At 53.3% G+C, this 57,671-nt stretch carries 53 protein-coding genes, 2 tRNA genes and 2 pseudogenes (2 of these 57 only partly in view); 33 read left to right on the top strand and 24 right to left on the bottom strand.

The features are described 5' to 3' along the window. From GYRE_RS17595 to GYRE_RS17610, 4 genes are all read left to right on the top strand, one after another. A protein-coding gene (locus GYRE_RS17595; RefSeq protein ID WP_038257014.1) for a hypothetical protein crosses the window boundary here: on the top strand, positions 1-953 show its 3' end. It extends 1,138 nt beyond the left edge of the window; 953 of the gene's 2,091 nt are visible here — the last part of the coding sequence; its start codon lies beyond the left edge, outside the window; its stop codon occupies positions 951-953. Then, positions 946-1,194 carry an acyl carrier protein gene (locus GYRE_RS17600; protein ID WP_006820269.1) on the top strand — a complete coding sequence of 83 codons (249 nt, stop codon included), beginning with the start codon at positions 946-948 and terminating at the stop codon, positions 1,192-1,194. Before GYRE_RS17595 ends, GYRE_RS17600 begins: the two co-directional genes overlap by 8 nt. 65 nt (positions 1,195-1,259) lie before the next feature. Beyond that, positions 1,260-2,144, top strand: coding sequence for a hypothetical protein (locus GYRE_RS17605; RefSeq protein WP_038257017.1), 885 nt, complete (start codon positions 1,260-1,262; stop codon positions 2,142-2,144). 79 nt (positions 2,145-2,223) lie between these two features. Continuing rightward, positions 2,224-2,724, top strand: a complete 501-nt coding sequence (locus GYRE_RS17610; RefSeq protein WP_146748718.1) for a LuxR C-terminal-related transcriptional regulator — start codon at positions 2,224-2,226, stop codon at positions 2,722-2,724. A 153-nt stretch (positions 2,725-2,877) separates the two neighbouring features. Here the strand turns inward: GYRE_RS17610 and GYRE_RS23280 are convergent, their stop codons facing one another. After that, a complete protein-coding gene (locus GYRE_RS23280; protein WP_051860989.1) occupies positions 2,878-3,756 on the bottom strand; it encodes a hypothetical protein in 879 nt (292 codons plus the stop codon). A 187-nt stretch (positions 3,757-3,943) separates the two neighbouring features. Between GYRE_RS23280 and GYRE_RS25335 the strand changes: the two are divergent. After that, a pseudogene (locus GYRE_RS25335) lies at positions 3,944-4,260 on the top strand (transposase); the annotation flags it as partial. A 202-nt stretch (positions 4,261-4,462) separates the two neighbouring features. Here GYRE_RS25335 and GYRE_RS25205 read toward each other — a convergent pair. The 3 genes and pseudogenes from GYRE_RS25205 to pth form a co-directional block, all read right to left on the bottom strand. Beyond that, positions 4,463-4,732 (bottom strand): annotated as a pseudogene (locus GYRE_RS25205) (Arm DNA-binding domain-containing protein); the annotation flags it as partial. Between the two features lie 37 nt (positions 4,733-4,769). Continuing rightward, a complete protein-coding gene (ychF, locus tag GYRE_RS17630; RefSeq protein ID WP_006820262.1) occupies positions 4,770-5,864 on the bottom strand; it encodes a redox-regulated ATPase YchF in 1,095 nt (364 codons plus the stop codon). 116 nt (positions 5,865-5,980) lie between these two features. Further along, positions 5,981-6,565: an aminoacyl-tRNA hydrolase gene (gene pth, locus GYRE_RS17635; RefSeq protein ID WP_006820261.1), complete on the bottom strand. Its 585-nt coding sequence runs from the start codon at positions 6,563-6,565 to the stop codon at positions 5,981-5,983. Between the two features lie 277 nt (positions 6,566-6,842). Here pth and ychH point away from each other — a divergent pair, with 277 nt between their 5' ends. Then, complete coding sequence (gene ychH / locus GYRE_RS17640; RefSeq protein WP_006820260.1) at positions 6,843-7,118, top strand: stress-induced protein YchH; 276 nt, start codon at positions 6,843-6,845, stop codon at positions 7,116-7,118. A gap of 35 nt (positions 7,119-7,153) precedes the next feature. On the opposite strand, the gene dauA is transcribed toward ychH, so the two are convergent. The 4 genes from dauA to lolB form a co-directional block, all read right to left on the bottom strand. After that, complete coding sequence (gene dauA, locus GYRE_RS17645) at positions 7,154-8,830, bottom strand: C4-dicarboxylic acid transporter DauA (protein ID WP_087943277.1); 1,677 nt, start codon at positions 8,828-8,830, stop codon at positions 7,154-7,156. A 138-nt stretch (positions 8,831-8,968) separates the two neighbouring features. Continuing rightward, positions 8,969-9,916, bottom strand: a complete 948-nt coding sequence (prs, locus tag GYRE_RS17650) for a ribose-phosphate diphosphokinase (protein ID WP_038257154.1) — start codon at positions 9,914-9,916, stop codon at positions 8,969-8,971. 127 nt (positions 9,917-10,043) lie between these two features. Then, positions 10,044-10,904: a 4-(cytidine 5'-diphospho)-2-C-methyl-D-erythritol kinase gene (gene ispE / locus GYRE_RS17655; protein WP_038257025.1), complete on the bottom strand. Its 861-nt coding sequence runs from the start codon at positions 10,902-10,904 to the stop codon at positions 10,044-10,046. Beyond that, positions 10,904-11,521 carry a lipoprotein insertase outer membrane protein LolB gene (gene lolB / locus GYRE_RS17660; RefSeq protein ID WP_006820256.1) on the bottom strand — a complete coding sequence of 206 codons (618 nt, stop codon included), beginning with the start codon at positions 11,519-11,521 and terminating at the stop codon, positions 10,904-10,906. The genes ispE and lolB overlap by 1 nt, the downstream gene beginning before the upstream one ends. A gap of 210 nt (positions 11,522-11,731) precedes the next feature. Between lolB and hemA the strand changes: the two genes are divergently transcribed. From hemA to kdsA, 6 genes are read left to right on the top strand one after another with little or no spacing between them, the layout of a single operon-like run. Further along, entirely contained in the window at positions 11,732-12,988 is a 1,257-nt protein-coding gene (hemA, locus tag GYRE_RS17665; protein WP_006820255.1) for a glutamyl-tRNA reductase, read from the top strand. Positions 12,989-13,027: 39 nt separating this feature from the next. Next, on the top strand, positions 13,028-14,110 hold the full coding sequence (prfA, locus tag GYRE_RS17670) for a peptide chain release factor 1 (protein ID WP_006820254.1): 1,083 nt from the start codon (positions 13,028-13,030) through the stop codon (positions 14,108-14,110). Continuing rightward, positions 14,110-14,940 carry a peptide chain release factor N(5)-glutamine methyltransferase gene (gene prmC, locus GYRE_RS17675; protein WP_038257028.1) on the top strand — a complete coding sequence of 277 codons (831 nt, stop codon included), beginning with the start codon at positions 14,110-14,112 and terminating at the stop codon, positions 14,938-14,940. Before prfA ends, prmC begins: the two co-directional genes overlap by 1 nt. Beyond that, a complete protein-coding gene (gene sirB2 / locus GYRE_RS17680; protein ID WP_006820252.1) occupies positions 14,937-15,329 on the top strand; it encodes an invasion regulator SirB2 in 393 nt (130 codons plus the stop codon). The genes prmC and sirB2 overlap by 4 nt, the downstream gene beginning before the upstream one ends. Positions 15,330-15,331: 2 nt before the next feature. Beyond that, a complete protein-coding gene (gene sirB1, locus GYRE_RS17685) occupies positions 15,332-16,141 on the top strand; it encodes an invasion regulator SirB1 (RefSeq protein ID WP_006820251.1) in 810 nt (269 codons plus the stop codon). A 19-nt stretch (positions 16,142-16,160) separates the two neighbouring features. After that, complete coding sequence (kdsA, locus tag GYRE_RS17690; RefSeq protein ID WP_006820250.1) at positions 16,161-17,015, top strand: 3-deoxy-8-phosphooctulonate synthase; 855 nt, start codon at positions 16,161-16,163, stop codon at positions 17,013-17,015. Positions 17,016-17,067: 52 nt separating this feature from the next. Here the strand turns inward: kdsA and chaA are convergent, their stop codons facing one another. Next, on the bottom strand, positions 17,068-18,168 hold the full coding sequence (chaA, locus tag GYRE_RS17695; protein WP_038257031.1) for a sodium-potassium/proton antiporter ChaA: 1,101 nt from the start codon (positions 18,166-18,168) through the stop codon (positions 17,068-17,070). A gap of 465 nt (positions 18,169-18,633) precedes the next feature. Between chaA and GYRE_RS17700 the strand changes: the two genes are divergently transcribed. Further along, positions 18,634-19,314 carry a gamma-glutamylcyclotransferase gene (locus GYRE_RS17700; protein WP_038257034.1) on the top strand — a complete coding sequence of 227 codons (681 nt, stop codon included), beginning with the start codon at positions 18,634-18,636 and terminating at the stop codon, positions 19,312-19,314. Between the two features lie 37 nt (positions 19,315-19,351). Here GYRE_RS17700 and GYRE_RS17705 read toward each other — a convergent pair whose 3' ends face one another. Further along, entirely contained in the window at positions 19,352-21,139 is a 1,788-nt protein-coding gene (locus GYRE_RS17705) for a methyl-accepting chemotaxis protein (protein WP_006820247.1), read from the bottom strand. Positions 21,140-21,270: 131 nt separating this feature from the next. Continuing rightward, positions 21,271-21,621, bottom strand: a complete 351-nt coding sequence (locus tag GYRE_RS17710; RefSeq protein ID WP_006820245.1) for a DsrE/DsrF/TusD sulfur relay family protein — start codon at positions 21,619-21,621, stop codon at positions 21,271-21,273. Positions 21,622-21,838: 217 nt separating this feature from the next. On the opposite strand from GYRE_RS17710, the gene GYRE_RS17715 reads away from it, so the two are divergent. Further along, complete coding sequence (locus GYRE_RS17715) at positions 21,839-23,251, top strand: YchO/YchP family invasin (RefSeq protein ID WP_038257037.1); 1,413 nt, start codon at positions 21,839-21,841, stop codon at positions 23,249-23,251. Here GYRE_RS17715 and narL read toward each other — a convergent pair whose 3' ends face one another. Together narL and narX are read right to left on the bottom strand one after the other, a co-directional pair. Further along, positions 23,252-23,902 carry a two-component system response regulator NarL gene (narL, locus tag GYRE_RS17720; protein ID WP_006820243.1) on the bottom strand — a complete coding sequence of 217 codons (651 nt, stop codon included), beginning with the start codon at positions 23,900-23,902 and terminating at the stop codon, positions 23,252-23,254. Continuing rightward, positions 23,865-25,691, bottom strand: a complete 1,827-nt coding sequence (narX, locus tag GYRE_RS17725; RefSeq protein ID WP_006820242.1) for a nitrate/nitrite two-component system sensor histidine kinase NarX — start codon at positions 25,689-25,691, stop codon at positions 23,865-23,867. Before narX ends, narL begins: the two co-directional genes overlap by 38 nt. A 309-nt stretch (positions 25,692-26,000) precedes the next feature. On the opposite strand from narX, the gene GYRE_RS17730 reads away from it, so the two are divergent. From GYRE_RS17730 to narI, 5 genes are all read left to right on the top strand, one after another. Beyond that, positions 26,001-27,392: a NarK family nitrate/nitrite MFS transporter gene (locus GYRE_RS17730; protein ID WP_006820241.1), complete on the top strand. Its 1,392-nt coding sequence runs from the start codon at positions 26,001-26,003 to the stop codon at positions 27,390-27,392. Between the two features lie 388 nt (positions 27,393-27,780). After that, a complete protein-coding gene (locus GYRE_RS17735) occupies positions 27,781-31,524 on the top strand; it encodes a nitrate reductase subunit alpha (RefSeq protein WP_038257041.1) in 3,744 nt (1,247 codons plus the stop codon). Next, positions 31,521-33,056 (top strand): nitrate reductase subunit beta, encoded by a 1,536-nt coding sequence (gene narH, locus GYRE_RS17740; RefSeq protein ID WP_006820239.1) that lies wholly within the window; start codon positions 31,521-31,523, stop codon positions 33,054-33,056. Before GYRE_RS17735 ends, narH begins: the two co-directional genes overlap by 4 nt. Then, entirely contained in the window at positions 33,053-33,763 is a 711-nt protein-coding gene (narJ, locus tag GYRE_RS17745) for a nitrate reductase molybdenum cofactor assembly chaperone (protein WP_006820238.1), read from the top strand. The genes narH and narJ overlap by 4 nt, the downstream gene beginning before the upstream one ends. Next, positions 33,763-34,440: a respiratory nitrate reductase subunit gamma gene (gene narI / locus GYRE_RS17750; RefSeq protein ID WP_006820237.1), complete on the top strand. Its 678-nt coding sequence runs from the start codon at positions 33,763-33,765 to the stop codon at positions 34,438-34,440. Before narJ ends, narI begins: the two co-directional genes overlap by 1 nt. 183 nt (positions 34,441-34,623) lie before the next feature. Here the strand turns inward: narI and GYRE_RS17755 are convergent. The 4 genes from GYRE_RS17755 to GYRE_RS17770 all read right to left on the bottom strand — a co-directional run bounded on the left by GYRE_RS17755 (position 34,624) and on the right by GYRE_RS17770 (position 36,343). Beyond that, positions 34,624-34,708, bottom strand: a tRNA-Tyr gene (locus tag GYRE_RS17755). A gap of 35 nt (positions 34,709-34,743) precedes the next feature. Then, positions 34,744-34,828 (bottom strand) — tRNA-Tyr (locus GYRE_RS17760). 162 nt (positions 34,829-34,990) lie between these two features. Next, positions 34,991-35,833, bottom strand: coding sequence for a formyltetrahydrofolate deformylase (purU, locus tag GYRE_RS17765; protein ID WP_006820235.1), 843 nt, complete (start codon positions 35,831-35,833; stop codon positions 34,991-34,993). Positions 35,834-35,887: 54 nt separating this feature from the next. Continuing rightward, positions 35,888-36,343 carry a YchJ family protein gene (locus tag GYRE_RS17770; RefSeq protein WP_038257044.1) on the bottom strand — a complete coding sequence of 152 codons (456 nt, stop codon included), beginning with the start codon at positions 36,341-36,343 and terminating at the stop codon, positions 35,888-35,890. Between the two features lie 113 nt (positions 36,344-36,456). Between GYRE_RS17770 and rssA the strand changes: the two genes are divergently transcribed. The 3 genes from rssA (at position 36,457) to galU (ending at position 39,558) form a co-directional block, all read left to right on the top strand. Then, positions 36,457-37,362, top strand: coding sequence for a patatin-like phospholipase RssA (rssA, locus tag GYRE_RS17775; RefSeq protein WP_006820233.1), 906 nt, complete (start codon positions 36,457-36,459; stop codon positions 37,360-37,362). A gap of 87 nt (positions 37,363-37,449) precedes the next feature. After that, positions 37,450-38,463: a two-component system response regulator RssB gene (gene rssB / locus GYRE_RS17780; protein ID WP_006820232.1), complete on the top strand. Its 1,014-nt coding sequence runs from the start codon at positions 37,450-37,452 to the stop codon at positions 38,461-38,463. 195 nt (positions 38,464-38,658) lie between these two features. Beyond that, entirely contained in the window at positions 38,659-39,558 is a 900-nt protein-coding gene (gene galU, locus GYRE_RS17785) for a UTP--glucose-1-phosphate uridylyltransferase GalU (RefSeq protein ID WP_038257047.1), read from the top strand. 124 nt (positions 39,559-39,682) lie between these two features. On the opposite strand, the gene hns is transcribed toward galU, so the two are convergent. Next, positions 39,683-40,096, bottom strand: coding sequence for a histone-like nucleoid-structuring protein H-NS (hns, locus tag GYRE_RS17790; protein WP_006820230.1), 414 nt, complete (start codon positions 40,094-40,096; stop codon positions 39,683-39,685). Positions 40,097-40,665: 569 nt separating this feature from the next. On the opposite strand from hns, the gene tdk reads away from it, so the two are divergent. Beyond that, complete coding sequence (gene tdk / locus GYRE_RS17795) at positions 40,666-41,295, top strand: thymidine kinase (RefSeq protein WP_006820228.1); 630 nt, start codon at positions 40,666-40,668, stop codon at positions 41,293-41,295. Positions 41,296-41,400: 105 nt separating this feature from the next. On the opposite strand, the gene adhE is transcribed toward tdk, so the two are convergent. Continuing rightward, complete coding sequence (adhE, locus tag GYRE_RS17800; RefSeq protein ID WP_006820227.1) at positions 41,401-44,082, bottom strand: bifunctional acetaldehyde-CoA/alcohol dehydrogenase; 2,682 nt, start codon at positions 44,080-44,082, stop codon at positions 41,401-41,403. 479 nt (positions 44,083-44,561) lie between these two features. On the opposite strand from adhE, the gene GYRE_RS17805 reads away from it, so the two are divergent. The 7 genes from GYRE_RS17805 to GYRE_RS17835 all read left to right on the top strand — a co-directional run bounded on the left by GYRE_RS17805 (position 44,562) and on the right by GYRE_RS17835 (position 52,442). Next, on the top strand, positions 44,562-45,209 hold the full coding sequence (locus tag GYRE_RS17805) for a YchE family NAAT transporter (protein ID WP_006820225.1): 648 nt from the start codon (positions 44,562-44,564) through the stop codon (positions 45,207-45,209). A gap of 770 nt (positions 45,210-45,979) precedes the next feature. Further along, entirely contained in the window at positions 45,980-47,611 is a 1,632-nt protein-coding gene (gene oppA, locus GYRE_RS17810; protein WP_038257050.1) for an oligopeptide ABC transporter substrate-binding protein OppA, read from the top strand. 87 nt (positions 47,612-47,698) lie between these two features. Further along, the gene (oppB, locus tag GYRE_RS17815) at positions 47,699-48,619 is read left to right on the top strand and encodes an oligopeptide ABC transporter permease OppB (RefSeq protein WP_038257054.1); all 921 of its coding nucleotides are present in this window, start codon (positions 47,699-47,701) and stop codon (positions 48,617-48,619) included. A 14-nt stretch (positions 48,620-48,633) separates the two neighbouring features. Next, positions 48,634-49,542, top strand: a complete 909-nt coding sequence (gene oppC, locus GYRE_RS17820) for an oligopeptide ABC transporter permease OppC (protein WP_006820221.1) — start codon at positions 48,634-48,636, stop codon at positions 49,540-49,542. 26 nt (positions 49,543-49,568) lie between these two features. Further along, complete coding sequence (gene oppD / locus GYRE_RS17825; protein ID WP_006820220.1) at positions 49,569-50,564, top strand: ABC transporter ATP-binding protein; 996 nt, start codon at positions 49,569-49,571, stop codon at positions 50,562-50,564. Next, on the top strand, positions 50,561-51,565 hold the full coding sequence (oppF, locus tag GYRE_RS17830) for a murein tripeptide/oligopeptide ABC transporter ATP binding protein OppF (protein ID WP_006820219.1): 1,005 nt from the start codon (positions 50,561-50,563) through the stop codon (positions 51,563-51,565). The genes oppD and oppF overlap by 4 nt, the downstream gene beginning before the upstream one ends. Positions 51,566-51,614: 49 nt before the next feature. Then, positions 51,615-52,442, top strand: a complete 828-nt coding sequence (locus GYRE_RS17835; protein WP_038257157.1) for an ion transporter — start codon at positions 51,615-51,617, stop codon at positions 52,440-52,442. Between the two features lie 35 nt (positions 52,443-52,477). On the opposite strand, the gene GYRE_RS17840 is transcribed toward GYRE_RS17835, so the two are convergent. Both GYRE_RS17840 and cls read right to left on the bottom strand, forming a co-directional pair. After that, positions 52,478-52,807, bottom strand: a complete 330-nt coding sequence (locus tag GYRE_RS17840; RefSeq protein ID WP_006820217.1) for an HI1450 family dsDNA-mimic protein — start codon at positions 52,805-52,807, stop codon at positions 52,478-52,480. Positions 52,808-52,842: 35 nt separating this feature from the next. Continuing rightward, positions 52,843-54,303 carry a cardiolipin synthase gene (gene cls / locus GYRE_RS17845; RefSeq protein WP_006820216.1) on the bottom strand — a complete coding sequence of 487 codons (1,461 nt, stop codon included), beginning with the start codon at positions 54,301-54,303 and terminating at the stop codon, positions 52,843-52,845. Between the two features lie 143 nt (positions 54,304-54,446). Here cls and GYRE_RS24600 point away from each other — a divergent pair, with 143 nt between their 5' ends. After that, on the top strand, positions 54,447-54,620 hold the full coding sequence (locus tag GYRE_RS24600) for a YciY family protein (protein ID WP_087943275.1): 174 nt from the start codon (positions 54,447-54,449) through the stop codon (positions 54,618-54,620). A 48-nt stretch (positions 54,621-54,668) separates the two neighbouring features. Here the strand turns inward: GYRE_RS24600 and GYRE_RS17850 are convergent, their stop codons facing one another. Next, positions 54,669-54,965 (bottom strand): YciI family protein, encoded by a 297-nt coding sequence (locus GYRE_RS17850; RefSeq protein ID WP_006820214.1) that lies wholly within the window; start codon positions 54,963-54,965, stop codon positions 54,669-54,671. Positions 54,966-55,076: 111 nt separating this feature from the next. Between GYRE_RS17850 and GYRE_RS17855 the strand changes: the two genes are divergently transcribed. Beyond that, complete coding sequence (locus tag GYRE_RS17855; RefSeq protein ID WP_006820213.1) at positions 55,077-55,472, top strand: hypothetical protein; 396 nt, start codon at positions 55,077-55,079, stop codon at positions 55,470-55,472. Between the two features lie 158 nt (positions 55,473-55,630). Continuing rightward, positions 55,631-56,353, top strand: coding sequence for a TonB system transport protein TonB (gene tonB, locus GYRE_RS17860; protein ID WP_038257160.1), 723 nt, complete (start codon positions 55,631-55,633; stop codon positions 56,351-56,353). A 30-nt stretch (positions 56,354-56,383) separates the two neighbouring features. Here the strand turns inward: tonB and GYRE_RS17865 are convergent, their stop codons facing one another. Next, positions 56,384-57,244, bottom strand: coding sequence for a fructosamine kinase family protein (locus GYRE_RS17865; protein WP_038257060.1), 861 nt, complete (start codon positions 57,242-57,244; stop codon positions 56,384-56,386). A gap of 253 nt (positions 57,245-57,497) precedes the next feature. After that, positions 57,498-57,671 carry the end of a 6-phosphofructokinase II gene (gene pfkB / locus GYRE_RS17870; protein ID WP_038257061.1) on the bottom strand. It continues 759 nt past the right edge of the window, so 174 of the gene's 933 nt are visible here — the last part of the coding sequence; the start codon falls outside the window, past its right edge — the gene reads right to left on this strand; the stop codon is at positions 57,498-57,500.

Raw genomic sequence — 57,671 nt, forward strand, 5'->3', positions numbered from 1 at the left:
AAACTGTTAACGATGCGAGCCTTGGCCCTGAGCCCAAAGTTCAGCAACAGTCAACCATTGTGGTTGAACAAAACAGGCTGAAGACGGCGGTCGACGGTGAGGCGTCCAAAAAGCAGGATGCGCATAATTTGGAAGCGGACAACATCGATAGCGTCGTACTGCGCGAGAAAAAGGAAACATCCGGCCGCACTTCTTTATCAAGCGGTGATTATATTTACACCACTTCACGCAACATCGATCCGCTGAATCGCAGATCTTCAACGCCGACGCATTTCATACCCCCTGGGGCAGAGACTCAACCTGAGCGGGCAAGCGGAAAAGTCGTGACGCTGGCGGATAAGTTTGAAGCTTTAAAGCAAAGGTCTCCTTCAGTCTTCGCTCACCTGGATAAAAATGGTGCCGTGGCTTCTGAAGGGAAAAAGGCAAAACCAACCGCGGAACATGATATTGAGAAGAGCTTACCGGATAGCCAGATAAGACCTGAACCTGAATTACCCCTAAATTCTCAGGTGCGAAATGATGCTTCGGCAGCGAACAGGGCGCCAGCAAGTATCAAAACCGCCAATCCAGGCATGGATTCAACGGATGGCGGAATGCCTCGCAAGGATGGTGAAGAGGTCAGCCGTAAATCTGCGTCTGATGGCTTTCAGCCAACGCGAATTAATGCTGCGGCCGTAAATATGCCAGGGAATAGGTCTGGCAACGACCATGTTTACACAACGGTACGCACTGTGAATTCATGGAACAGGGACCCGAAACCGGTGAGTTTCGTTCCTAAATCTGACTCAGTCGAACTGAACGCGGTGCTGTCGAGGTTAAAGCCACGAGATCAATCTAAATTTGATGCTCTGGAAAATAAGAGAATTGAGCAGGACAAAGAACCACTTCCTTTTCAGGAAAAGTTAGCTGAGTTCAGACGCCTACGCGAGCAATGGGATACTAACCATGAATGACTCAGTTATTGATGAAACGGTAGCTTCGCTGGTGGCTAACCTCATTTATCAGGTTAACGGCGTTCTACCAAGAAATATTAAACTGGAGGACAGTTTAATCACCGACCTGGCAATGGACTCCGTTGAACTTATAGACCTCCTTATGCGGCTCGAAGAGATAGGCGTAACGATACCGGAGTCAGATATCAGTAGCAGCCTGACCGTTGCGGATATTATCCAGCGCGTGCAGGAAAGTGCATAACGCAGTTCGTTCAATGTCGCCTGAACATGGGGAGGGCGACAGTTAATTAATAAGGAAACTATGTAATGATTACAATGCCGATTCCGCCTGCTGAACTGTACCAGGCGATGGCAAGCGCGAGCGCCAAAGCCGCCACGGCCGCAGGGAATGCCATGAATAGCGTCCAGCAGGGATTTCTTTCTTGCGTGACAAAAGTATACAACTCACTGGTGAGGATGAAAGACGCGGTCGTTGCAGGTTTCCATCGCCTTAGCGAGAGGATGAGTCCCTCGGCTGCTGAAGCTCCTGCGTCAACACCGCCTGTGTCAACGCTTAACCCTATTTCGGTAGCCGACACGAGGACATTCTGTCAGGAATTAATGCGCAAAATGGAAGCTGATCCTGGTTCTATAAATGGTATGTTTCGACAGAGTCCAGCGATCAAAATTAGCGAATTTAATCAACGTTTGACCGACCCGGTTGCATTTTTTGATGCGATCAAAAGTGATGAAATTAATAATGTTGAAGCAAGTTTCTTGATCAAGAAATGGATGGGGGAAACGCTGGCGGAAAATAAATTTTCCCCAGAAGAGCGCAGGGCACTGGTGGCCAATAAGGACAACAAAGCTGAAGTAAATAACATTTTGGGATGTAAATTTAATTCATCTGATGCTAACGGACGGGAGAATAAAGATAAATTTATTTCGCTACTTTCAGTCATGCGTACATATAAAGAAATATCTTTAGCAAACATCAATATGGAGAGCCGTCAACACGACCCTAGCGTTGTTGGGATTATGGGTATCGCACAAACATTTGATTTGGATTTAAATCTAATGCTTGCCACCACCCCAGCAGAGATAGCGATGCGTAATAAAGAAAAAGATGAGGCATTGACAGCATTTACGGCTCTGTTGGACCATTGTCCTCCGGGCGTGCCGCCGAAACCGGTCTTCATGCGCCCCAACTAACTCCCCGCTTTGTCGACATACACAAGGCCTGCTTAGCAGGCCTTTTAACAAACATTTCAGCTAGAGAACGGATGGTGTTGTGCAGATTTATTCCTGTGATAATTATTTTATTCTTGGTGTACGTTCATTAATCGAAACACTTAATATCAATGATGTCTCCGGGATGATAGTTTTTGATACGGGCAGCGAGTGCGTATATATTTTTCATGGTGATAAATTACGTCATGCAGATATTAATGATCCATTCAGTGCTCTGGTATGTTGTAGAGGTTCCTTGTTAGGCAAAAATGCTACTCTCAAAGCATATACTTGTCGCCTTCAAGCGAGTATTGAAAAGAACTTAGATGACGAGAGAATGGCCGTTTTGACCCGCAGAGAAGAGATGATAATTAAGGCATTATACAAAGTCTCTAACCGTAAGCGTCTTGCCAAGATGTTTAGCATCAGCGAAAAGACCGTTAGCGCGCATACAATAAGAGGGTTAAATAAGATAGGTGTGAAAAATACCAACACGCTGCACCGTATTCTTCAAGCCTGGCAGACTGTATTACCGGCTATTCTTCCTGACCCGCAATTGTAGAATTCGGCATATTTATAAAAAAATCCACGCCGGGCTTTAGGTTGCCCGGGCAAGAGAGCGTAAAGGTGAGCGGCCAAAGGTGCTGAATAAGGGTAAACAGGCGTTGGCCGTTCGGTTGTATGATGAAAACATGATGGTTTTCATATGAATAATTTAAAGGCCTGCTTTTGATAGTATTTTAACATTTATCTTTCTTGTAGGGCTATCTTTCCCAAGAATATCATCCAATTTTACAATGCATGAATGATACTCTTTCTTAATTTCATTTGGAATGTATCTGAATCCACCTTTAAGATAGTCGGAGATTATGTTTTTTTTCACTTCAGCATCAATGAATTCTAATGAATCACGCTTAAATACAAGTCCGAAATCTATGGGTTCCACGCTGCCTTCTGGAGTTTTCAAAAAGTTAGATGGTTTTGCATCACCCATAAAAAAACCATGTTTAAATAGATCGTTAACTCCTATTAGTGTGTCCTGGAAATTTGGGGTCTTGCCGTTGATGAATGGCATTTCAATACATTTTTCTACTATAGTGGCTGATTTTTTAGAACTCTGTATTTTTATATGATATTCGTTGCACATGTTTGCTTCATGAAAAATTTCATTTAGTGTTAAGTTTTTCGTTTTCTTTATAATAGATTCACCATCTTTATATACAGTTCCTCTTGATCCCTTACCCAATGCTTGTTTTCCCTCCTCAGGGTTGTAATTTGTTTTTAACAATTTTTCCGCATTAGCTTTCCACGAATGAATTCGAGAATTAATAAATGAATCATCTTTGGCAGGTTTAATTGTTTTTATTTCCTTGATTAGTTTTGAAATTTGTACATAATTCACATTAGTACTGCAAGGGATATCTCTGATTATAGAATCAGCCTCTCCATTTTTAAATTCATACTGAGTATTTGCTATACTCACTAATTTTTCCAGCGACTTACTAGATAGCGATGTATTGTTTATTTTTTTATTAATGGCACTTTGTAAATTGTCAGAGTGAATATTTATTTTTTCTTTAAAAATACTAATCATATTGAAATCACCTAATTATAGGTTTAGTGAATGGGAAGGATGTTAGCTTCCATCCATGATAATGTTTTTTTCGCAGATTTCTTTCAAAAAAGAGGAATATGAAGTGCGGGCACAGCTGTTATCCCAGTCACTACCTGATTTAAAAATGTACTTGCCGCGCATTTTCGTACAATTGGGCTTCAGGCCCTATTACAACCACCATACAAAGCGGTACCGGCAACAGACGATGACGCAGGAAGAGATGATTGGGCGATACATCGGCCATATCCAGGCGAAACATTTTAAGATAATGCGCTACTACGGATTTTGCCCAACTGTAAGCGCGCGAAACAGCTGCCGAGAGTGTATGAAGCCCTGCAGATGGAGGAGGCGCGGAAAAAAGCGGAGCAGCCGGACTTCACCGTGCTGATGAAGGAATTTTTGCGTACTGACCCGTACAAATACATTCTGTGTGGCAACCGACTGCGCTTCAGAAGTGCACGGGCAGGCAGACACGCTTCGGAGTGGGGGCGACACCGGAACCCCAGATTTTTCTGTTATCTTAGTCTCAGCCCGGCGACCAGCGCATCCAGATCAATAATCTCATTGCTGCTCTGGAAGGTATAATGTCCGTTCAGCAAAATGTGCTGCCAGGCTACCGGTGATATCTGGGCCAGAACCTCAATGCCTTTAGCATTGCTTTCCACAGCCAGTTGATCCAGCAATCACCATCTGCGACTTGCTCGCATTTCTCGCGGGCTTCGGCAAGTTTGACCTTCGCAAACATGCTGGATTTACCGTTGAGTTTAAATCGACAGCGGTAGGCTTTTTTACCATTTGGTTTCACTTCGAGGTAGAGACCGTTGAAATGATTGAGTCGATAGAGTTTTTCTTTCATGTACTCATTTTTGACTGCGTTGTTACGAGATGTGTTGAGACTCTGTGAAATGAAAAATCCACGCCATGGCGTGGATTTTATATTTATTGTGGCGCTCATGAGGTTAATTAAGACCTCATGAGACAACAAATTTTATTTAGACGTTGAACAGGAAGTTCATTACATCGCCATCTTTCACGATGTAGTCTTTACCTTCGGCACGCATTTTACCGGCTTCTTTAGCGCCTTGTTCACCTTTATAGGTGATGAAGTCGTCAAAGGCGATGGTCTGAGCACGGATAAAGCCTTTCTCGAAGTCGGTGTGGATTTTACCCGCGGCCTGTGGGGCAGTTGCGCCAACCGGGATGGTCCATGCGCGGACTTCTTTCACGCCAGCGGTGAAGTAGGTCTGCAGGTTCAGCAGCTCATAGCCTGCGCGGATCACGCGGTTCAGGCCCGGCTCTTCGAGGCCCAGTTCAGCCATAAACTCGTCACGGTCTTCGTCGTCGAGCTCGGCGATATCAGATTCAACCGCAGCACATACGGCCACCACGACAGAACCTTCGCCAGCGGCGATTTCACGCACTTTGTCGAGGTACGGGTTGTTCTCGAAGCCGTCTTCGTTGACGTTCGCGATGTACATGGTCGGCTTCAGCGTCAGGAAGCTCAGGTATTTAATAGCCGCTTTGTCTTCGTCGGTCAGGGTTTTCAGCGCACGCAGCATGCCTGCGTTTTCCAGCTGTGGCAGACATTTTTCCAACGCTTCCAGCTCGGCTTTCGCGTCTTTATCGCCGCCTTTGGCACGTTTCTGCACGCGATGGATCGCACGCTCACAGGTATCGAGGTCAGACAGCGCCAGCTCGGTGTTGATAACGTCGATATCGTCAGCCGGATCGACTTTGTTATTTACGTGGATGATGTTGTCGTTTTCGAAGCAGCGCACAACGTGGCCGATAGCTTCGGTCTCACGGATATTGGTCAGGAACTGGTTACCCAGGCCTTCACCTTTAGAAGCGCCTTTTACCAGGCCGGCGATATCCACGAACTCCATGGTGGTCGGCAGAATACGCTGCGGTTTGACGATTTCAGCCAGCTTGTCCAGACGCGGATCGGGCATCGGCACGACACCGGTGTTCGGCTCAATAGTACAGAACGGGAAGTTCGCCGCTTCAATACCCGCTTTTGTGAGCGCATTGAACAGGGTGGATTTGCCAACGTTAGGCAAACCGACGATACCGCATTTGAATCCCATGTTTAAATCACCTTAATCTTTTGGTAATCAACCTGTTATAGCAAACAGATTGCAGAAAATTGAATTACTTCGCCTATTATACACGGCAGCGGGGCAAATTGCCGCCCCCACGTGGTTTATTGCGCCTTAAAGGCGTGTAAGCGGTTGGTGGCTTTGGTGAGACCGTCCTTCAGCCAGACTTCAGTACAACGCGCCGCTTCGTCCACCGCCTCGTCAATCAGCTTCTGTTCAGAAACCGGTGGTTTGCCGAGCACAAAGCCAACAACTTTATTTTTATCGCCCGGGTGGCCGATTCCGATGCGTAAGCGATGAAAGTTCGGGTTATTGCCAAGCTTGCTAATGATGTCTTTCAGACCATTGTGGCCGCCATGGCCGCCGCCAAGTTTAAATTTTGCCACGCCCGGCGGCAGATCCAGTTCATCGTGAGCCACCAGAATTTCGTCCGGATTAATGCGGAAAAATGTAGCCATTGCCGCGACGGCTTTACCACTCAGGTTCATAAAGGTGGTAGGCACCAGCAAACGAACATCCTCACCGGCAAGGTTCACGCGTGAGGTGTAGCCAAAGAATTTCGCCTCTTCGCGAAGTGGGGCACGATGACGTTCTGCCAGTAAATCCACATACCAGGCGCCCGCGTTGTGGCGCGTAGCGGCATATTCGGCACCCGGGTTGGCGAGGCCGACAATCAGTTTAATCGTCACGTTTGTATTCCTGAATGGGTCGATATTCGGGGCGTAGTGTACTGTCTGCGAGGGCCGTTGACAAAGTTCTGGCAGCGTAGCGGTAGGACAGATGAATTATACCGATGCGTTACCATTAGAATTTCAAGTTGTTCAGCCACTTATTTGTAAAGTTTTGTTACTCATATGTTTGTAATTGTGATCACTCCCGCAGTCCCTTTTATTACCGTTGTCTATACTTTACACACAAGGAACAGGGATATTTTTCCCTTTCGACCCAAAGCTCCGGAGGTGACATATGAAACGCAAAAACGCTTCGTTACTCGGTAACGTGCTCATGGGTTTAGGATTAGTGGTCATGGTTGTTGGCGTCGGTTACTCAATTCTAAACCAATTGCCGCAGCTCGACCTGCCGCAGTTTTTCGCTCATGGAGCGGTACTCAGTATATTCATCGGCGCTATTCTTTGGCTCGCTGGCGCACGTGTCGGTGGCAAAGAGCGCGTAGCAGACCGTTACTGGTGGGTACGCCACTACGACAAGCGCTGCCGTCGTGACGAACACCATCACAGCTAACTGAATTGATAACGGCTCCCGAGGGAGCCGTTAGTTTATCTCAGGTCGGCCAGCGCGGCGTCGCGGTCAGGATAGAAACTGAGGCGTCCCGGAATAGGCTGAATACCGGCTCGCGCCATGGTGCGCAGAGGCTGGAACTCGAGGTTGGAGACGCGAAGCTCACAGCCTTCAGGCAGCTTGTTGACGAAGCGCTGGAAGGCATCAAGGCCACCGGCATCCAGTACCGGCACCGCATCCCATTTCAGGACCACAATCCGCTTTCCGGTAATACGCGTTTCCAGTTCGTTGAACAACCCTTCCGCGGCAGCAAAGAACAGCGGGCCAATCACCCGCAGCACCAGCACATCATCCGGTACGGTGACGTTCACCGGCGCCAGACGCGTCATCCGCGCGATACGGCGCATAAACAGCAGCGAAGCGAGTACGATACCTACGCTAATGGCAATCACCATGTCGAACAGTACCGTCAGCGACATACAGATAAGCAGCACGATAATGTCGTCTTTCGGCGCGCGACGCAGCAGGTTCACCACTTTGTGCGCTTCACTCATGTTCCAGGCCACCATCAGCAGCAGGGCCGCCATGGCAGAAAGCGGTAGCCAGGAAAGCAGCGGTGCCAGCACCAGCAGTGCGAGGATAACCAACAGGGCGTGGATCACCGCCGCAATGGGTGAGGTTGCCCCGGCGCGGACGTTCGCCGCCGAACGGGCGATGGCCGCAGTCGCGGTGATACCGCCGAAGAACGGCGCCACCAGGTTACCCATTCCCTGACCGATGAGCTCGCTGTTTGCTTTGTGCTTGGTGCCGGTCATGCCGTCGAGCACGACGGCGCAGAGCAGGGATTCAATCGCGCCAAGCATCGCCATTGAGAATGCCGCCGGAAGCAGCGCATGCAGCGAATTCCAGCTCAACGTGAAGCTCGAGCCCGGCAGATCCCACGGCAGAACAAGCTGCGGCAGCAGCTGCGGAATGCCGTTCCCCTGGCTGCCGTCCGCCAGCACATAGTGGAACTGCGATCCGATGGTCGCGACGTGTCCACCGAGCAGATTCACGATGCCCATCACCGCACAGCCAAGCAGCAGCGCGGGCAGGTGGCCCGGAAGGCGGATCCCCAGGCGCGGCCAGAAGATAAGCGTGGCAAGCGTCACCACGCCAATCGCGGCATCGCCGTAGTTAATGGTCGGCAGGGCCATCACCAGCGCACCGACCTTTTGCAGATAGTGCTCCGGGACATGCGCCAGTTGCAGACCAAGGAAATCCTTAATCTGCATGGTGCCGATCGTTATCCCGATACCGGAGGTAAACCCGAGGGTAACGGAAAGCGGAATGTACTCAATCAGGCGGCCAAAACGAGCGAGGCCGAAGAGAATGAGAAACACCCCGGAAAGCAGCGTGGCAACCAGCAGCCCCGCCAGACCAAACTGCTGAGAAACCGGGTAGAGGATCACCACGAACGCGGCCGTCGGCCCGGAAACGCTAAAGCGTGAGCCACCGGCCAGCGCGATGACAATCCCTGCCACCGCCGACGTGTACAGGCCGTACTGCGGCGCAACCCCGCTGCCAATAGCCAGTGCCATCGCCAGTGGAATGGCAATGATCCCAACGGTTATCCCGGCAATCAGGTCACGCGTAAAGCGACCCGCAGTGTATTTTTCTTTCCAGCAGGCATCGATGAGAGCGCGGAAAGGCATAATTTGCGAGAATTTATTCACAATATGTTTTCATCCATGAGCGCATCATCTGTCACGAGGGCAGGTGAAGGAGGCAAAAAATAAAATAATTAATAAATCATACAAATGGGCAACATATATAAAAAAACCCGCCGTAGCGGGTTCTTGAGCGACGCCCGATTAGTGTTCGAACATAGCAGAGATAGATTCTTCGTTGCTGATACGACGAATCGCTTCGGCCAGCATGCCAGAGAGCGTCAGAGTACGCACGTTCGGCAGGGCTTTAATCTCATCCGTTAACGGGATAGTGTCGCAAACCACAACTTCGTCGATGACGGAGTTGCGCAGGTTGTTTGCCGCATTACCGGAGAAGATCGGGTGAGTCGCGTAAGCAAATACGCGTTTAGCACCACGTTCTTTCAGGGCTTCTGCCGCTTTGCACAGCGTGCCGCCGGTATCGATCATGTCATCAACCAGTACGCAGTCACGGCCAGCAACATCACCGATGATATGCATCACCTGAGATACGTTAGCACGCGGACGGCGTTTGTCGATGATAGCCATGTCGGTATCGTTGAGCAGTTTGGCAATCGCACGAGCACGAACCACGCCGCCGATGTCCGGAGAAACCACAATCGGGTTATCCAGGTTCAGCTGCAGCATATCTTCGAGCAGGATTGGGCTACCAAATACGTTGTCTACCGGTACGTCGAAGAAGCCCTGGATCTGTTCAGCATGCAGGTCAACGGTCAGTACGCGGTCAACGCCAACGCTTGACAGGAAGTCAGCAACAACTTTGGCTGTGATAGGAACACGAGCGGAACGCACACGGCGGTCCTGACGTGCATAGCCAAAGTAAGGGATAACGGCAGTAATACGGCCCGCGGAAGCACGACGCAGGGCATCGACCATAACAACCAGTTCCATCAGGTTGTCATTGGTGGGGGCACAAGTGGACTGGATGATGAAAATATCACCACCGCGTACGTTTTCATTAATTTGTACGCTGACTTCGCCATCGCTAAAGCGACCTACGGCGGCGTCGCCGAGTGAAGTGTACAGGCGGTTGGCAATACGTTGTGCTAGTTCCGGGGTGGCGTTACCAGCAAAAAGCTTCATTTCAGGCACGAGAAGAACCTCAGGCATGCGTCCAGTTATGGATGAAAGGGGCCGAAAACTGTGCGGGCCAGGCACCATTCCATCCAGGAGGTGTGTTTAAAGAGCGCGATGCAACGTCTGGAACAGGGTGACGTTGTCACCGAAACTCAGTCTGCCCTGGGATGGCGTGCAGTAACGGCGATACGTTCCTGGCACGGGCGATAAAGCCTTGCAGCCATTCCGGGGCTTGCTCTAGCACCTGACGTGCGGCGGATTCTGTGTCAAATTCAGCAAAAACACAGGCCCCTGTGCCAGTCAGGCGCGACGGCGCGTATTCTAACAGCCAGGAAAGCGCCGCATCAACCTCGCGAAAACGTTTTCTTGCGATAACCTCGCAATCGTTGCTGAATTCACATTTTAGTAACGTTTCAATTGACCTGCGCGGAGTATTACGCGGTAGCTCCGGATCGCCAAAAATAACCGGCGTTGGAATACTGACTCCGGGGTGGGCGACCAGGTACCATTTTTCTTCGACATCGACCGGGGTGAGGATTTCCCCTACACCTTCGGCAAAGGCCGCGTGACCGCGCACAAACACCGGCACATCGGCGCCGAGTGTCAGGCCGAGCGCCGCCAGCTCATCGACCGAAAGCCCGGTCTGCCACAGATGGTTCAGCGCCACCAGTACCGTTGCGGCGTTGGACGAACCGCCGCCAAGGCCACCGCCCATCGGCAGGCGCTTGTCGATACTGATGTCTGCGCCGCTACCGACGGGTAATCTTTCTCCCGCCGCCTGCATCAAAAGACGCGCAGCACGAATAATCAGATTTTGTTCGTCCGGCACGCCAGCTACCGGCGTCAGCAGGCGCAGCACGCCGTCCTGACGCGGCTCAATGGTGAGCGTATCGCCATAGTCGAGAAACTGAAACAGCGTCTGCAGGGTGTGATAACCGTCCGGACGCTGCCCGGTGATGTACAAAAACAGGTTCAGCTTCGCGGGAGAGGGCCACTGGTTCATTATTTGACTATCCAGTTATCCATTTTGAGCTTAATACGCTGTCCGTCCTGGGTCAGCTCCATGTTAGATGGCAGCGCCGGCGTGGTTTTGCTGTCGTAACCGCTGTATACCACTTTCCAGGTTTTGCCGTTCTGCGTGTAGTTAATCTCGCTCAGGCGGTACTGGTCATCAAGGGTGTAGTCGGTGGCATCGCCCGGCAGTCCGACAATCCACTGGCGCAGGCTGTTGAGCGGAATAGGCATACCCGTCAGCTTGCTAATCATCTCTTCACCGTCGGTGGCGGTGTAGCGCTGACCTTTATTGTCGACCACCTGCACGCTACCCGGCTGGGCGGTGAGTTCAAGCTCGGTACTGCCAAGCGGGTTAGTCAGCAGCAGACGATAATGGTCTTTACCGGTCTGCTGCCAGAAGAAGCGGGCGTACACTTTCTGCTGGTCGGAAAGGTAGGCAAAGGCGCCGCGCGTCTGGAACTGATTCAGCTGACGAACGTCCTGTTGGTGCTGACGCCACTGCGGGGAGTCAGGGCTCTTGCCCGGGCCTTTCGGCGCATTAACAGAACAGGCGGTAAGGACAAGGGCTGCCAGCGGCAGCAGACGAATCAATCGGGGCAGGCTCATAGTGTGAGAAATCCTTGACGTGCGTTGCGTTGATAACCCTTTATGCTAGCGTTGCGGGCGGATAGCGTCTACGTTCAAATGGTCTTAAATCATAAAATTAGCGAACGGAGCCTATTACTCCAAAAGGGGAGCGTCTCTTTTATTGATCTCGCGCATCCTGTATGATGCGCTCAGACTAACCTTATCAACGCTGGTACTACTCCCGCTAATATGACCCTGTTAGCTCTCGGCATTAACCATAAAACAGCCCCGGTTGCGTTGCGAGAACGTGTTGCGTTTTCGCCGGACACGCTCGACCAGGCGCTGGAGAGTTTACTGGCGCAACCCATGGTGCAGGGCGGCGTCGTGCTGTCTACCTGTAACCGTACCGAGCTGTACCTGAGCGTTGAAGAACAGGAAAACCAGCAGGAAGCGCTGATCCGTTGGCTGTGTGATTATCACAATCTTAACGAGACCGATCTGCGCAACAGCCTCTACTGGCACCAGGATAACGACGCGGTCAGCCATCTGATGCGCGTTGCCAGCGGGCTGGATTCGCTGGTTCTGGGCGAACCGCAAATTCTCGGGCAGGTGAAGAAAGCCTTCGCCGACTCCAGCCGTGGTCATCTGCACGCCAGCGAGCTGGAACGCATGTTCCAGAAATCGTTCTCGGTCGCCAAGCGTGTGCGAACGGAAACAGATATCGGTGCCAGCGCCGTTTCCGTTGCTTTCGCTGCCTGTACGCTGGCGCGGCAAATCTTTGAATCTCTCTCGACGGTCACCGTACTGCTGGTGGGTGCCGGAGAGACTATCGAACTGGTTGCACGCCATCTGCGCGAGCACAGCGTCAAAAAAATGCTTATCGCCAACCGCACCCGTGAACGTGCGCAGGTGCTGGCAGATGAAGTCGGCGCTGAGGTGATTGCGTTAAGCGACGTTGATGAACGGCTGAAAGAGGCCGACATCATCATCAGCTCAACGGCAAGCCCGCTGCCGATTATCGGTAAAGGGATGGTCGAGCGGGCGCTGAAAGCCCGTCGTAACCAGCCGATGCTGCTGGTCGATATCGCCGTTCCGCGCGACGTTGAACCGGAAGTTGGCAAGCTTGCTAACGCCTATCTGTACAGCGTTGATGACCTGCAAAACATCATTTCGCACAATCTTGCTCAACGTAAAGCGGCGGCCGTCCAGGCCGAGACCATCGTTTTGCAGGAAACCAGTGAATTTATGGCCTGGCTGCGCGCCCAGAGCGCCAGCGAGACCATTCGTGAGTACCGTAGTCAGGCTGATATTGTCCGCGAAGAGCTGACTGCAAAAGCGCTGAACGCGCTGGAGCAGGGCGGCGATCCGCAGGAGATTATGCAGGATCTGGCGCGTAAACTGACGAACCGTCTGATCCACGCCCCGACGAAATCACTTCAGCAGGCCGCCCGCGATGGCGATGACGAACGCCTGCATATTCTGCGCAACAGCCTCGGGCTGGAATAGCGCGCCTCACTCTTATTATTACAAGGTGCATTTACGCCTATGAAGCCTTCTATCGTTGCTAAACTGGAAGCTCTGCATGAGCGCCATGAAGAAGTTCAGGCGCTGCTCGGCGATGCGGGAACTATCGCTGACCAGGAGCGTTTCCGGGCGCTGTCGCGTGAATACGCGCAGCTCAGCGATGTTTCACGTTGCTTTACTGACTGGCGTCAGATTCAGGATGATATCGAAACCGCGCAGATGATGCTCGACGATCCAGAAATGCGCGAAATGGCGCAGGAAGAGCTGCGCGAAGCCAAAGAGAAAAGCGAAGCGCTTGAACAACAGCTGCAGGTTCTGCTGTTGCCAAAAGATCCCGACGACGAGCGTAACGCTTATCTTGAAGTGCGTGCCGGTACCGGCGGTGATGAAGCGGCGCTGTTTGCCGGCGATCTGTTCCGCATGTACTCCCGTTACGCTGAAGCGCGCCGCTGGCGCGTCGAGCTGATGAGCGCCAGCGAAGGCGAGCACGGCGGTTATAAAGAAGTGATCGCCAAAATCAGCGGCGACGGCGTTTATGGCCGACTCAAATTTGAATCCGGCGGTCACCGCGTGCAGCGCGTTCCGGCCACCGAATCGCAAGGGCGTATTCACACGTCGGCCTGTACCGTTGCGGTCATGCCAGAGCTGCCGGAAGCAGAACTGCCGGACATTAACCCGTCCGAGCTGCGCATCGATACCTTCCGCTCCTCCGGGGCGGGGGGACAGCACGTTAACACCACCGATTCCGCTATCCGTATTACCCACCTACCGACAGGTATCGTGGTGGAGTGTCAGGACGAACGTTCTCAGCATAAAAACAAGGCTAAAGCGTTGTCGGTGCTGGGTTCACGTATTCGCGCTGCTGAAATTGCTAAACGCCAGCAGGCCGAAGCCTCCGAACGTCGCAACCTGCTGGGCAGCGGCGATCGCAGCGATCGTAACCGCACCTATAACTTCCCGCAGGGCCGCGTGACCGACCACCGTATCAACCTGACCCTGTACCGTCTGGATGAAACCATGGAAGGCAAGCTCGATATGCTGATTGAACCTATCGTGCAGGAATACCAGGCCGACCAGCTGGCGGCGCTGTCTGAGCAGGAATGATGACGTTTCAACAGTGGCTGACGCAGGCGATAGTGCGTCTTGGTGAGAGTGAAAGCCCCCGGCGTGATGCTGAGATCCTGCTGGGACACGTGACCGGCAGGGCGCGTACCTATATTCTCGCTTTCGACGAAACCGAACTCAGCGCCGACGAACTCGCGGCGCTTGAGGTGCTGCTGGCGCGCCGGGAACGTGGTGAACCGGTGGCGCATCTGACCGGCGAACGTGAATTCTGGTCGCTGCCGCTTGCCGTTTCTGCCGCAACGCTCATCCCGCGCCCGGATACCGAATGCCTGGTCGAGCAGGCGCTGGCGCGACTGCCCGCGGAGCCCTGTCAGATCCTCGATCTGGGGACCGGCACCGGTGCTATTGCGCTGGCGCTGGCAAGCGAACGCCCGGATTGCCAGGTGACCGCCGTGGACGTCATTCCTGAAGCGGTAGAACTGGCCCGGCGTAACGCCACCCGCCTTGCCATTGGCAACGTGACGGTTGTGCAAAGCCACTGGTTCAGCGCGCTGGCCGACCAACGCTTTGCGGTGATTGTCAGTAACCCTCCCTATATTGATGAGCAGGATGAACATCTGGCGCAGGGTGACGTTCGCTTCGAGCCGCTGAGCGCGCTGGTGGCGGCGCAGCATGGGCTTGCCGACCTGGCGCAGATTATCCGTGAAGGACGCGATCACCTGCTGGCAGACGGCGTCATGTTGCTGGAGCACGGCTGGAAGCAAGGGGCGCAGGTGCGTGAACTGTTCCTCGCCTGTGGCTACACGCAGGTGGAGACCTGCCGTGATTACGGCGGCAACGAGCGGATTACGCTTGGAGTTAAGTCATGACGATGTTCACCAGCGTGCTGGCGCTGCATGTCATTGCGGCCGGGCTATCCGTGAGTTTGTTTGCGCTGCGCTACTGGTGGACATACCAACGCAGCCCGATGCTTGCGGCGCGCTGGGTGAAGGTGGTGCCGCACGGTGTCGATACCGTGCTGTTTCTCAGCGGCGCCGCGCTTATTGCGATAACGCACTATCTGCCTTTCACCGGGCAGGACGCATGGCTGACTGAAAAGCTGTTTGGCGTTATCATTTACATCGTTCTGGGTTTTATTGCGCTGGGCCGTCGGTTCCGGCGCAGCCAGCAGGTCGGGTTTATTGCCTTCCTGCTGGGGCTGGTGGTGCTGTTCATCATCATTAAACTCGCCATCACTAAAATACCGTTACTGGGGTAGGTATGAGGTCATTAGCCGATTTCGAATTTAACAACGCGCCCTTATGCGATGGAATGATCCTCATTTCTGAACTGATCCGCGACGACTTTCCGTCGCAGCAGGTGCACCGCGAGCTGGAGAAACTGGTCAGTCTGGCTCATGAAGAGATAAGTCTTGCCTGGCCGCAGGGGCGGCAGATGGAAAGGCTGCTGGAGCTGTTTTACGGCGAATGGGGATTCAGTGATTCCCGCGGCGTGTATAAACTCTCCGATGCCTTGTGGCTGGATAAAGTATTGAAGAATCGTCAGGGCAGCGCGGTGTCGCTGGGGGCGATTTTCCTGTGGGTGGCGCAGCGTTTGTCGCTGCCGGTTTCGCCGGTGATTTTCCCGACGCAGCTCATCCTGCGCGCGGATACCGATCCGGAGGAGATGTGGCTCATCAACCCGTTTAACGGCGAAACGCTGAACGAGCACACCCTGGAAGTCTGGTTAAAAGGCAACGTCAGCCCGGTGGCTGAGTTGTACGATGAAGATTTAGACGAAGCGGATAACGCGGAAATCGTGCGTAAACTGCTCGATACGCTGAAATCCGCGCTGATGGAAGAGCGGCAGATGGAGCTGGCCCTGCGCGCCAGTGAAGCGCTGCTGCAGTTTAATCCGGAAGACCCGTATGAAATTCGCGATCGCGGGCTTATCTACGCCCAGCTCGAGTGCGAGCACGTGGCGCTGATGGATTTAAACTACTTCGTCGAGCAGTGCCCGGAAGATCCGATTAGCGAGATGATCCGCGCCCAGATTAATACGATTTCACATAAGCAAATTACTTTGCATTAAACCCTGATAAGGCGACCCTATGAAACAGAAAGTGGTAAGCATTGGCGATATCAACGTAGCAAATGACCTGCCGTTCGTGCTGTTTGGCGGCATGAACGTGCTCGAGTCACGCGACCTCGCGATGCGTATCTGCGAACACTACGTCACCGTGACCCAGAAACTGGGGATCCCGTACGTGTTCAAAGCCTCTTTTGATAAGGCCAACCGTTCCTCTATCCACTCTTACCGTGGCCCGGGCCTCGAAGAAGGGATGAAGATTTTCCAGGAGCTGAAGCAGACCTTTGGCGTGAAAATCATCACTGACGTTCACGAAGCCTCTCAGGCTCAGCCGGTTGCCGACGTGGTGGATGTGATTCAGCTGCCGGCGTTCCTGGCGCGTCAGACTGACCTCGTGGAAGCCATGGCGAAAACCAACGCCGTTATCAACGTGAAAAAACCGCAGTTCGTAAGCCCTGGTCAGATGGGGAACATCGTGGATAAATTCCGCGAGGGCGGCAACGAGAAGGTTATCCTTTGCGATCGCGGTGCAAACTTCGGCTACGACAACCTGGTGGTCGACATGCTGGGCTTTAGCGTTATGAAGAAAGTCTCTGGCAACTCGCCGGTTATTTTCGACGTGACCCACGCCCTGCAGTGCCGTGACCCGTTTGGTGCAGCTTCCAGCGGCCGTCGTGCGCAGGTCACCGAACTGGCGCGCGCGGGCATGGCGGTAGGTCTAGCAGGTCTGTTCATTGAAGCGCACCCGGATCCGGAACACGCTATGTGCGATGGCCCGTCCGCGCTGCCGCTCGACAAACTTGAGCCGTTCCTGAAGCAAATGAAAGCGGTTGACGATTTGGTCAAAAGCTTCGGCGATCTGGATACCAGCAAGTAAGAAAGCAAAACGGCAACCTCAGGTTGCCGTTTTTTTATGTCCACACCTGTTATCAGGCAAAAATGGTCATCAGGTAGGCCACAAACAGCGCCAGGTGCGCCGCACCGTTCAGCACATTGGTTCGTCCGGTTGAGAACGATATGTGGCACAGCACGAGCGAAGCTACCATCACAATCATCTCCGGTGCCCCAAGACCGAACTGCAGATCATTCCCCGTCGCCCAGGCAATCAGCGTTACCACCGGAACCGTCAGCGAGATAGTGGCCAGCACCGAGCCAAAGAACAGGTTCATGGCGCGCTGTACCTGATTGCTGAGCACCGCTTTCAGGGCACCGAGGCCTTCCGGAGAAAGGATAAGCAATGCGACCAGGAAACCGGTGAAGGCGATCGGCGCATTCATGGTGGTCAGCAGGGCTTCCAGCGGGTTGGCGTTCATCTTGGTGACGGCAATAACCGCAATCAGATGGATGACCAGCCAAATCGCGTGCCACAGGTTGCTGTGCGCGGATGGCTTACCGTGGTGCGGGTCATCGTCGTCGCTGTCATCTTCGTGCTCATAGACAAACAGACTCTGGTGAGTACGGGTCTGAATCAGCAGAAATACGCCGTACATAGCGGCGGAAATAAGTGCAACCAGCAGCGCCTGACCGACGGTAAAATTGCCGCCTGGCAGCGCCATCGGGAATATCAGAACAATAATGGCCAGCGGGAAAAGTGCAATAAGATACTGTTTAATCCCAAACAGATTCATATATTGCGTGGCAAATTTACGCCCGCCGAGCAGTAATGAGAAACCGACCAGACCGCCGGTGACAATCATAATGATGGAATAGAGCGTATCGCGCATCAGGGTTGGCGCGGCATCGCCCGTGGCCATTAAGGCGGAAATCAGGCTGACTTCCAGAATCACCACTGAAAGACTTAAAATCAGCGAGCCGTAGGGTTCGCCAAGACGGTGTGCCAGTACGTCGGCATGACGTACCACGCTAAATGCGCTGGCTAATATCCCGACCAGCGCCAGCAGGTTTATTCCAACAATCGCCGGCAGTGACTGCGCACTTCCCCAGAAGAGCAGTACGGCCAGCGCCAGGACCGGGAAAATAAGCGACGTCTCCTTGTGGCGGGTTTTTACCGCCTCATGTGCATGGGTCATGAACCATCTCCGTGTAAGCAGGTGTTTTGCAATTAATCTAATTATAGATGACGTAAGTCGATAAAATAACAGACTTTCTTCTATTAATATTCTTGTTTTACTCAAATTTACCCATATCAACGTGGAACGTTGAGTATGCAGCATAAGTGCACATTAAGATAAAATTTGTTATATATAACATTGTGTTAGTAAATTCTTAGTCGCATTTATCCTCCTGTTTTTAAGCAAAAATACAGACACTTATTTTTGCTTTTCTTGCCTTGCCAGAGTGTCAGCAATTGCATATCTTCAATATAAGCTGGATAATATTTCAGCAATATAAAAACGCCGATATACCCAAATAATTCGCGTTGCAGGAAAGCTAACGCACATGCAGCTTGAAGTATGACGGGTATAAAAAAGCGTTTAGCAAGGGAAGGCGATAACAAGTGGTCGCAGGGAAGTAAGCAGTGGCGGAGGTATAAAGTGTTAACGCGTGATTTCTTAATGAAAGCCGACTGTAAGACGGCTTTCGGCGCTATTGAGGAATCGCTACTCTGGTCGCCTGAACAACGTGCTGCCTCGCTGGCTGCCACGCTTGCCTGTCGTCCAGATGATGGCCCTGTATGGATATTTGGTTACGGTTCACTGATGTGGAACCCGGCGCTCGATTATACACAATCCTGCACCGGCTCCCTGGTGGGCTGGCACCGTGCATTTTGCTTACGCCTGACGGCAGGACGGGGAACCGCCTGTCAGCCGGGACGTATGCTGGCGCTGAAAGAAGGGGGACGCACCACCGGTGTGGCTTATCGCCTGCGTGATAAAACGCTGGAAGAGGAGCTGACGCTGCTGTGGAAGCGAGAGATGATAACCGGCTGCTATTTACCGAGCTGGTGCAAACTGGCGCTGGATGATGGGCGAACCGTCAACGCGCTGGTGTTTATCATGGATCCGCGTCACCCGCTGTTCGAATCGGACACCAGTGTTCAGGTCATTGCGCCGCTGATAGCCAGCGCGAGCGGCCCGCTGGGGAGCAACGCGCAGTATCTGTTCTCACTCGAGAAGGAACTGCGTAAACTCGGGATGGTAGATGACTGCCTCGATGAGCTGGTGCTTCGGGTGCGCAATCTGCTCGGTGGTGAAACGCTATCGGGCGTTGCATGATGATAAAAAGGCGGGTGACCCCGCCTTTTTTTATGCCTTAAATCCTGAAGTGGCTGGCGGTGGCGGCCAGGTCTCCCGCTTGCCCCTGCAGGGCACTGGCGGCGGCCGCCGATTCGACCACCAGTTCGGCGTTCTGCTGAACCATCCGGTCGAGGTGAATGACCGCGTGGTTAATCTCCTGGATCCCTTTCATCTGTTCGCTGCTGGCGATGCTGATCTCACGCATGATGCCGGAAACCGAGCCGATGCTGGCCACAATCTCCTGCATGTTGTCTCCCGCCAGGCGCACGTAGCGTGAACCGGTGGCTACGCTGTTGGTGGTGGAATCAATCAGCGCTTTAATCTCTTTCGCTGCCTGGGCGCTGCGGCTCGCCAGGTTACGCACTTCACCGGCTACTACGGCAAACCCACGACCCTGCTCACCGGCTCGCGCAGCCTCTACCGAGGCGTTCAGCGCCAGAATATTGGTCTGGAAGGCGATACCGTCGATGACGCTGGTGATATCGCTGATTTTTGCCGACGCGGTTTCGATATCCTGCATGGTAGTGATGGCCTGATTCACCACGTCACCGCCGCGGGAAGCCACCTGAGTGGCCCTGTCCGCCTGGTGGCTGGCTTCTGCGGCGGATTCAGTCGACTGTGAAACGGAAGCGGTTATCTCTTCCACCGCGCTTGCGGTTTCACGCAGGCTGGAGGCGGCCTGTTCGGTGCGCCCGGACAGGTCACGGTTACCGGCGGCAATCTCCTGAGAGGCGGTCTGTACGGATGACGTCGCGTCGCGCAGCTGCAGCATGACCTTCGCCAGCTTATCGCTGAAGGCGTTAAACGCCTGCGCTATCTGCATCACCTCATCGCGGCCGGTTTCCGGCAGACGCTGTGAGAGATCGTTGGTGCCGTTACCGATAGCCAGCATCGCATCGCGAATGGTCATCAGACGCTTCAGCATGGTGGAAACCACCACGTGAACCACCGCGCCGCTCAGCAGCACGAGAATAACCAGGCTAATCGCGGAGGCTTTCAGCAGGGCGTTCATTCCGGCGCCGGCTTCTGCGCTGTCGAGGGCGACAACCAGCAGCCAGTGGGTTCCTTTAACGGGTGCCGCAAGCAGATGTTTTTCCACGCCGTTAAGCTCACCGCTGACAATCTGATGCCGGGCGAGGGTATTGAACTCTACGCCTTTAAGCGCTTCTTTAAACGACTTTAGCGTCAGATTCGGGTCGTTTCCGGCAATGACTGTACCGTCGCTGTCGAGCAGCAGGCCGCTGCTGGCGGGCGTCGGATGGATACCGCGCACGTTGGCAATCACGCTGTCCATGGTGACGTCACCGGCGACCACGGCTTTCAGCTGACCGTTCTCTTTGACCGGGATGGCGAAGGTGACCACCAGTTTCCCGGTGCCGGAGTCCAGGTAAGGGGCGGTGACCACCGGGCCATCGGCGCTGACAGCCTGCTGATACCACGGACGGGCCGTCGGGTCGTAATCGGCAGGAACACCGGCGGCATCGGAGAACTTCGCGGTTTTATTGGCATAGCCAACGTAAACATCGCTGAAGCCACCGGCGCGGGCCATCTGCAAAAATTCAGGGACGGGATCGCTCATCGTCAGGACGACGTTATCCAGAGAGGCAATCATGGTGGTTTTACTGCTGATCCAGTCGGCAATCGCCTGGCCGTGGCTGGAAAGGGTGCTGGTCAATACGTCCTGCTGCGACTGCAGATTATCCTGGCGTGTGACCTGATAGTTAACAACGGTATTCAGCAGCAGGGCGATGGCGAGACATGCCGATGCTGCGGTAATAATGCGCGTGCGTATGGAGCTGAACATGATGGTTTACCTGCTGGGTTGTCTGACTATGCGTATCGGCAACCCAGGGGGTAAACTTAAGACTGTAACCGCGTCCATTAGAAAAAATAGTTTAAGCAGTGCTTAATCTTTAACGGACTAATACTCTAGTACTAAAACGTTAGTACCTTATCGGCGACCAGCGTCCACTGCGCCAGTTCAACCAGCGTACCAATTTCAACGCCATCAATCAGCGGTAGCGGGGTAACGCCACGCCCGTCGGCGCAGGTTTTACACAGTTTCACCGGAACATTCTGCGCGGTGAGGATCTCCAGCATCTGTTGAATGTTGTAGCCTTCAGCAGGTTTTTGCCCGCGGATCCCGGCGGTGACGGCGTCAGACATCAAAAACACCTTCAGCTCAATCTCCTGCTGCTCGCGCATGGCGATGGCGAGACGCAGGCTGTTGAACAGCGATTCACTGCCATAGGCAGCACCGTTAGCGATAAGAACAATACTTTGCATGAGAACTCCTTGGTTGAACGCTTATGCTAGCGCGCGTGGAGGCGGGTTCCAACCGCTGATTGTGTGACTGGTGATGGATTACCCGACATCAATGGGCGCTGCGCTTTGGATTAATCCTGGAGTTTTACTTTGGGCTGAAATTTGATGTTCATCACGTTAAAATAGAGACTTAGCCTTTTTGACTTTGACTAACCGGCGTGCGACGCCAGCAGGTGTAATGCTGTTTTTATCCCGTCAGACTTCCGTTTTCGCGTTACTCTGGTTCTTTACCGGAGGTGCCTTCAGCGCCCAGTCCTCCTTTATTCAGCAGGCAGAAAATCCCTTCGATAATCATCAGGACGGTTTACCCGATCTTGGTATTACTCCGCCAGGCCATGATGGCGAGAAACACCTGGCGGAAATGGCAAAAGCCTTTGGCGAGGCCAGCATGAAGGATAATGGCCTTGATACCGGCGAGCAGGCCAAAGCGTTTGCGCTGGGGCAACTGCGTGACAAGGTGAACGGCGAGGTGAGCCAGCAGCTGGAAACGCTGCTGTCGCCGTGGGGTAATGCCACCATCGATCTCAAAGTGGATGATAGCGGTCAGTTTACCGGGAGCCGGGGGAGCTGGTTTTTACCGCTGGAGGATAATAATCGCTACCTCACCTGGAGTCAGTTGGGCGTCACTCAGCAGAAAGAGGGGCTGGTCAGCAGCGCGGGAGTCGGTCAGCGCTGGCTGGCAGGACAGTGGCTGCTGGGGTACAACACCTTCTACGACAACTTGCTGGATGAAAACCTGGCGCGCGGTGGCTTTGGCGCCGAGGCGTGGGGCGAATATCTGCGGCTTTCCGCCAACTATTATCAGCCGTTCACCAGCTGGGAAACGCACAATGATACCCAGCAGCAGCGCATGGCGCGGGGTTATGATCTCACCGCGCAGGCGCGTTTGCCTTTCTATCAATATCTCAATACCAGCGTTAGCCTGGAACAATACTTTGGCGACAGCGTCGAACTGTTCCACAGCGGTACCGGCTATCACAACCCGGTGGCGGTCTCGCTTGGTCTGAACTATACCCCGGTGCCGCTGGTAACCTTCAGCGCCCTGCACAAGCAGGGTGAGAGCGGGGTCAGCCAGAATAACCTCGGTATGAAGCTGAACTACCGCTTTGGCGTACCGCTGAAAAAACAGCTGCAAAGCAGCGAAGTGGCAACGGCGCGATCGTTACGCGGCAGCCGTTATGACAGCCCGGACAGACAAAACCTGCCGGTGCTGGAGTATCGTCAGCGGAAAACGCTGTCGGTATTTCTTGCTACGCCGCCGTGGGATTTGGCGCCGGGAGAAACGGTACAGTTGAAGCTTCAGGTGCGCAGCCTGCACGGTATTCGTGCGCTGCACTGGCAGGGTGATACCCAGGCGCTGAGCCTGACGCCGCCGGTAGACCCGCGAAGCGAGGACGGCTGGAGCATTATTCTACCCGCGTGGGATAGCCACGAAGGCGCGGTGAACCGCTGGCATCTGTCGGTGGTGGTAGAAGATAACAAAGGTCAGCGCGTCTCTTCCAATGAGACAACGCTGTCGCTGACCGAACCGCTGGTGACCTTTTCCACGCCGGAGCTGACGTCCGGGTGGTCATCGCAGCCGGGTGAGTAGTTAGAAAATGCGTTCCTGATGCACCCAGACCGCCGCTTCAACGCGCGATTTGAGCTTCATTTTCTTCAGCATATGTTTCACGTGCACCTTCACCGTGCTTTCGGTGATATCCAGGCGACGGGCGATCATTTTGTTCGGCAGGCCCTGAGCGATAAGCTTCAGGATATCGCGCTCGCGTGGGGTCAGTTGGCTGACGTCGCGATCGGACGTGGCGCGGTTGGCGCGCAGGCTGGCGGCCAGCACCGGCGTTAACGCTTCACTCAGCACCATCTCACCGGCTGCGGCCTGCTGCAGCGCTTTGAGCAGGTCTTCCGGCTCCATATCTTTCAGCAGATAACCATCGGCACCACGTTTAAGTGCGGTCACGACATCTTCTTCGTGATTGGACACGCTGAAGACCACCACGCGGCCAGAGAGCGGCTTTTCACGCAGTTTATCCAGCGTTTCCAGACCGTTCATGCCCGGCATGTTGAGATCGAGCAGGATCAGATCCGGATCGAGAGACTCGGCCAGCTCAATGCCTTGCTCGCCGTTGCTGGCTTCGCCGACCACCTGAATGTCGCTCGCCATGCTGATAAGTTGTTTGACCCCGGTGCGCAGCATCGGATGGTCGTCAATGAGCAGGATGGTTGCCCGTTCCTGGTGACTCATGGGCTTCTCCTTGTTGGATCGTGAGAGATTTTTCGGGAATAAAGGTGACGACAACTTCAGTACCGGCATTGTCGCCACGACGTACCTGACAATCACCCCGCAAACTTTGCGCGCGGTCGCGCATAATGATTAAACCGTAATGGTTACTACGTTCGGCATGCTCTGGCACACCACAACCGTTGTCAGAAACCACCAGTTTTACCTGATTATTGTGCTGAGTGACGGTGACTTTAACTTCGGTTGCCTGCGCGTGCTTCAGCGCATTACTCAGCGCTTCGCGGGTGATCTGCAGAACGTGGATCGCCTGGTGCGATGGCACGTAACGCGGCGGCAGCTGGTAATCCAGCTGTACGGTAAAGCCGAAATGGGCGCTGTATTCGCGACAGCTGGCTTCCAGCGCCGGGCGCAGGCCGGGTTCGGTCAGCTGCAGGCGGAAGGTGGTTAGCAGCTCGCGCAGCTGCGCCCACGAGGTGTTCAGCTCGTTGCGGATTTGCCCCAGTAGTTCACGGCTCTCATCCGGCAACTTCTCGCCCTGCATCTGCAGACAGCTAACCTGCATTTTCATACACGACAAAGACTGGGCGATAGAGTCATGCAGTTCGCGGGCGATGGTTGCACGCTCTTCCATCACGATAAGCTGCTGCTGGCGCTCCTGATGGCGATCGAGCGCCAGCGTAGAGGTCAGTTGTTCTACCAGGGTATCCACCAGTTGCTGCTGGTCATGACTCATGTGACGCCCGGCGGGCAGGGTTGCCAGCAGGATCCCGTACTGGTTGTGCGCGTCGGTGAGACGCCATTTCAGCGTAGATCCCCCGCCCGGTAGCGGCGGTAAATTTCGCGGACACAGGTAACAACCTTTATCATCGCAGCTGATTTCAGAATGGCAGGTGAACTCCTGGTGGTTCTCTTCATCTTCGGTGTCGTAAACCCGAACCTCAATATCGCGCAGCAGGGTCAGCCCCTGCAGACCGTTGAGCACCGGTGAAATACGCTCACACAGCGGAATGTTGGAGTGCAGGCGACGGTTTGCCTGCCACAAAAACGCCAGAATTTCGTTTTTTTGCTCAAGCCCGGCGGTTTTCTCCTGTACCCGTCGCTCCAGCACCGCGTAGCTTTCCGCCAGCTCTTCCGACATGTTGTTAAGCGCCATGCCGAGCGTCGCCATTTCGTTACGGCCGCTAATACGCGCCCGTTGGGTGAAATCGCGGTGGGTGACGGCTCGCGCCATGTGCAGCAGTTGTCGCCACGGACGGAAGAGGCGGGCGCGCAGCCAGACGATGGTGAATATCAACAAGAGCGCCATTATCGCCGACATCATGCGGATAGCGGAGACGACGCTACTGATGCGCTCCTCGGTGGTATGGTCAAACGCCGAAACCAGCTTATCGATGCGGTCAACGAAGCTTGCCACCTCGTCCGCCACGGTCGACTGGTTCTGCGCGCGCTTCATGCCGGGTAGCAGTTCGCCCTGCCAGTACTTTTGCAGCGCCTTAAGCTGTGCTTCCTGCCCGTCGCGGCGGGCAGCCTGCTGCAGCTCAGGGCTGAAAACGGTGGTTTCCATTTCGTCGAGCAGGGGTTTATCGTGTTCGGTCAGCGGGATCGCCGCCAGCAGGCGATAGCTCTGCATGCGCAGTGAACCCGCTTTGTTGATCGCGTGGGCACTTCCCTGGACACCCAGTACCTGACGGGAAGAGATAGCCATGCCGGCCATACCGATAGCGGTAGACAGCAAAACGATGAGCGCCAGTTGATTCACCAGCGTTAGCGGGGTAAAAAGACGTTTGAACATGGGTTATCTGGCTCCTGACCGCGATTCAATCCCGGAGTAATGCTATTGTCCGGTATCCCCTGGAGTATACCCATACCTACAAAGGATTACTCCTTAATTGCCGGTGGTGGGAGCATGTGGGGGAGGGAGTACCTGAGCGCTATCATTCACGTGAAAAACCACACGTTTTTGCGCAGAATTATCTACTCACTAAGGGTGATGGTTGATTTCTGACCGCCAGAATGCCGCATTTTCCTTTGATTTATATCAACTTACCTTCAGCCATAAAAACTAATGTGACACCGTGAATCTTAATAATCAGAGGTGTCTATGAGTCACTCTTCCGTCGAGGAAAAAGCAAACGGCCCGGTCATTACCGACTGGCGGCCTGAGGATCCTGCGTTCTGGCAGCAGCGCGGTCATCGTGTCGCCAGCCGGAACCTGTGGATCTCCGTGCCGTGTTTGTTATTGGCTTTTTGTGTGTGGATGTTGTTTAGTGCGGTGGCAGTGAACCTGAACAAAGTGGGCTTCAACTTCACCACCGACCAGCTGTTTATGCTGACGGCGCTGCCTTCGCTTTCCGGTGCGCTGTTGCGTGTACCGTATGCGTTTATGGTACCGCTGTTCGGCGGACGCCGCTGGACGGCCTTTAGTACCGGGATCATGATTATCCCGTGTGTATGGCTCGGTTTTGCGGTGCAGGATACCTCTACACCGTTTAGCGTGTTCATCATCATCTCTCTGCTGTGCGGCTTTGCCGGGGCAAACTTTGCATCCAGCATGGCAAACATCAGCTTCTTCTTCCCGAAAGCGAAGCAGGGCGGCGCGCTCGGTATCAACGGCGGCCTGGGTAACATGGGCGTCAGCGTGATGCAGTTAGTGGCACCGTTGGTGATATCCCTGTCTATCTTCGCGGTCTTTGGTGGCACCGGTGCAGCGCAGCCTGATGGCTCAACGCTGTATCTGGAAAACGCCGCCTGGATCTGGGTACCGTTCCTGATCGTCTGCACCCTGGCGTCCTGGTTCTTCATGAACGACCTGTCAGCCTCTAAAGCCTCGCTGAGCGAGCAGCTGCCGGTGCTGAAGCGCGGGCATCTGTGGATCATGGCGGTGCTGTATCTGGCGACCTTCGGCTCGTTCATCGGCTTCTCCGCCGGTTTCGCGATGCTGTCAAAAACCCAGTTCCCGGACGTACAGATCCTGCACTTCGCCTTCTTCGGTCCGTTCATTGGTGCGCTGGCGCGTTCCTGCGGCGGGGCAATCTCCGACCGTCTGGGCGGCACCCGCGTGACGCTGATTAACTTCATCGTGATGGCTATCTTCTGTGCGCTGTTGTTCCTGACGCTGCCAACCAATGGCCAGGGCGGCAACTTCACTGCGTTCTTCGGCGTGTTTATGGTGCTGTTCCTGACCGCCGGTCTGGGTAGCGCCTCTACCTTCCAGATGATCTCCGTTATCTTCCGTAAGATGACCATGGAGCGCGTACTGGCCAAAGGGGGTAGCGAAGAAACCGCAATGCGTGAAGCTGCGACCGATACGGCAGCGGCCCTGGGCTTTATTGCCGCGATTGGTGCCATCGGTGGGTTCTTCATTCCGAAAGCGTTCGGTATCTCGCTCGATCTGACCGGCTCTCCGGCGGGCGCGATGAAAGTGTTCCTCGTGTTCTACATTGCCTGCGTGTTCATCACCTGGGTGGTTTACGGACGTAAAAACAAAAAATAGGTAGTAACCTTTTGATTATCAGGCGCGGGAGACCGCGCCTTTTTTTACCTTGCATTTAGTTACAACATACTAATTTTTGTTTTTTTATCCAGGCCTGTCAGTACGGCGCCAGTATGCCTCGCAGAAAGGCTATCTACCCCTTAATACCTCCTGAATTGTTAAAAAGCACGTCAGAGCGCTAAACACACCATTTAATTGATAAAAAACAGATAGTTACAAAATTGAATTTCATAATACTTTGGTGGTATGTGGTGTTTTTGGGTGAAATGTTAACGCGGGGCGCCTTGATCGTTATCAATTCCCTCCATCTTTCAGGAGGTTACTTTCGCTGCAACTTAGGCAATGTCGATTTATCAGAGAGCCAACAGGCTCCCAACAGGAGAAACCCATGAGTAAATTCCTGGACCGGTTTCGCTACTTCAAGCAGAAGGGTGAAACCTTTGCCGATGGGCACGGCCAGCTTCTCAATACCAACAGGGACTGGGAAGACGGCTACCGTCAGCGTTGGCAGCATGACAAAGTGGTGCGTTCCACCCACGGCGTCAACTGTACGGGTTCATGCAGCTGGAAAATTTTCGTTAAAAATGGTCTGGTGACCTGGGAAATGCAGCAGACCGACTATCCGCGTACTCGCCCGGATATGCCGAACCACGAACCGCGCGGCTGCCCGCGTGGCGCAAGCTATTCCTGGTACCTCTACAGCGCTAACCGCCTTAAATACCCGCTGATGCGCAAACGCCTGATGAAAATGTGGCGTGAAGCGAAAGTACAGCACAGCGATCCGGTTGATGCCTGGGCATCCATCATCGAAGACGCCGACAAAGCCAAAAGCTTCAAGCAGGCTCGCGGTCGCGGCGGCTTTGTACGCTCTTCCTGGCAGGAAGTTAACGAACTGATTGCCGCTTCCAACGTTTACACCGTCAAAACCTACGGCCCGGATCGCGTGGCCGGCTTCTCGCCGATCCCGGCAATGTCGATGGTTTCTTACGCTTCTGGCGCCCGTTATCTGTCGCTGATTGGTGGTACCTGCCTGAGCTTCTACGACTGGTACTGCGACCTGCCGCCGGCGTCTCCGCAGACCTGGGGTGAGCAGACCGATGTTCCGGAATCTGCCGACTGGTACAACTCGAGCTATATCATCGCCTGGGGCTCCAACGTACCGCAGACCCGTACCCCGGATGCGCATTTCTTTACCGAAGTTCGCTATAAAGGGACGAAAACCGTTGCCATTACCCCGGACTACGCAGAAATCGCTAAGCTCTGCGACCTGTGGCTGGCACCGAAGCAGGGGACCGATGCCGCGATGGCGATGGCGATGGGCCACGTCATGCTGCGCGAATTCCACCTCGATAACCCGAGCCAGTACTTCACCGACTACGTGCGTCGTTATACCGACATGCCGATGCTGGTCATGCTCGAAGAACGTGATGGTTACTATGCCGCAGGCCGTATGCTGCGCGCCGCCGATCTGGTGGATGCGCTGGGTCAGGAGAAGAATCCGGAGTGGAAAACCGTTGCTATCAATGAAAACGGTGAGATGACGGCGCCGAACGGCTCCATCGGTTTCCGCTGGGGCGATAAAGGTAAATGGAACCTTGAACAGCGTGACGGCACAACCGGTGATGAAGTTCAGCTGAGCCTGAGCCTGGTGGGCAGCCACGACGAAATCGCCGAAGTTGGTTTCCCGTATTTCGGCGGCGACGGCACCGAACACTTCAACAAAGTGGAGCTGGAAAACATCCTGCTGCACAAACTGCCGGTGAAACGCCTGCAGCTCGCGGATGGCAGCACGGCGCTGGTCACCACCGTTTACGACCTGACCATGGCCAACTACGGTCTGGATCGTGGTCTGGGTGATGACAACTGCGCAACCAGCTACGACGACGTGAAAGCGTACACCCCGGCGTGGGCAGAGAAAATTACCGGCGTATCCCGCGCGCAGATTATCCGTACCGCCCGCGAGTTTGCTGACAACGCCGATAAGACCCATGGTCGTTCGATGATTATCGTCGGTGCGGGTCTGAACCACTGGTACCACCTCGATATGAACTATCGCGGTCTTATCAATATGCTGATCTTCTGTGGCTGTGTGGGTCAAAGCGGCGGTGGCTGGGCGCACTACGTGGGCCAGGAAAAACTGCGTCCGCAGACCGGCTGGCAGCCGCTGGCGTTTGCTCTCGACTGGCAGCGTCCGGCGCGTCATATGAACAGCACCTCCTACTTCTATAACCACTCCAGCCAGTGGCGTTATGAAACGGTTACCGCGCAGGAACTGCTGTCGCCGATGGCGGATAAATCCCGCTACACCGGCCACATGATTGACTTTAACGTGCGTGCAGAGCGCATGGGCTGGTTGCCGTCTGCACCGCAGCTGGGCACTAACCCGCTGCGTATTGCCGCAGATGCGGAAAAAGCCGGCATGTCGGCAGTGGATTACACCGTGAAGTCGCTGAAAGAAGGCTCCATGTGCTTCGCGGCGGAAAAACCGGAAAATGGCAAAAACCATCCGCGCAACCTGTTCATCTGGCGTTCTAACCTGCTGGGCTCCTCCGGTAAAGGCCATGAATACATGCTGAAGTACCTGCTGGGTACCGAGCACGGCATTCAGGGGCTGGATCTGGGTAAGCAGGGCGGTGTGAAGCCGGAAGAAGTCGAATGGCGTGATAACGGTCTCGACGGCAAGCTGGATCTGGTGGTGACACTGGACTTCCGTCTGTCGAGCACCTGCCTGTACTCCGACATCGTGCTGCCGACGGCAACCTGGTATGAAAAAGACGACATGAATACTTCGGATATGCATCCGTTTATTCATCCGCTGTCAGCCGCCGTTGACCCGGCGTGGGAATCGAAAAGCGACTGGGAAATCTACAAAGGCATCGCGAAGAAATTCTCTGAAGTCTGCGTGGGTCACCTGGGCAAAGAAACCGACGTGGTGACGCTGCCAATCCAGCACGACTCCGCCGCCGAACTGGCGCAGCCGCTGGATGTTAAAGACTGGAAAAAAGGCGAATGCGACCTGATCCCAGGCAAAACCGCGCCGCACATTATGACCGTCGAGCGTGATTACCCGGCAACCTACGAACGCTTTACTTCTATCGGCCCGCTGATGGAGAAAATCGGCAACGGGGGTAAAGGGATCGCCTGGAATACCCAGAGCGAGATGGATCTGCTGCGTAAGCTCAATTACACCAAAGCAGACGGCCCGGCGAAAGGCCAGCCGATGCTCAATACGGCAATTGATGCGGCAGAAATGATCCTCACCCTGGCGCCGGAGACCAACGGCCAGGTAGCCGTAAAAGCCTGGGCGGCGCTGAGTGAATTTACCGGACGCGACCATACGCACCTGGCGCTGAATAAAGAAGACGAGAAGATCCGCTTCCGCGATATTCAGGCGCAGCCGCGCAAGATTATCTCCAGCCCGACCTGGTCCGGCCTTGAAGATGAACACGTCTCTTATAACGCCGGTTATACCAACGTTCACGAGCTGATCCCATGGCGTACCCTGTCAGGCCGTCAGCAGCTGTATCAGGATCACCAGTGGATGCGTGATTTTGGTGAAAGCCTGCTGGTCTACCGTCCGCCGGTCGATACCCGCTCGGTGAAAGCGGTGATGGGGCAGAGCTCCAACGGTAACCCGGAGAAGGCGTTGAACTTCCTGACGCCGCACCAGAAATGGGGTATCCACTCCACCTACAGCGATAACCTGCTGATGCTGACCCTGGGTCGCGGCGGCCCGATCGTCTGGATGAGTGAAGCGGATGCGAAAGATCTGGGTATCGCCGATAACGACTGGATCGAAGTGTTCAACAGTAACGGTGCTCTGACCGCACGTGCTGTGGTGAGCCAGCGTGTTCCGGCCGGTATGACCATGATGTACCACGCGCAGGAACGCATTGTGAACCTGCCAGGATCGGAAATTACCGGCCAGCGCGGGGGGATTCATAACTCGGTTACCCGTATCACACCGAAACCGACCCATATGATCGGCGGCTACGCGCAGCTGGCGTACGGCTTTAACTACTACGGCACCGTCGGCTCTAACCGCGATGAGTTCGTTGTGGTTCGTAAAATGAAGAACATTGACTGGTTAGACGGCGAAGGTAATGACCAGGTACAGGAGAGCGTAAAATGAAAATTCGTTCACAAGTCGGCATGGTGCTGAATCTCGATAAATGCATCGGCTGTCATACCTGTTCAGTCACCTGTAAAAACGTCTGGACCAGCCGCGAAGGCACCGAATACGCCTGGTTCAACAACGTGGAAACCAAGCCGGGTACCGGCTTCCCGACCGACTGGGAAAACCAGGAGAAATGGAAGGGCGGCTGGATCCGTAAAATCAACGGCAAGCTGCAGCCGCGCATGGGTAACCGCGCGATGCTGCTGGGTAAAATCTTTGCTAACCCGCATCTGCCGGGGATTGAAGACTACTACGAGCCGTTTGATTTCGATTACCAGAACCTGCACAACGCACCGGAAAGTAAACATCAGCCGATCGCTCGTCCGCGCTCGCTGATCACCGGTCAGCGCATGGATAAAATCACCGCTGGCCCTAACTGGGAAGACGATCTCGGCGGTGAGTTTGAGAAGCTGTCGAAAGACAAAAACTTCGAAAACATGCAGAAGGCGATGTACGGCCAGTTCGAAAACACCTTCATGATGTATCTGCCGCGTCTGTGCGAACACTGCCTGAACCCGGCATGTGTAGCAACCTGCCCGAGCGGTGCCATCTATAAGCGTGAAGAAGACGGCATTGTGCTGATCGACCAGGACAAGTGCCGCGGCTGGCGCATGTGCATCACCGGTTGCCCGTACAAGAAAATCTACTTCAACTGGAAGAGCGGTAAGTCGGAAAAATGCGTGTTCTGCTACCCGCGTATTGAAGCCGGGATGCCGACCGTTTGCTCCGAAACCTGCGTGGGCCGTATTCGCTACCTTGGCGTGCTGCTGTACGACGCAGATGCGATTGAAACGGCTGCCAGCACCGAGAACGAGAAAGATCTGTATCAGCGTCAGCTCGATGTGTTCCTCGATCCGAACGATCCGAAAGTGATTGAACAGGCGCTGAAAGATGGCGTACCGCAGAGCGTGATTGATGCTGCCCAGCAGTCGCCGGTTTACAAAATGGCGATGGACTGGAAGCTGGCGCTGCCGCTGCACCCGGAATACCGTACGCTGCCGATGGTCTGGTACGTGCCGCCGCTGTCGCCGATTCAGTCGGCCGCCGATGCGGGCGAGATTGGCAGCAACGGTATTCTGCCGGACGTCGACAGCCTGCGTATCCCGGTTCAGTACCTGGCAAACCTGCTGACCGCAGGGGACACCGCGCCGGTACTGCGTGCGCTGAAGCGTATGCTGGCGATGCGTCACTTCAAACGTGCCGAAACCGTCGACGGTGTTATTGATACCCGTGCACTGGAAGAGGTGGGTCTGAGCGAAGCGCAGGCGCAGGAGATGTACCGCTACCTGGCAATCGCCAACTATGAAGATCGTTTCGTGGTGCCGAGCAGCCATCGCGAGCTGGCCGCTGACGCCTTCCCGGAGAAAAACGGTTGTGGTTTCAGCTTTGGCGACGGTTGCCATGGCTCTGACACCAAGTTCAACCTGTTCAACAGCCGCCGCATCGATGCTGTCGATGTGACCCGCAAAACGGAGCCGCATCAATGATTGAACTCGTCATTGTATCGCGTCTGCTCGAGTACCCGGATGCTGCCCTGTGGCAGCATCAGCAGGAGCTCTTCGAAGCACTCGCGTCGTCTGAAAAACTGGATAAAGGAGATGCCCAGCAGTTGGGCGTTTTCCTGCGTGATCTTATCTCACAGGACCCGCTCGATGCGCAGGCTGCCTATAGCGAATTGTTCGATCGCGGACGGGCTACTTCTCTGCTGCTGTTTGAACACGTTCATGGTGAATCGCGCGACCGTGGCCAGGCGATGGTGGATCTGATGGCACAGTACGAGCAGCACGGTCTTGAACTCGACAGCCGTGAACTGCCGGACCATCTGCCGCTGTATCTGGAATATCTGGCTCAGCTGCCGGAAAGCGAAGCCATCGGCGGTCTTGTTGATATTGCGCCGATTCTGGCACTGCTCCACGCACGTTTACAGCAGCGTGAAAGCCGCTATGCGGTGCTGTTCGAACCTCTGCTTAAACTTGCCAACACGGCGGTCGACAGCGAGAAAGTTGCGGAAAAGATTGCTGATGAAGCCCGCGATGATACTCCTCAGGCGCTGGATGCGGTCTGGGAAGAGGAGCAGGTGAAGTTCTTTGCTGACCAGGGTTGCGGCGAGTCTGAAATTTCAGCTCACCAGCGTCGTTTTGCCGGAGCCGTTGCCCCGCAATATTTAGATATCTCTAACGGAGGACAGCAATAATGCACTTCCTGAATATGTTCTTCTTCGATATTTTCCCGTATATCGCCGGGACGGTGTTCCTGGTTGGCAGTTGGCTGCGCTATGACTATGGTCAGTATACCTGGCGCGCGGCTTCCAGCCAGATGCTGGATCGCAAAGGGATGAACCTGGCGTCCAACCTGTTCCATATCGGGATTTTAGGTATTTTTGCCGGTCACTTCCTTGGCATGCTGACGCCGCACTGGATGTACGAAGCGTGGCTGCCGATTGAAGTGAAGCAGAAGATGGCAATGATTGCCGGTGGCGCCTGCGGCGTGTTGACGCTGGTCGGTGGCCTGCTGCTGCTGAAACGTCGTCTGTTCAGCCCCCGCGTTCGCGCGACCACCACAACGGCGGATATCCTGATTCTGTCGCTGCTGATGGTGCAGTGCGCGCTGGGTCTGCTGACCATTCCGTTCTCGGCTCAGCATATGGATGGCAGTGAGATGATGAAGCTGGTGGGATGGGCACAGTCGGTGGTGACCTTCCGCGGCGGTGCCTCTGAGCATCTCGACGGCGTAGCGTTTATCTTCCGCCTGCACCTGGTGCTCGGGATGACGCTTTTCATTCTGTTCCCGTTCTCTCGCCTGGTGCATATCTGGAGCGTGCCGGTGGAATACCTGACGCGTAAATACCAGGTGGTTCGTGCACGTCGCTAGCCGCGAATTGTCGACCGAAACATAAACCCCGCGCTGCGGGGTTTTTTTTTGCCGGATGCGGCTTCGCCTTATCCGGCCTACAGTTGGCGCTGATTTTTGATTTTTTATCTTTGTAGGCACGATAAGCGTAGCGCATCGGGCAAGAAGGTCGTTTTTATTGAGTGAGGTACTACCAGGAGAAGATGGTGGTGGGGGAAGGATTCGAACCTTCGAAGTCGATGACGGCAGATTTACAGTCTGCTCCCTTTGGCCGCTCGGGAACCCCACCAGGGGTATTCATATTGTAGAGATGATGCTTAGAGATGGTGGTGGGGGAAGGATTCGAACCTTCGAAGTCGATGACGGCAGATTTACAGTCTGCTCCCTTTGGCCGCTCGGGAACCCCACCACGGGGTAATGCTATTTGGTACTGGCCTGCTTCCTTCTCGGGAAGCGGGGCGCATCATATCAAATGACGCGCCGCTGTAAAGCATTCCGTGAGTGAAAATGAGTTGATTGCGCGCTTTTTATGCGTAACGCGTTAAAGCTAATCAATTCATTTCGCAGAAGATTAAAGAATGATCGTTCGATTGCCGTAAACAAACACGCGCTGCGCCAGAACCTGGTAGAGCGCACGGCTGAGGACGTTCTTTTCAACGTCACGTCCGGCACGCATCATATCGTCGGCGGTGTAGGTATGATCGACGTGAATAACATCCTGCATGATGATTGGACCTTCATCCAGGTTATCGTTCACGTAGTGCGCGGTGGCACCGATAATCTTCACTCCACGTTCGTAGGCCTGGTGGTACGGGCGTGCACCAATGAAGGCCGGCAAGAATGAGTGATGGATGTTGATAATCTTGTTCGGGAAGCGGGCGACAAATTCCGGCGTCAGGACGCGCATGTATTTCGCCAGCACCACGTAATCCGGCTGGTGGGCAGCAATAGCATCGGCCATCAATTGATCGTGTGCATCGCGGGTCAGACCTTCGTGGCTCACCAGTTCAAACGGAATATCAAAGCGCTCAACCAGCGAGCGCAGGGTATCGTGGTTGCCAATCACCGCCGCAATCTCAACGTCCAGACCGCCGTAGTTGGCCTTCATTAGCAGGTCGCCCAGGCAGTGTGCTTCTTTGGTGACCAGAATAACCACGCGACGACGACCGGCAGGCGTCAGCTCGCGCACTGAGCCTTCCGGCAGGGCGCCGTCGAGATCCGCAAGCAGGGTGGCATCATTAAAGATACCTTCGAGTTCGGTACGCATAAAGAAGCGCCCGGTGCGATGATCGACAAATTCGTTGTTCTGCACGATGTTCAGCTCGTGCTTGTAACAAATGTTGGTAATACGTGCGATAAGGCCTTTTTGATCCGGGCAAATAGTGCGTAGTACTTTACGTTGTAATGAATGCATTGCAGGGCAAATCCTGTTGGTGTTGTTTGCTGTTTCTGACGGCGGCAGCCTTGATTAGCCGCAGCACTTTTTAAATTTTTTACCCGAGCCACAAGGACAGGGGTCATTTCGGCCGATTAACGGGCGTGTACCATCAATATAATACCACTGGCCGTTTTCATTTAAGAATCTTGAACGCTCGATGATGGCTCCGGAATGGTTATCGTCGCGAAAACGTGCCACGAAGCTGACATAACCTTCCCCGGGGTGGCGACCCGCTTCCTCGGCGAAAACGGTCAGCCCCAGCCATTCGGTGCCGGCAAAACCGCTGGCGATTTCGTTTCTTAATGTTTCGGTACGGCAGGAGGGATGCCAGGTTTTGACGAGATAATCTGCATCTTTCATCACAAAAGCGCAGTATCGTGAGCGCATAAGTTGTGACGGCTCCGGCGCAAGCTGAGCACCAGACAGATATCGCTGGCAACATAAGCTATACTCCTGAGCGCTGCCACAAGGGCATAGTTGTGACAAAGTTGCCTCCCCGGAACTCGATAAAAACGCGCGGTTGCGCAAAGTGGCACTATGTTAACTGAGCCGTGGCGATGTTGCTACGTCCCGAGACGAGAGGATGTCCATCTGTACGCATGAGAAAGGTTAAAATTGGTCTGGCGTTAGGATCCGGTGCGGCACGAGGGTGGTCGCATATCGGCGTGATTAAGGCTCTGCAGAAAATGGGGATTGAGCCCGACATCGTAGCGGGATGCTCCATCGGTTCGCTGGTTGGTGCTGCGTACGCGTGTAACCGGACTTCCGAACTGGAAGAGTGGGTGTGTTCCTTCAGCTATTGGGACGTACTGCGTCTCATGGATCTCTCCTGGCGGCGCGGTGGTTTGCTCCGCGGAGAGCGCGTCTTCTCGCAGTACCGTAAAGTGATGCCCGTTGACGATATCGATAGCTGTCAGCGCCGTTTTGCCGCCGTCGCGACGAATCTGAGCACCGGTCGCGAACTGTGGTTCACCGAAGGTGACCTTCACACCGCCGTTCGTGCCTCCTGCAGTATTCCTGGTTTAATGTCCCCCGTGATGCATAACGGCTACTGGCTGGTCGATGGCGGTGTAGTAAACCCGGTACCGGTATCACTGACTCGTGCTCTGGGTGCCGATATCGTGATTGCCGTTGACCTCCAGCATGACGCCCATCTGATGCAGCAGGATTTACTCTCAGTTAGCGCCCCCTCGGCGGCAGAAGAAGAAAATGAACCCCAGTCCTGGCGAGAGCGCTTCCGCGCACGTATGGGGCGGATGACCTCGCAGCGAACGGCTCCTACGCCGACGGCAATGGAGATCATGACCACCTCAATCCAGGTGCTGGAAAACCGGCTGAAGCGAAACCGAATGGCGGGTGACCCGCCGGATATTCTGCTACAGCCTTATTGTCCGCAAATATCCACGCTCGACTTCCATCGCGCCTCCTCCGCTATTGCGGCAGGCGAGCTGGCCGTTGAGAAAAAGATGGATGAACTGTTACCACTGGTTCGTACGGACGTTTAAACCTTTTAGATTACTTCAGCAAATTCTGACAGGCGATACCGCGGATAGCATGCCACTATTTAACTATCGTCAGCCAGGGGAGATATCATGACGCAGCCATTGGCGGGAAAACTGATTCTGATAGTCGAAGACGAACCTGTTTTCCGGACTCTACTGGAATCATGGCTTTCATCTCTGGGTGCGACAACCGCCCAGGCAGAAGATGGCCTCGAGGCCGTTGCAAAACTAACAAGCCTCAAACCTGACCTGATGATCTGTGATATCGCGATGCCGCGTATGAACGGTCTGGAACTGGTAGAGCAGTTGCGTAACGAAGGCAACACGCTGCCGATTCTGGTGATTTCGGCGACCGAAAATATGGCTGATATTGCCCGCGCGCTGCGCCTGGGCGTTCAGGATGTTCTGCTAAAACCCGTCAGAGACTTCGACCGGCTACGTGAGACGGTGTTTGCCTGCCTCTATCCCAACATGTTTAATTCCCGCGTTGAGGAAGAAGAACGCTTATTCGAAGACTGGGATGCGCTGGTCAGCAATCCCAGTGCGGCGGCGAAACTGCTGCAGGAACTGCAGCCACCGGTGCAGCAGGAAATATCAAAATGTCGTATTAACTATCGCCAGCTGGTTTCCGCCGATAAGCCGGGGTTGGTTCTGGACATCGCACCGCTTTCAGAGCATGACCTGGCATTTTATTGCCTTGATGTCACCCGGGCAGGTGATAACGGTGTGCTGGCGGCGTTGTTATTACGTGCACTATTTAATGGCTTGCTGCAGGAGCAGCTTTCGCACCAGCGTCAGCGCTTGCCGGAAATGGGCAACTTATTGAAGCAGGTCAATCAATTACTACGCCAGGCCAATTTACCCGGCCAGTTCCCTCTGCTGGTGGGTTATTACCACAGTGGACTAAAAAACCTGATTCTGGTATCGGCGGGGCTCAATGGCACTCTCAATACCGGGGAGCACCAAATACAAATCAGTAATGGTGTCCCTCTGGGGACTTTAGGTAATACTTACCTTAATCAAATTAGCCAACGTTGTGTTTCCTGGCAGTGCCAAATTTGGGGGGCCGGGGGGCGTTTACGGTTAATGTTGTCTGCTGAGTGAGCAATCGGTGCGTAAGCACGTAATAGCCTTACCCCTAAATCTTACGCAGTGATACTATCCGTGCGGTTATGCGTATAAATCCTAATTCAAGGCTGGCGCGTCCTTTTCAGACCTGGCATATGTGATGGTACTGATATACTCAACGCGTTATTAATAACGAGCACGTTCAAAGTTTGAACAGTTCAGGAGATTTCAATGGCTGCCCAAAATTCTAAAGTCAGAAAGGCCGTTATCCCGGTAGCGGGATTAGGTACCCGGATGTTGCCCGCCACCAAGGCGATTCCGAAGGAAATGTTGCCGCTGGTGGATAAACCGTTAATTCAATATGTCGTTAATGAATGTATTGCAGCCGGCATTACTGAAATTGTACTGGTAACGCACTCTTCTAAAAACTCCATCGAAAACCATTTCGATACCAGCTTTGAACTTGAAGCGATGCTGGAGAAGCGTGTTAAACGTCAGCTGCTGGAAGAGGTGCAGTCTATCTGTCCGCCTCACGTGACTATTATGCAGGTGCGTCAGGGTCTGGCAAAAGGTCTGGGCCACGCAGTACTGTGTGCGCATCCTGTCGTGGGCGATGAGCCAGTTGCGGTCATTCTGCCGGACGTGATTCTGGATGAGTATGAATCCGATCTGTCACGCGATAACCTGGCCGATATGATTAAGCGCTTTGATGAAACCGGCGCCAGCCAGATCATGGTTGAACCAGTTGCCGACGTCACCGCCTATGGTGTGGTTGACTGCAAAGGCCAGCCGCTGGCACCGGGCGAAAGCGTTCCGATGGTTGGCGTCGTTGAGAAGCCGAAAGCTGACGTAGCGCCGTCTAACCTCGCCGTGGTGGGACGTTATGTGCTGGGCGCGGACATCTGGCCGCTGCTGGCGAAAACGCCTCCGGGAGCGGGTGATGAAATTCAGTTAACCGATGCTATTGATATGCTGATCGATAAAGAAACCGTCGAAGCCTATCACATGAAAGGTAAAAGCCACGACTGTGGTAATAAGCTCGGTTACATGCAGGCCTTTGTTGAATATGGTATTCGCCATAATTCCCTGGGCGAAGATTTCAAAGCATGGCTGAAAAAAGCGATTGCTTAATCCGCTACTGAGCTGACTTTAAACCGGGGTTATCCCCGGTTTTTTATTACCTGAAAAACAGGAAAATCCGATACTACAGGCAAAAAAAATCCCGCCGAAGCGGGATTTCTGAAGACGTAATGGATTAGTCTTTGATCAGGAAATCGTCGAGGGATTTGCCTTTCTCATCCATTGCTTTTTTGATGACAGCTGGCGTACGACCCTGACCAGTCCAGGTTTTGGTTTCGCCGTTTTCGTCAACGTAGCTATATTTAGCCGGGCGAGCAGCACGCTTTGCTTTAGTACCGGTTTTAGCGGCAGCCATGCTGTTCAGCAGTTCGTTCGGATCGATACCGTCAGCAATCAGCATTTCGCGATATTGCTGCAGCTTACGGGTACGTTCTTCAACTTCAGCTGCTGCAGCGCTTTCTTCTTCACGGCGCTCATTCACAACAACTTCTAATTTCTCCAGCATTTCTTCCAGCGTTTCAAGGGTACATTCTCTTGCCTGCGCACGAAGAGTACGGATGTTGTTCAGAATTTTAAGTGCTTCGCTCATTGTAGTAATCTCAAACTTATATTGTGGGGTGGTTTGTTGAAGTAATAATAGAGCGATATTTTCGGATGTGCAATAGGGAACAATGTAAGTAATACAAAATTACGTGTTATTTACCTTCATTTATAATTTGTAGAAGTTAAATTTCCGGGGTGGCTCACAACATAAGCCTTTATTACTGGCTGGATACCAGGGGGTGAAAACCCACGGAAAGTATGATTTTTCCGCACACAAAGCCTATGGAATTATGCGTTCTCTGGATAAATATCAGCCTTAAGTATTAGAGAAATGACTTATCCTTGAGGTTTCCTGAGATATTAGGATCTAAATCATCACTTAGGTAAATCACCGGACAAATGGCGCAGATTCTCGTGTTTACGTCATTTTTTGATAAAACAGACAAAGGATAACCCTGGGTCAGGAAGTGTTATTAGTGATTAGCGGTGCTGAATCATCTATGGGGCAGGGACCGGCTTTAGCAATGAAACCGCAGCGCATTACCACTGTTATCTTTACGGAATATGGTACACTTCGCGCCGTGATAAAACACTTTGATTGGGGTTACGCAGCCAATGGCACAACTTTATTTTTACTATTCAGCAATGAACGCCGGTAAGTCGACTGCGCTGTTACAGTCTTCCTACAATTACCAGGAACGCGGGATGCGGGTGATGGTATATACGGCTGAAATTGATAACCGCTATGGTTCGGGCAAGGTGAGCTCGAGAATAGGCCTGTCGTCCCCTGCTAAGCTCTTTAACCAGCACTCCTCGCTGTATACCGAGATTAAAGAAGAACACTGCCAGGAGACGATACACTGCGTTCTTGTCGATGAGAGTCAGTTCCTGACCCGTCAGCAGGTCTATGAATTATCAGAGGTTGTTGATGAGCTGGATATTCCGGTGCTGTGCTATGGCTTAAGAACCGATTTCCGTGGTGAGCTTTTTAGCGGCAGCCAATATTTGCTGGCATGGTCAGATAAGCTGGTTGAATTAAAGACTATTTGTTTCTGCGGTCGTAAGGCGAGCCAGGTATTACGTCTCGATCAGTCCGGGCGTCCTTTCAATGAGGGGGAGCAGGTCGTGATTGGTGGCAATGAACGTTATGTGTCTGTTTGCCGTAAGCATTATAAAGATGCGTTAGCGGAAGGCTCTTTGACCCGAATTCAGGAACAACACTGCCATAAACGGCAGGGTAAATAATAACGAAATCTCGTTGTTTTTATTTAAATATCAATGTTATATCCAGACATAAAAAAAGCCCCATCTGCTGATGGGGCTTTTTGTTTCAACGAGATAACCTGCTAATTAAGCGGTTTTCTTCGCTTTTTTCTCAGTCTTAGCTGGTGCAGCGGCTTCTTTCTTTTCTGCCACTACCGCGCCTTCAACGAAAGGACGGCCATAGTAGGTATCCAGCAGGATCTGTTTCAGTTCAGAAATCAGCGGGTAGCGCGGGTTAGCGCCGGTGCACTGGTCGTCAAACGCGTCTTCAGACAGTTTGTCAACGTGTGCCAGGAAGTCAGCTTCCTGAACGCCAGCTTCGCGGATAGACTTAGGAATACCCAGCTCAGCTTTGATCTCTTCCAGCCAGCCCAGCAGTTTCTCAATCTTCGCAGCAGTACGGTCGCCCGGTGCGCTCAGACCCAGATGGTCAGCGATTTCAGCGTAACGACGACGTGCCTGCGGACGGTCGTACTGGCTGAATGCAGTCTGCTTGGTCGGGTTGTCATTCGCGTTATAGCGGATAACGTTGGAGATCAGCAGGGCGTTCGCCAGACCGTGCGGAATGTGGAACTGGGAGCCCAGTTTGTGTGCCATGGAGTGACATACACCGAGGAAGGCGTTCGCAAACGCGATACCGGCGATAGTCGCAGCACTGTGAACACGTTCACGAGCAACCGGGTTTTTCGCACCTTCGTTATAAGACGCTGGCAGGTTTTCTTTCAGCAGTTTCAGAGCCTGCAGAGCCTGACCGTCAGAGAACTCAGAAGCCAGTACAGAAACGTAGGCTTCCAGTGCGTGAGTTACCGCATCCAGACCACCGAAAGCACACAGTGACTTCGGCATATCCATCACCAGGTTCGCATCGACAATCGCCATATCCGGAGTCAGCGCGTAGTCTGCCAGCGGGTATTTCTGGCCGGTTGCGTCGTCAGTCACTACCGCGAATGGGGTAACTTCAGAACCGGTACCGGAAGTGGTGGTGACAGCGATCATTTTCGCTTTCACGCCCATTTTCGGGAACTTGTAGATACGTTTACGGATATCCATAAAGCGCAGAGCGAGTTCTTCGAAGTGGGTTTCCGGATGTTCGTACATGACCCACATGATTTTCGCGGCGTCCATCGGGGAACCACCGCCCAGGGCGATGATAACGTCCGGCTTGAAGGAGTTCGCCAGCTCGGCACCTTTACGTACTACGCTCAGGGTTGGGTCAGCTTCTACTTCGAAGAAGACTTCAGTTTCTACGCCTGACGCTTTCAGTACAGAAGTGATCTGGTCTGCATAGCCGTTGTTGAACAGGAAACGGTCGGTCACGATCAGCGCACGTTTGTGACCATCGGTAATCACTTCGTCCAGCGCGATTGGCAGTGAGCCACGGCGGAAGTAGATAGATTTCGGAAGTTTGTGCCACAACATGTTTTCAGCTCGCTTAGCAACGGTTTTCTTGTTGATCAGATGTTTCGGACCAACGTTTTCAGAGATGGAGTTACCACCCCATGAACCACAACCCAGAGTCAGGGAAGGTGCGAGTTTGAAGTTATACAGGTCACCGATACCACCCTGAGAAGCCGGGGTGTTAATCAGGATACGTGCGGTTTTCATCATCTGGCCGAAGTAAGCCACGCGCTCCGGCTGGTTGTCCTGGTCGGTGTACAGGCAAGAGGTATGACCGATACCGCCCATAGCAACCAGTTTCTCAGCTTTGTCTACCGCGTCTTCGAAGTCTTTCGCGCGATACATCGCAAGCGTCGGAGACAGTTTTTCGTGGGCAAACGGCTCGCTTTCATCAACCAGTTTCACTTCACCAATCAGAATCTTGGTGGTTTCCGGTACAGAGAAGCCTGCCAGTTCGGCGATTTTGTGTGCCGGCTGACCAACGATAGCGGCGTTCAGCGCGCCATTTTTCAGGATGATGTCCTGAACGGCTTTCAGCTCTTTACCCTGCAGCATGTAGCCGCCGTGGGTTGCAAAGCGTTCGCGTACGGCATTGTAGACGGAGTCGACAACCACAACGGACTGCTCAGAAGCACAGATAACGCCGTTATCGAAGGTTTTGGACATCAGTACAGAAGCGACTGCACGCTTGATGTCAGCGGTTTCATCAATAACAACCGGCGTGTTACCAGCACCTACACCGATAGCAGGTTTACCGGAGCTGTAAGCCGCTTTAACCATACCTGGACCACCGGTCGCGAGGATCAGGTTGATGTCCGGGTGATGCATCAGCGCGTTGGACAGTTCAACGGAAGGTTGATCGATCCAGCCAATCAGGTCTTTCGGCGCACCAGCAGCGATAGCTGCCTGCAGAACGATATCTGCGGCTTTGTTGGTTGCGTCTTTCGCACGTGGGTGCGGAGAGAAGATGATGGCGTTGCGTGTCTTCAGGCTGATAAGAGACTTGAAGATAGCGGTGGAAGTTGGGTTAGTGGTTGGTACGATACCGCAGATGATACCAATCGGTTCAGCGATGGTGATAGTCCCGAAAGTGTCGTCTTCAGACAGAACACCGCAGGTCTTTTCATCTTTATAGGCGTTATAGATGTATTCGGAGGCAAAGTGGTTTTTGATGACTTTATCTTCGACGATACCCATGCCGGATTCGGCTACGGCCATCTTAGCGAGTGGGATTCGAGCATCTGCAGCAGCCAGAGCGGCAGCGCGGAAAATCTTATCGACTTGTTCTTGAGTGAAACTGGCATATTCACGCTGGGCTTTTTTTACGCGCTCGACGAGTGCGTTAAGTTCAGCGACATTAGTAACAGCCATAATGCTCTCCTGATAATGTTAAACTTTTTTAGTAAATCAGCTGCACGCTAAGTCAGTATAGACATCGTGTCGCAGCTTGCGTAAGTGCCAATGAAACAACAGGTTACTTACGATCCCGATTCACTGATTTACTGAAAGAGCCTCACTTCAGGCACCTCCAGAAGAGGGGGTGATACTCTCTGGGGGTGTCAGCAAGATTACTCACTTCTGAGTAGGAATTACGTGATCTAAATCAATATTCCACCAAGCTGACACCTTTCAGCAGCCCATTCTCAGGCATTTGCAGCAAATGTGAACAGATCGTATCCAAAAGCCGCGATCGGATTAACATAGTATAAATATTTTTATAACACCATGTAATGGTGATGCTTTTATGAAGATTTGAGGTGAAGTCTGTTGATAAAAAGCGTATCTTCAGCGCGGAATTCATCTTTACTTATAGTCAACCCCCTTAATTTGATGAGCCTGCGGAGCTTAGTGTGATCCAAGCCCTGTTTGATTTCCCTACCTATACCAAGTTCTTTATCGGGCTATTTGCGCTGGTTAACCCGGTCGGTATCATTCCCGTCTTTATTAGCATGACCAGCTATCAGACGGCACCGGCCAGAAATAAGACAAACCTTACCGCCAACTTGTCCGTTGCCATTATTCTCTGGACGTCGCTGTTTCTGGGTGACGGCATCCTGCAACTTTTCGGTATTTCGATAGATTCATTCCGCATTGCCGGGGGCATCCTGGTGGTGACCATCGCGATGTCGATGATTAGCGGTAAGCTTGGCGAAGACAAGCAGAACAAGCAGGAGAAGTCTGAGACTTCTATTCGTGAGAACGTTGGCGTTGTGCCGCTGGCGCTGCCGCTGATGGCGGGGCCGGGGGCTATCAGTTCGACGATTGTCTGGGGGACTCGTTACCATAGCATTGCGCATCTGATTGGCTTTTCGGTAGCCATTGCACTGTTCGCTTTCTGCTGCTGGAGCGTTTTTCGCATGGCCCCGTGGCTGGTTCGCCTGCTTGGCCAGACCGGGATTAACGTCGTGACCCGTATTATGGGCCTGCTGCTGATGGCGTTGGGGATTGAGTTTATTGTGACCGGCGTGAAGTCTATCTTCCCAGGGCTTGTTTCCTGATAAGCCCTTTCGCGAAACGGGGGTAACCCCGTTTTTGCATCATTATTCGTAATTCATATCAATAAATTTGAAATATGCCCCAGACATATCAAATTTTAATATTTAGAGAGTTGCCTAAATATCAGTGGGTTAGATTATTTAGTTTCAGATGAAACGCCATGTTTCCCCTGCGGCTAATGTTATTTCTGTCACATGATACTCTTGGGCTTGCTGTCATTTAATTGAAATGATATTAGTAATTTCAGCCTGGTGGCAGTTAAACGTGCTAAATAATAACCAATTGTTAAATTTTTGTGTAAAAAACACGCAAGCAAAGGTTCGACAAGAGGTGATGTGACTGGAAGTGGATTAATGCATTGATTGTCAGGCGATTATGTTTCTGAGCAACCGCGAGAAACTTCACCATGGCAACGCTGCAGCGTCTGTAAAAGAGAATTGGTTAACAAATTTGCAAATTGTATTGGCGACGAAGATTGCCATTTGCTACTTTCCGGCCTGATATTATCCGGATTCTCTTATGCAGATGAGAATTATTTTCAAATAAGAACTCATTGCACCAGGACATAAAAACATCCCGACAGGGGGATGGTTACCGAATCGACGACAGGATTGCCATTAGAGCAACCGTAATAAATAAGTCGGTGATAGCGAAGTAGTACAAAAACAACCTGACAGTGTCTCAAGCTCCTGCGCTGTACAGGTACCCTTACGGGAGAGGCTGGTTAAAAAACCAGTAATTATAAAATTATAAAGAGTGGAGTAACAACACAATGACCATCATCACTAAAAAAAGCGTAATAGCCGCAGGCGTCCTCACTGCGCTAATCGCGGGAAATATGGCAATGGCTGCCGAGGTACCGGCAGGTGTTCAACTGGCAGAAAAACAAACTCTGGTGCGTAATAACGCTTCGGAAGTGCAATCCCTTGATCCGCACAAGATTGAAGGGGTCCCTGAGTCCAACATTAACCGCGATCTGTTCGAGGGATTAGTCGAGACCGGCGCAGATGGTCAGCCTGTCGCGGGTGTTGCTGAATCATGGGATAACAAAGATTTCAAAGTCTGGACCTTCCATCTGCGTAAAGACGCAAAATGGTCCGATGGCTCCCCGGTAACGGCGCAGGATTTTGTCTATAGCTGGCAGCGTCTGGCCGATCCGAAAACCGCCTCTCCGTACGAAAGCTATTTACAGTATGGTCATATTGCCAATATCGATGAGATTATTGCTGGTAAAAAACCAGCGACCGACCTTGGTGTTAAAGCGATTGACGATCACACGCTGGAAGTGACCTTATCTGAGCCTGTTCCTTACTTCTATAAGCTGCTTGTTCACTCCTCGATGTCACCGGTCCCGAAAGCCGCCATTGAAAAATTTGGTGAGAAATGGACCCAGCCGGCAAACATTGTTTCTAACGGCGCTTATAAGCTCAAAGATTGGGTGGTCAACGAGCGTATTGTTCTCGAGCGTAACCCGAATTACTGGGATAACGCCAAAACCGTTATTAATCAGGTAACCTACCTGCCAATTTCCTCTGAAATAACCGACGTTAACCGCTATCGCAGCGGTGAAATCGACATGACCTATAACAACATGCCGATCGAGTTATTCCAGAAACTGAAGAAAGAAATTCCGAACGAAGTTCACGTTGATCCATATCTGTGCACCTACTACTACGAAATTAATAACCAGAAAGCTCCGTTCACCGACGAACGTGTTCGTGCTGCACTGAAACTGGGTATGGATCGCGACATTATCGTTAATAAAGTAAAAAACCAGGGTGACCTGCCGGCCTATGGCTTTACGCCGCCGTACACCGATGGTGCGAAACTGACTGAACCAGAGTGGTTCAAGTGGTCACAGGATAAGCGTAACGCCGAAGCGAAAAAACTGCTGGCGGAAGCGGGTTACACTGCGGATAAACCGCTGACCTTCAGCCTGCTGTACAACACGTCTGACCTGCATAAGAAACTGGCTATCGCCGCGGCCTCCATCTGGAAGAAAAACCTCGGCGTGAACGTGAAGCTGGAAAACCAGGAGTGGAAAACCTTCCTCGATACCCGTCATCAGGGCAACTTTGATGTAGCGCGTGCCGCCTGGTGTGCAGATTACAACGAACCCACCTCCTTCCTGAACATGCTGCTGTCTGACAGCTCAAACAACACCGTGCATTATAAGAGCGCGGCCTTCGATAAGATCCTGGCCGATGCGCTGCAGGTGACGAATGAAGCGCAGCGTACTGAGCTGTACAACAAAGCAGAAATGCAGTTGGATAAAGATTCTGCAATTGTCCCGGTCTTCTATTACGTGAACGCCCGCCTGGTAAAACCATGGGTAGGTGGATATACCGGTAAAGACCCGATGGATAATATCCACGTTAAAAACCTGTATATTATCAAGCATTAATGGCAATGCGTGGAGCGAGCGATTTTGCTTGCTCCACTGTGTCTTATTTGAGAGCAGTGCAAAGGCACATGCCAGAAGGTACGGGCAATGTTGAAATTTATATTACGTCGTTGTCTGGAAGCGATTCCGACACTGTTTGTTCTTATTACTATTTCCTTCTTTATGATGCGTCTTGCGCCGGGAAGTCCTTTCACGGGTGAGCGTACGTTACCGCCAGAGGTAATGGCCAACATTGAAGCGAAATACCATCTTAACGATCCTATCTCCACGCAGTATTTCAGTTATCTGAAACAGCTGGCACATGGGGATTTTGGACCTTCCTTTAAATATAAAGATTATTCGGTTAACGACCTGGTGGCGGCCAGTTTCCCGGTCTCGGCGAAGCTCGGTCTGGCGGCATTTTTGCTTGCAGTTATTGTGGGGGTCAGCGCCGGAGTTATCGCCGCGCTCAGGCAAAATACGGCCTGGGACTATGCGGTGATGGGAATGGCAATGACCGGGGTGGTAATACCCAGCTTTGTGGTGGCGCCGCTGCTGGTGATGATATTTGCCATTACCTTGCACTGGCTGCCCGGCGGTGGCTGGAACGGCGGGGCGCTCAAATTCATGATTTTGCCGATGGTGGCGTTGTCGCTCGCTTATATCGCCAGTATTGCGCGTATTACCCGTGGCTCGATGATTGAAGTGCTGCATTCCAACTTCATTCGTACCGCTCGCGCAAAAGGCCTGCCGATGCGACGGATTATTTTCCGTCATGCGCTGAAGCCCGCGCTGTTACCGGTGCTCTCTTATATGGGGCCAGCTTTCGTCGGTATTATCACCGGCTCAATGGTGATTGAAACTATCTATGGCCTGCCGGGTATCGGACAGCTGTTTGTTAACGGTGCGTTGAACCGCGACTACTCGCTGGTACTGAGCCTGACCATTCTGGTTGGGGCACTGACTATTCTGTTCAATGCGATTGTTGACGTGCTGTATGCCGTCATCGATCCGAAAATTCGTTACTAACGCTGGAGTTCGCCATGATGCTAAGTAAGAAAAACAGCGAGGCGCTGGAGCACTTCAGTGAAAAACTGGAAGTCGAGGGGCGAAGCCTTTGGCAGGACGCCCGCCGACGCTTTGTTCACAACCGTGCCGCGGTTGCCAGCCTGGCAATGCTTATTCTGATTGCCTTGTTTGTGACCCTGGCGCCCATGTTGTCGCAGTTTACCTATTTCGATACCGACTGGGGCATGATGTCCAGCGCGCCTGAGATGGAGACCGGGCACTATTTCGGTACTGACTCCTCCGGTCGTGATCTGCTGGTGCGTGTGGCTATCGGTGGACGTATCTCTCTGATGGTGGGCGTTGCCGCGGCGCTGGTGGCTGTTATCGTCGGGACGCTGTACGGTTCGCTTTCCGGCTATCTCGGTGGCCGTATCGACTCGGTGATGATGCGCATCCTCGAAATCCTTAACTCCTTCCCGTTCATGTTCTTCGTGATCCTGCTGGTGACGTTCTTTGGTCAGAACATCCTCCTTATCTTTGTGGCTATCGGGATGGTTTCCTGGCTCGACATGGCGCGTATCGTTCGCGGCCAGACGCTGAGCCTGAAGCGTAAAGAGTTCATCGAAGCCGCGCAGGTCGGCGGGGTATCGACCTTCAATATCGTCGTACGTCATATCGTGCCAAACGTGTTGGGCGTGGTGGTGGTTTACGCTTCGCTGCTGGTGCCTAGCATGATCCTGTTTGAGTCCTTCCTGAGCTTCCTTGGTCTTGGTACCCAGGAGCCGCTCAGCAGTTGGGGCGCATTACTCAGTGATGGCGCCAACTCAATGGAAGTCTCTCCATGGCTACTGCTGTTCCCGGCAGGTTTCCTGGTGGTAACGCTGTTTTGTTTCAACTTTATCGGCGATGGCCTGCGTGATGCCCTCGACCCGAAAGACCGCTAAGGAGAAGTGCCGTGAGTACGATTGACATGGTTAAAGCTCCGCAGCAGCAACAGTCTGCGCTGCTGCTGGACGTTAAAGATTTACGCGTCACCTTTAGCACCCCGGACGGCGATGTGACGGCGGTAAACGATCTTAACTTCACGCTGAAACGCGGGGAGACGCTGGGGATCGTTGGCGAATCTGGGTCCGGTAAATCGCAAACCGCGTTTGCGCTGATGGGGCTGCTGGCGGCAAACGGTAAGATTGGTGGTTCAGCGACGTTCAATGGTCAGCAGATCCTCAATCTGCCGGAAAAAACGCTTAATAAACTGCGCGCTGAACAGATTTCGATGATTTTCCAGGATCCGATGACCTCCCTGAACCCCTATATGCGGGTGGGAGAGCAGCTGATGGAAGTGCTGATGCTGCATAAAGGCATGGGGAAGGGCGAAGCATTCGAAGAGTCGGTGAAAATGCTCGACGCGGTAAAAATGCCGGAAGCGCGTAAGCGTATGCGCATGTTCCCGCATGAATTTTCAGGCGGTATGCGTCAGCGTGTGATGATTGCGATGGCATTGCTGTGTCGGCCAAAACTGCTGATTGCTGACGAACCGACCACCGCGCTGGACGTGACGGTACAGGCGCAAATCATGACGCTCCTGAACGAACTGAAGCATGAATTTAACACCGCCATCATTATGATCACTCACGATCTGGGCGTGGTGGCCGGTATCTGCGACAAAGTGCTGGTGATGTATGCCGGGCGTACCATGGAATACGGTCAGGCACGCGATGTGTTCTATCATCCTGCCCATCCTTATTCGATAGGGCTTATCAACGCGGTACCGCGTCTGGATGCCGAAGGGGATTCACTGCTTACCATTCCAGGCAACCCGCCAAACCTGCTGCGTTTGCCTAAAGGCTGTCCGTTCCAGCCTCGCTGTGCCTGGGCAATGGATATTTGTCAAAGTGCTCCACCTCTGGAGGAGTTTGCACCAGGCCGTCTGCGCGCCTGCTTTAAACCGGTGGGGGATCTGCTATGAACGCCGTAACCGAACAGAGAAAAGTGCTGCTCGAAATCGCCGATCTCAAAGTGCATTTCGATATTAAAGATGGCAAACAGTGGTTCTGGCAGCCGTCGAAAACGCTGAAAGCGGTAGACGGCGTAACCCTGCGTTTATACGAAGGGGAAACACTCGGCGTGGTGGGCGAATCCGGCTGTGGCAAATCAACGTTCGCCCGCGCCATTATTGGCCTGGTAAAAGCCAGCGCCGGGAAGGTCTCCTGGCTTGGCCGTGACCTGCTGGGTATGAAGCAGGAAGAGTGGCGGGCGGTGCGCAGCGATATTCAGATGATTTTCCAGGATCCGCTGGCTTCCCTGAACCCAAGGATGACCATTGGGGAGATTATTGCTGAGCCGCTACGTACTTATCATCCTGAACTGTCGCGCCAGGACATTCGCGATCGCGTTAAAGCGATGATGATGAAAGTGGGCCTGTTGCCTAATCTTATCAACCGCTACCCGCACGAATTCTCCGGTGGTCAGTGCCAGCGAATTGGTATTGCACGAGCGCTTATCCTTGAGCCCAAGCTGATTATTTGCGATGAACCCGTTTCTGCGCTGGACGTTTCTATCCAGGCGCAGGTGGTAAACCTGCTGCAGCAGCTGCAGCGTGAAATGGGGTTATCGCTTATTTTCATCGCCCACGACCTGGCGGTAGTGAAGCATATTTCCGACCGCGTGCTGGTCATGTATCTCGGCCATGCGGTGGAGCTTGGTACCTACGATGAGGTGTATCACAACCCGCTGCACCCCTATACCAAAGCGCTGATGTCGGCGGTACCGGTGCCCGATCCCGATCAGGAGAAGAATAAGAAAATTCAGCTTCTGGAAGGGGAACTGCCGTCGCCAATTAACCCGCCGTCCGGGTGTGTGTTCCGCACCCGTTGCCCGATAGCCGGTCCGGAGTGCGCCAAAACGCGTCCGGTGCTTGAAGGGAGTTTCCGCCACGCGGTTTCCTGTCTTAAGGTTGACCCGTTATAATCGAAAAGGCCGACAGCATGTCGGCCTTTTTTATAAGGACAGTACGGCGGTGATTAATACGTTACGACAACGACTCTATCATTTTCTTTTTGACCAGCGCACGCGTTCGGGCAGACGGTTTGAAGCACTCTGCGGATTATTTGCGATATTAAGCGTTGTCGTTATCTTCATTGAGTCCGGCGTCGGAACGACGTATCACCTGACCTTCGACGAATGGCATATCTTCGTCTGGCTCGAGCTTATCTTCACCCTGGTGTTTACCCTCGAATATTTGCTCAGGGTCTGTACCTGGCCGCAGCCGGCGCGCTATGTCTTTAGCTTCTGGGGATTTATCGATCTGGCAACCACGCTGCCGCTCTACGTGATGTGGCTGTGGCCGGAAATTGGTATTAACTATCTTTTTGCCTGGCGAGCAATGCGAGCTATTCGGGCATTACGTATTCTGAAACTCCTGCGTTTTATGCCGTCGCTGAATTTCTTCTGGCATGCAATCAAGAGCGCCCGACATCAGCTGATTCTGTTTTACGCCTTTATCGCGATTGTGATGGTGATTTTTGGTTCGCTGATGTACTGCATTGAAGGACCAGAATATGGCTTTACTACCCTTAACGCTTCCGTTTACTGGGCTATCGTCACGGTGACTACGGTTGGCTATGGTGATATTACACCGCACACGCCGATAGGGCGCATTGTGGCATCGGTGCTTATCTTGATTGGTTATTCTGTGATTGCTATTCCGACGGGGCTGATTACCACCCATATGAGTGCGGAATTTCAGAGCCGCAAAGGTCTGCGAAAATGTACCCAGTGTGGGCACGATAAACACGACAAGGGTGCGCAGTACTGTAATACCTGCGGTGAGAAACTACCGGAGTAATAAAAAAGGGCTGCGCAATGCAGCCCTTTTTTGTCTTATTCACGCCACAGGATGTGGCACAACTTATGATCTTTGTCGCGACACAGCAGCACACGTGCAAAGATGTCGTTGAGTTCGCCACCATCGGTGTCGGCGAGACCAATCACCACTTCGGCGAAGAAATCCGGATTCAGATCGAAATCAACGTGTTCATTCCAGTCTTCTGACGGGTCGAACAACTCAGCACCGCCGCGCTCTTCAAACTGCAGATTGAACAGAATGATATCGGCCGGATCCAGATTATCCGCGGCCAGTTCCAGAAAAATGTCGTAAGCCTGCTCGAGCGTTTCGTCTTCGGTCAGGCGGTTGTTCAGATCCATTTCCATGATGACTACCTGTTTTAACTTCTGATGGGCACGTTTTACAGCAACGGGCTGAAGAAGTAAAACAGTCGCTCAGCAATCCGTTGCCACATCGGACGTTTTACCCACAGGCGGGCATCAAGCAGGCGCGAGCGGGAAATATAGTCGTCCTGGACGGCGGCAAGGTCGCTACCGAATCCGGCATCGTCAATGACCAGCGTAATCTCGAAATTGAGCCACAGGCTGCGCATGTCGAGGTTAACGGTGCCTACCAGGCTCAGCTCGCCGTCGACCAGCACGCTCTTGGTGTGCAAAAGCCCGCCCTCGAACTGGTAAATCTTCACTCCGGCGGCCAGCAGTTCAGTAAAGAAGGCACGGCTGGCCCAGCCGACCAGCATGGAGTCGTTTTTGCGTGGCAGAATAATGCTGACATCAACCCCGCGCTGAGCGGCGGTACAGATGGCGTGCAGAAGATCGTCACTCGGCACAAAATACGGCGTGGTCATCACCAGATATTCGCGTGCCGCATAGGTGGCGGTCAGCAGCGCCTGGTGAATCAGATCTTCCGGGAAACCTGGCCCTGAGGCAATGGTGTGAATGGTGTGCCCGCTGGCCTCTTCGAACGGCATGATGTTGAGATCGGGCGGCGGCGGCAGAATGCGTTTACCGGTTTCAATCTCCCAGTCGCAGGAGAAGACGATCCCCATGGAGGTGGCAATAGGGCCTTCCATTCGCGCCATCAGATCGACCCACTGACCCACGCCGGCATCCTGCTTGAAGAAGCGTGGATCAACCATGTTCATGCTACCGGTGTAGGCTACATAGTTATCGATCATCACCATTTTGCGGTGCTGACGCAGATCCATACGGCGCAGGAATACACGCATCGGGTTAACCTGCAACGCTTCGACCACTTCGATACCAGCGTTACGCATCATTCCCGGCCATGGGCTACGGAAGAAGGGGCGGCTTCCGGCGGAATCGAGCAGCAGGCGGCAGTGAACACCACGGCGTGCCGCCGCCATCAGCGATTCCGCCACCTGATCGGCCATACCACCAGGCTGCCATATGTAGAACACCATCTCGATATTGTGTCGCGCCAGCTGAATGTCGCGGATAAGCGCGTGCATCACGTCGTCGGATTCGGTCAACAGCTGGAGCTGATTGCCTTTGACGCCGGCAATGCCCTGACGGCGTTCGCAGAGCTGGAAGAGAGACTCAGCGACCGGGCTGTTTTCTTCCGCAAAAATGTGTTTGCAGGCTTTCAGGTCGTGCAGCCATTTTGCGGTTGAGGGCCACATCGCGCGCGCGCGCTCGGCGCGTCTTTTTCCAAGGTGCAATTCACCGAAAGATAAGTAGGCGATTATCCCGACCAGCGGCAGAATATAAATGATTAGCAACCATGCCATCGCAGAAGGTACAGCGCGGCGTTTCATCAGGATGCGCAATGTCACCCCGGCAATCAGCAGCCAGTACCCCAGAATGACCAGCCAACTCACCACGGTGTAGAAGGTTGTCATAGAGAATAAAATCCTTTTGTATGCACGTTGTTAAGAGTGTACGCATAAGGATTTATCTGGCAAATAAAAAGCGCGGTAAAAGCACTGGTCAGGCACCGACAAGCGGATATAATGAGCGTTCTTTCATGCTAAGAGTGGTTGAAATGAAGCGTAGCAGAACGGAAGTGGGGCGCTGGCGCATGCTGAGACAAGCAAGCCGCCGCAAAGCCCGCTGGCTGGAAGCTCAGTCGCGTCGCAATATGCGCATCCACGCCATCAGAAAATGTCTGGTCAAAAGGCAGCGTAACTCACTGCTTTTCGCCCTGTACGAAGTCTGAAAACAAATTGGGCACCGCAAGCGGTGCCCAAAGTCTGTTACGGAACGCTTAAAAGACTTTTTTGTACGGTTTTACCGTCACGTTACGGTACACGCCTGCCGCTACATAGGGGTCAGCTTCAGCCCACGCCTGGGCTGCTTCTCTTGCCTCAAACTCCGCAATAATCACCGAACCGCTAAAGCCTGCGGCACCCGGATCGTTGCTGTCTACTGCCGGAAGCGGGCCTGCGGTCAGCAGACGGCCTTCGTCCTGCAGTAACTGCAAACGGGCCAGATGGGCAGGGCGCACGGATAATCGTTTTTCTAATGAGTCGGCATGGTCTTCGGTGTAGATCACATAAAGCACGAGAAGAACTCCTTAACGGGTGATTGTCATTTCACGGTAAGGGAAAGTCGCGTGGACTGCAATGCCAGGATAAACTGCGCGCGAAAATGTGTATAAAAAGGTTAATGGGTAATGATGAAATTGAAGGTAATGGTGATGCTTCTGGCTGTGAGTAGTACGGCTCAGGCGGTACAACTGGAAGAGGTTTCAGCCGTTACGCAGTGTACTGCACTGGCCGTTGAGGCAGGCTATGGTTCAAAAGCTCATCAATATGTAGAGAAAGGGATCGCCAGGTCACTTAGCCTTTACAAGCAGACGATGGCGGAAAGTAACATGAGCATTGATTCGCCAGAAGCGCTGGTTTCGGGGTTTACGCAGTACTATCAGGGGCTCGGGATCAGCCATGCCTACAGCTTTATCGAAGATGCGCTGCATGCGAAAGGGGTACCGCTGCATGGCACGGAGTGGGCAACGGAAGCCGGTTCACAGTTTAAGCAGAGAAATTGTGCAGTTATCATCGGTAAGTGATTTGCATCAAAACACAGGCGTATAGTGGGGGCGTTGTATGTACCACTGCTATGTTAAATCACGATCTAAGCTGGTACACTCAACGCTAATGATTATCAGTTAGATAAGAACTCAATAAACCTATGGCTAATGTGTTAATGCCGAATGACTTCCATCCAGTGACCATGAATCCCCCACGCCGCTTTCCGTGGCCGACGCTGCTCTCTGTAGTGATTCACGGTGCGGTGGTTGCCGGGTTACTTTACACCTCGGTACGCCAGCCGGCGCTTGAACTGCCTGCCGCATCGCAGCCTATTACCGTGACGATGGTCTCTCCGGCCGATCTTGAGCCCCCGCAGGCGGCACCTGCACCGCAGCCGGTAGCAGAGCCGGAGCCGGAGCCAGAAGTTATTCCGGAGCCGCCGAAAGAGGCGCCGGTCGTCATTCACAAGCCCGAGCCAAAACCCAAGCCAAAGCCGAAGCCAAAACCGGTGAAAAAGGTGGAAGAGCCGAAGCGGGACGTGAAACCGGTAGAGCCTCGTCCGTTCTCAACGTCGGAAAATACCACCACCTCTTCACGCCCGGTCAGCAATAACGCCCCGGCGGCGGCAAGTAAGCCAGTGGTGAGTGCTCCGGCTGGCCCACGTGCGTTGAGCCGCAATCAGCCGGGCTACCCGTCACGTGCGCAGGCGTTACGTATTGAAGGCAAAGTGCGGGTGAAGTTTGACGTCACGCCTGACGGCCGGGTAGAGAATGTGGAAATTCTCTCCGCCCAGCCTTCAAACATGTTTGAACGTGAAGTGAAAACCGCCATGCGTCGGTGGCGCTACGAGCCGGGTAAACCTGGCACTGGCCTTATCATGAACATTGAGTTCCGCCTGAAGGGCGTATCAATGAACTAACCTGTTGTATGCCTGAGCCGCTTCGGCGGTTCAGGCAGCCAGTACCCTTTCCAGCGCTTTTTGCGCAACCAGTAGATTATTCCCTCCAAACAAAATGGCCCGGTTAATCAGCGTATAGAGCTGATACACCGGCTGTCTGTCGAGAAAACCTGCGGGCAATGGCGATATGGACTGATAGCCGTCGTATATTTGCGGCGGTTGTTCCGGGTGTAGCGGTAGCATGGCCAGATCGCATTCGCGGTCGCCCCAGTAACAGGCCGGATCAAAAATAAATGGACCATCCGGGCCGAGCGCACAGTTTGATGACCAGAGATCGCCGTGAAGCAAAGAGGGCTGCGGCTGGTGGCTCGCCAGGCGCTGCTGAACATGCTCAACAATGGCATCAATGTTCCCGAACTCCATTCCTTTTTCGGCGGCCAGCTCCAGCTGCCAGCCGATACGCTGCTCGGCAAAAAAGGTTGCCCATCGGCGCTGCCAGGCGTTTGGCTGAGGGGTGGTAGAGAGATCGTTATCAAAGTCGAGCCCGAACTGTGGCTGTTCGCTCCACTGATGCAGGTGTGCCAGCTGTTGACCTAACAGAAACGCGTTGTGGGCGTCCAGCGGGCGTGCTGGCAGGTACTCCATCACCAGAAAGCTGTAATCGCGGTCGCTGCCGACGGCATACACCTCAGGTACGCGAACGGTTTTACTGCGTGACAAGAGTTCGAGCTGGTCCGCCTCTGCGGTAAAAATGGGCAACAGCTCACGCTCATCGCATTTGATGAAGAAATCTTTCCCGTGATAGCGCAGATGCCATGCTGCATGGATCTCACCACCGGGCAGTTCGTTGCGCAGTTCAATTTCGCCGCGTCCAAACTGTTCGCTCAACAGGTCTTCGATCGCTTGCCACATCACGTCTCTCCCCATGTTTTCTGCCTAATCATAACGTTAGCGCATAATCGCAGTACAAAAACACGAACCAACGCACAACTGAGCGCTTTTGAAGCAATAAACGCACATAAAGTGCGTCTTTAGCCACAATTCAAAAGCAACGTACCCGACAACCGGTGTGATTATTCAGCTCATTGAGTAACCCATTGAGTTGTTTAAGCATAGTCGAAAGCACTAATTTGGCGACTCCTGCCCGTTGCCGGGCAGGGAGGTCTCAGTGATGACTGAGATAATCGTAAATCGCCTGGGTATTTTCCAGTGAGCACAGGCGTGTTCCCTGGTTGATGGTGGCGGCGCTCCCGGCTGCGACCCCGAAGCGCACCATATCCTGCAGGCTGGCATGTTGCGCGAGTTTCAGGGTCATCGCTCCGACCATACTGTCACCGGC

It is taken from the genome of Yokenella regensburgei ATCC 49455 (assembly GCF_000735455.1).
GTDB lineage: Bacteria > Pseudomonadota > Gammaproteobacteria > Enterobacterales > Enterobacteriaceae > Yokenella > Yokenella regensburgei.

Bases quoted from the DNA above. Each gene is read 5' to 3' on its own strand.
- GYRE_RS17600 (WP_006820269.1), top strand. From the start codon at position 946: ATGAATGACTCAGTTATTGATGAAACGGTAGCTTCGCTGGTGGCTAAC.
- GYRE_RS17605 (WP_038257017.1), top strand. From the start codon at position 1,260: ATGATTACAATGCCGATTCCGCCTGCTGAACTGTACCAGGCGATGGCA.
- GYRE_RS23280 (WP_051860989.1), bottom strand. From the start codon at position 3,756: ATGATTAGTATTTTTAAAGAAAAAATAAATATTCACTCTGACAATTTA.
- ychF (WP_006820262.1), bottom strand. From the start codon at position 5,864: ATGGGATTCAAATGCGGTATCGTCGGTTTGCCTAACGTTGGCAAATCC.
- ychH (WP_006820260.1), top strand. From the start codon at position 6,843: ATGAAACGCAAAAACGCTTCGTTACTCGGTAACGTGCTCATGGGTTTA.
- ispE (WP_038257025.1), bottom strand. From the start codon at position 10,904: ATGAACCAGTGGCCCTCTCCCGCGAAGCTGAACCTGTTTTTGTACATC.
- lolB (WP_006820256.1), bottom strand. From the start codon at position 11,521: ATGAGCCTGCCCCGATTGATTCGTCTGCTGCCGCTGGCAGCCCTTGTC.
- hemA (WP_006820255.1), top strand. From the start codon at position 11,732: ATGACCCTGTTAGCTCTCGGCATTAACCATAAAACAGCCCCGGTTGCG.
- prfA (WP_006820254.1), top strand. From the start codon at position 13,028: ATGAAGCCTTCTATCGTTGCTAAACTGGAAGCTCTGCATGAGCGCCAT.
- prmC (WP_038257028.1), top strand. From the start codon at position 14,110: ATGACGTTTCAACAGTGGCTGACGCAGGCGATAGTGCGTCTTGGTGAG.
- sirB2 (WP_006820252.1), top strand. From the start codon at position 14,937: ATGACGATGTTCACCAGCGTGCTGGCGCTGCATGTCATTGCGGCCGGG.
- sirB1 (WP_006820251.1), top strand. From the start codon at position 15,332: ATGAGGTCATTAGCCGATTTCGAATTTAACAACGCGCCCTTATGCGAT.
- kdsA (WP_006820250.1), top strand. From the start codon at position 16,161: ATGAAACAGAAAGTGGTAAGCATTGGCGATATCAACGTAGCAAATGAC.
- chaA (WP_038257031.1), bottom strand. From the start codon at position 18,168: ATGACCCATGCACATGAGGCGGTAAAAACCCGCCACAAGGAGACGTCG.
- GYRE_RS17705 (WP_006820247.1), bottom strand. From the start codon at position 21,139: ATGTTCAGCTCCATACGCACGCGCATTATTACCGCAGCATCGGCATGT.
- GYRE_RS17710 (WP_006820245.1), bottom strand. From the start codon at position 21,621: ATGCAAAGTATTGTTCTTATCGCTAACGGTGCTGCCTATGGCAGTGAA.
- GYRE_RS17715 (WP_038257037.1), top strand. From the start codon at position 21,839: ATGCTGTTTTTATCCCGTCAGACTTCCGTTTTCGCGTTACTCTGGTTC.
- narL (WP_006820243.1), bottom strand. From the start codon at position 23,902: ATGAGTCACCAGGAACGGGCAACCATCCTGCTCATTGACGACCATCCG.
- narX (WP_006820242.1), bottom strand. From the start codon at position 25,691: ATGTTCAAACGTCTTTTTACCCCGCTAACGCTGGTGAATCAACTGGCG.
- GYRE_RS17730 (WP_006820241.1), top strand. From the start codon at position 26,001: ATGAGTCACTCTTCCGTCGAGGAAAAAGCAAACGGCCCGGTCATTACC.
- GYRE_RS17735 (WP_038257041.1), top strand. From the start codon at position 27,781: ATGAGTAAATTCCTGGACCGGTTTCGCTACTTCAAGCAGAAGGGTGAA.
- narH (WP_006820239.1), top strand. From the start codon at position 31,521: ATGAAAATTCGTTCACAAGTCGGCATGGTGCTGAATCTCGATAAATGC.
- narJ (WP_006820238.1), top strand. From the start codon at position 33,053: ATGATTGAACTCGTCATTGTATCGCGTCTGCTCGAGTACCCGGATGCT.
- narI (WP_006820237.1), top strand. From the start codon at position 33,763: ATGCACTTCCTGAATATGTTCTTCTTCGATATTTTCCCGTATATCGCC.
- purU (WP_006820235.1), bottom strand. From the start codon at position 35,833: ATGCATTCATTACAACGTAAAGTACTACGCACTATTTGCCCGGATCAA.
- rssA (WP_006820233.1), top strand. From the start codon at position 36,457: ATGAGAAAGGTTAAAATTGGTCTGGCGTTAGGATCCGGTGCGGCACGA.
- rssB (WP_006820232.1), top strand. From the start codon at position 37,450: ATGACGCAGCCATTGGCGGGAAAACTGATTCTGATAGTCGAAGACGAA.
- galU (WP_038257047.1), top strand. From the start codon at position 38,659: ATGGCTGCCCAAAATTCTAAAGTCAGAAAGGCCGTTATCCCGGTAGCG.
- hns (WP_006820230.1), bottom strand. From the start codon at position 40,096: ATGAGCGAAGCACTTAAAATTCTGAACAACATCCGTACTCTTCGTGCG.
- tdk (WP_006820228.1), top strand. From the start codon at position 40,666: ATGGCACAACTTTATTTTTACTATTCAGCAATGAACGCCGGTAAGTCG.
- adhE (WP_006820227.1), bottom strand. From the start codon at position 44,082: ATGGCTGTTACTAATGTCGCTGAACTTAACGCACTCGTCGAGCGCGTA.
- oppA (WP_038257050.1), top strand. From the start codon at position 45,980: ATGACCATCATCACTAAAAAAAGCGTAATAGCCGCAGGCGTCCTCACT.
- oppB (WP_038257054.1), top strand. From the start codon at position 47,699: ATGTTGAAATTTATATTACGTCGTTGTCTGGAAGCGATTCCGACACTG.
- oppC (WP_006820221.1), top strand. From the start codon at position 48,634: ATGATGCTAAGTAAGAAAAACAGCGAGGCGCTGGAGCACTTCAGTGAA.
- oppD (WP_006820220.1), top strand. From the start codon at position 49,569: ATGGTTAAAGCTCCGCAGCAGCAACAGTCTGCGCTGCTGCTGGACGTT.
- oppF (WP_006820219.1), top strand. From the start codon at position 50,561: ATGAACGCCGTAACCGAACAGAGAAAAGTGCTGCTCGAAATCGCCGAT.
- GYRE_RS17840 (WP_006820217.1), bottom strand. From the start codon at position 52,807: ATGGAAATGGATCTGAACAACCGCCTGACCGAAGACGAAACGCTCGAG.
- cls (WP_006820216.1), bottom strand. From the start codon at position 54,303: ATGACAACCTTCTACACCGTGGTGAGTTGGCTGGTCATTCTGGGGTAC.
- GYRE_RS24600 (WP_087943275.1), top strand. From the start codon at position 54,447: ATGAAGCGTAGCAGAACGGAAGTGGGGCGCTGGCGCATGCTGAGACAA.
- GYRE_RS17855 (WP_006820213.1), top strand. From the start codon at position 55,077: ATGATGAAATTGAAGGTAATGGTGATGCTTCTGGCTGTGAGTAGTACG.
- GYRE_RS17865 (WP_038257060.1), bottom strand. From the start codon at position 57,244: ATGTGGCAAGCGATCGAAGACCTGTTGAGCGAACAGTTTGGACGCGGC.